This window comes from Paraburkholderia dioscoreae, assembly GCF_902459535.1.
In the GTDB taxonomy this organism is placed as follows: Bacteria; Pseudomonadota; Gammaproteobacteria; order Burkholderiales; family Burkholderiaceae; genus Paraburkholderia; species Paraburkholderia dioscoreae.
This window is the reverse complement of the sequence record NZ_LR699556.1, coordinates 1-57,671: the sequence shown is the minus strand read 5'-3', so window position 1 is coordinate 57,671 and position 57,671 is coordinate 1. Positions and strand designations below refer to the sequence as shown.

Annotated in this window: 39 protein-coding genes and 6 pseudogenes; 28 read left to right on the top strand and 17 right to left on the bottom strand. The window is 59.2% G+C overall.

Annotated elements, in window-relative coordinates; translation table 11 throughout:
* Positions 1-96: 96 nt before the first annotated feature.
* Positions 97-330 carry a hypothetical protein gene (locus PDMSB3_RS37075; RefSeq protein ID WP_232064475.1) on the top strand — a complete coding sequence of 78 codons (234 nt, stop codon included), beginning with the start codon at positions 97-99 and terminating at the stop codon, positions 328-330.
* Complete coding sequence (locus PDMSB3_RS37070) at positions 305-1,255, top strand: tyrosine-type recombinase/integrase (protein ID WP_165190247.1); 951 nt, start codon at positions 305-307, stop codon at positions 1,253-1,255. The genes PDMSB3_RS37075 and PDMSB3_RS37070 overlap by 26 nt, the downstream gene beginning before the upstream one ends.
* A gap of 878 nt (positions 1,256-2,133) precedes the next feature.
* Here the strand turns inward: PDMSB3_RS37070 and PDMSB3_RS37065 are convergent.
* A complete protein-coding gene (locus tag PDMSB3_RS37065) occupies positions 2,134-2,367 on the bottom strand; it encodes a tyrosine-type recombinase/integrase (protein ID WP_165190307.1) in 234 nt (77 codons plus the stop codon).
* A gap of 384 nt (positions 2,368-2,751) precedes the next feature.
* Between PDMSB3_RS37065 and PDMSB3_RS37060 the strand changes: the two genes are divergently transcribed.
* Entirely contained in the window at positions 2,752-2,949 is a 198-nt protein-coding gene (locus tag PDMSB3_RS37060) for a hypothetical protein (RefSeq protein ID WP_165190245.1), read from the top strand.
* Positions 2,950-3,180: 231 nt separating this feature from the next.
* Here the strand turns inward: PDMSB3_RS37060 and PDMSB3_RS37055 are convergent, their stop codons facing one another.
* The 7 genes from PDMSB3_RS37055 to PDMSB3_RS37025 form a co-directional block, all read right to left on the bottom strand.
* On the bottom strand, positions 3,181-5,076 hold the full coding sequence (locus PDMSB3_RS37055) for a site-specific integrase (RefSeq protein WP_165190243.1): 1,896 nt from the start codon (positions 5,074-5,076) through the stop codon (positions 3,181-3,183).
* A 125-nt stretch (positions 5,077-5,201) separates the two neighbouring features.
* Entirely contained in the window at positions 5,202-5,501 is a 300-nt protein-coding gene (locus tag PDMSB3_RS37050; protein ID WP_165190223.1) for a type II toxin-antitoxin system RelE/ParE family toxin, read from the bottom strand.
* Positions 5,498-5,770: a type II toxin-antitoxin system ParD family antitoxin gene (locus PDMSB3_RS37045; RefSeq protein ID WP_165190221.1), complete on the bottom strand. Its 273-nt coding sequence runs from the start codon at positions 5,768-5,770 to the stop codon at positions 5,498-5,500. Before PDMSB3_RS37045 ends, PDMSB3_RS37050 begins: the two co-directional genes overlap by 4 nt.
* A 517-nt stretch (positions 5,771-6,287) precedes the next feature.
* Positions 6,288-6,443 (bottom strand): hypothetical protein, encoded by a 156-nt coding sequence (locus tag PDMSB3_RS37040; protein ID WP_165190219.1) that lies wholly within the window; start codon positions 6,441-6,443, stop codon positions 6,288-6,290.
* 428 nt (positions 6,444-6,871) lie between these two features.
* Positions 6,872-7,753 carry a ParB/RepB/Spo0J family partition protein gene (locus PDMSB3_RS37035; RefSeq protein ID WP_165190217.1) on the bottom strand — a complete coding sequence of 294 codons (882 nt, stop codon included), beginning with the start codon at positions 7,751-7,753 and terminating at the stop codon, positions 6,872-6,874.
* A complete protein-coding gene (locus PDMSB3_RS37030) occupies positions 7,746-8,567 on the bottom strand; it encodes a ParA family protein (RefSeq protein ID WP_165190215.1) in 822 nt (273 codons plus the stop codon). The genes PDMSB3_RS37035 and PDMSB3_RS37030 overlap by 8 nt, the downstream gene beginning before the upstream one ends.
* The gene (locus PDMSB3_RS37025) at positions 8,554-8,889 is read right to left on the bottom strand and encodes a hypothetical protein (protein WP_165190213.1); all 336 of its coding nucleotides are present in this window, start codon (positions 8,887-8,889) and stop codon (positions 8,554-8,556) included. The genes PDMSB3_RS37030 and PDMSB3_RS37025 overlap by 14 nt, the downstream gene beginning before the upstream one ends.
* Positions 8,890-10,397: 1,508 nt before the next feature.
* Here PDMSB3_RS37025 and PDMSB3_RS38145 point away from each other — a divergent pair.
* Both PDMSB3_RS38145 and PDMSB3_RS37015 read left to right on the top strand, forming a co-directional pair.
* A pseudogene (locus PDMSB3_RS38145) lies at positions 10,398-10,538 on the top strand (IS4 family transposase); the annotation flags it as partial.
* Between the two features lie 657 nt (positions 10,539-11,195).
* A complete protein-coding gene (locus tag PDMSB3_RS37015) occupies positions 11,196-12,056 on the top strand; it encodes a replication initiation protein (RefSeq protein WP_232064473.1) in 861 nt (286 codons plus the stop codon).
* Between the two features lie 517 nt (positions 12,057-12,573).
* On the opposite strand, the gene PDMSB3_RS37010 is transcribed toward PDMSB3_RS37015, so the two are convergent.
* The 4 genes and pseudogenes from PDMSB3_RS37010 to PDMSB3_RS36995 form a co-directional block, all read right to left on the bottom strand.
* A complete protein-coding gene (locus PDMSB3_RS37010) occupies positions 12,574-14,241 on the bottom strand; it encodes a hypothetical protein (RefSeq protein WP_165190165.1) in 1,668 nt (555 codons plus the stop codon).
* 12 nt (positions 14,242-14,253) lie between these two features.
* A pseudogene (locus tag PDMSB3_RS37005) lies at positions 14,254-14,827 on the bottom strand (sugar phosphate nucleotidyltransferase); the annotation flags it as partial.
* Between the two features lie 163 nt (positions 14,828-14,990).
* Entirely contained in the window at positions 14,991-16,841 is a 1,851-nt protein-coding gene (locus tag PDMSB3_RS37000) for a capsular polysaccharide export protein, LipB/KpsS family (RefSeq protein ID WP_232064471.1), read from the bottom strand.
* Between the two features lie 8 nt (positions 16,842-16,849).
* Positions 16,850-18,001, bottom strand: a complete 1,152-nt coding sequence (locus tag PDMSB3_RS36995) for a glycosyltransferase family 4 protein (RefSeq protein WP_165190303.1) — start codon at positions 17,999-18,001, stop codon at positions 16,850-16,852.
* A gap of 136 nt (positions 18,002-18,137) precedes the next feature.
* Here PDMSB3_RS36995 and PDMSB3_RS36990 point away from each other — a divergent pair, with 136 nt between their 5' ends.
* The 21 genes and pseudogenes from PDMSB3_RS36990 to PDMSB3_RS38135 all read left to right on the top strand — a co-directional run.
* Positions 18,138-19,316 (top strand): polysaccharide biosynthesis/export family protein, encoded by a 1,179-nt coding sequence (locus PDMSB3_RS36990; RefSeq protein WP_232064483.1) that lies wholly within the window; start codon positions 18,138-18,140, stop codon positions 19,314-19,316.
* A 49-nt stretch (positions 19,317-19,365) separates the two neighbouring features.
* Positions 19,366-20,673, top strand: a complete 1,308-nt coding sequence (locus PDMSB3_RS36985; RefSeq protein WP_165190205.1) for a glycosyltransferase family 4 protein — start codon at positions 19,366-19,368, stop codon at positions 20,671-20,673.
* 55 nt (positions 20,674-20,728) lie between these two features.
* Positions 20,729-21,709, top strand: a complete 981-nt coding sequence (locus tag PDMSB3_RS36980) for a tetratricopeptide repeat protein (RefSeq protein WP_165190203.1) — start codon at positions 20,729-20,731, stop codon at positions 21,707-21,709.
* 7 nt (positions 21,710-21,716) lie between these two features.
* A complete protein-coding gene (locus PDMSB3_RS36975) occupies positions 21,717-27,068 on the top strand; it encodes a glycosyltransferase (protein WP_268738035.1) in 5,352 nt (1,783 codons plus the stop codon).
* A gap of 196 nt (positions 27,069-27,264) precedes the next feature.
* The gene (locus tag PDMSB3_RS36970; RefSeq protein WP_165190199.1) at positions 27,265-28,419 is read left to right on the top strand and encodes a hypothetical protein; all 1,155 of its coding nucleotides are present in this window, start codon (positions 27,265-27,267) and stop codon (positions 28,417-28,419) included.
* Between the two features lie 2 nt (positions 28,420-28,421).
* The gene (locus PDMSB3_RS36965) at positions 28,422-29,225 is read left to right on the top strand and encodes an ABC transporter permease (RefSeq protein WP_165190197.1); all 804 of its coding nucleotides are present in this window, start codon (positions 28,422-28,424) and stop codon (positions 29,223-29,225) included.
* Positions 29,222-29,869, top strand: a complete 648-nt coding sequence (locus PDMSB3_RS36960; RefSeq protein ID WP_165190195.1) for an ABC transporter ATP-binding protein — start codon at positions 29,222-29,224, stop codon at positions 29,867-29,869. The genes PDMSB3_RS36965 and PDMSB3_RS36960 overlap by 4 nt, the downstream gene beginning before the upstream one ends.
* Before the next feature lie 106 nt (positions 29,870-29,975).
* A complete protein-coding gene (locus PDMSB3_RS36955) occupies positions 29,976-31,418 on the top strand; it encodes a polysaccharide pyruvyl transferase family protein (RefSeq protein WP_165190193.1) in 1,443 nt (480 codons plus the stop codon).
* Positions 31,419-31,802: 384 nt separating this feature from the next.
* Positions 31,803-33,008 carry a capsule biosynthesis protein gene (locus PDMSB3_RS36950; protein ID WP_165190191.1) on the top strand — a complete coding sequence of 402 codons (1,206 nt, stop codon included), beginning with the start codon at positions 31,803-31,805 and terminating at the stop codon, positions 33,006-33,008.
* Between the two features lies 1 nt (position 33,009).
* Positions 33,010-33,795 (top strand): SDR family NAD(P)-dependent oxidoreductase, encoded by a 786-nt coding sequence (locus PDMSB3_RS36945; RefSeq protein WP_407670671.1) that lies wholly within the window; start codon positions 33,010-33,012, stop codon positions 33,793-33,795.
* Positions 33,796-35,331: an LTA synthase family protein gene (locus PDMSB3_RS36940; protein WP_165190187.1), complete on the top strand. Its 1,536-nt coding sequence runs from the start codon at positions 33,796-33,798 to the stop codon at positions 35,329-35,331.
* Entirely contained in the window at positions 35,328-42,986 is a 7,659-nt protein-coding gene (locus PDMSB3_RS36935) for a type I polyketide synthase (protein ID WP_165190185.1), read from the top strand. The genes PDMSB3_RS36940 and PDMSB3_RS36935 overlap by 4 nt, the downstream gene beginning before the upstream one ends.
* A complete protein-coding gene (locus PDMSB3_RS36930; RefSeq protein WP_165190183.1) occupies positions 42,986-43,900 on the top strand; it encodes a UDP-3-O-acyl N-acetylglycosamine deacetylase in 915 nt (304 codons plus the stop codon). The genes PDMSB3_RS36935 and PDMSB3_RS36930 overlap by 1 nt, the downstream gene beginning before the upstream one ends.
* Positions 43,901-43,943: 43 nt before the next feature.
* Positions 43,944-45,281, top strand: coding sequence for an aminotransferase class I/II-fold pyridoxal phosphate-dependent enzyme (locus tag PDMSB3_RS36925; RefSeq protein ID WP_165190181.1), 1,338 nt, complete (start codon positions 43,944-43,946; stop codon positions 45,279-45,281).
* A 15-nt stretch (positions 45,282-45,296) separates the two neighbouring features.
* Positions 45,297-45,980, top strand: coding sequence for a GNAT family N-acetyltransferase (locus PDMSB3_RS36920; protein ID WP_165190179.1), 684 nt, complete (start codon positions 45,297-45,299; stop codon positions 45,978-45,980).
* Positions 45,981-46,127: 147 nt separating this feature from the next.
* Entirely contained in the window at positions 46,128-47,558 is a 1,431-nt protein-coding gene (locus PDMSB3_RS36915; RefSeq protein WP_165190177.1) for a mannose-1-phosphate guanylyltransferase/mannose-6-phosphate isomerase, read from the top strand.
* A gap of 264 nt (positions 47,559-47,822) precedes the next feature.
* On the top strand, positions 47,823-48,143 hold the full coding sequence (locus PDMSB3_RS36910; RefSeq protein ID WP_165190175.1) for a hypothetical protein: 321 nt from the start codon (positions 47,823-47,825) through the stop codon (positions 48,141-48,143).
* Positions 48,144-48,179: 36 nt separating this feature from the next.
* Positions 48,180-48,456: pseudogene (locus tag PDMSB3_RS38140) on the top strand (winged helix-turn-helix domain-containing protein); the annotation flags it as partial.
* A gap of 258 nt (positions 48,457-48,714) precedes the next feature.
* Positions 48,715-49,782: an IS21 family transposase gene (gene istA, locus PDMSB3_RS36905; RefSeq protein ID WP_021163056.1), complete on the top strand. Its 1,068-nt coding sequence runs from the start codon at positions 48,715-48,717 to the stop codon at positions 49,780-49,782.
* Positions 49,779-50,615 (top strand): IS21-like element helper ATPase IstB, encoded by an 837-nt coding sequence (istB, locus tag PDMSB3_RS36900; RefSeq protein WP_007176182.1) that lies wholly within the window; start codon positions 49,779-49,781, stop codon positions 50,613-50,615. Before istA ends, istB begins: the two co-directional genes overlap by 4 nt.
* Positions 50,616-50,695: 80 nt before the next feature.
* Positions 50,696-50,868: pseudogene (locus PDMSB3_RS38135) on the top strand (porin); the annotation flags it as partial.
* Between the two features lie 34 nt (positions 50,869-50,902).
* Here the strand turns inward: PDMSB3_RS38135 and PDMSB3_RS36890 are convergent.
* On the bottom strand, positions 50,903-51,250 hold the full coding sequence (locus PDMSB3_RS36890; RefSeq protein ID WP_165190173.1) for a winged helix-turn-helix domain-containing protein: 348 nt from the start codon (positions 51,248-51,250) through the stop codon (positions 50,903-50,905).
* A 109-nt stretch (positions 51,251-51,359) separates the two neighbouring features.
* On the opposite strand from PDMSB3_RS36890, the gene PDMSB3_RS36885 reads away from it, so the two are divergent.
* The gene (locus tag PDMSB3_RS36885; protein WP_165190301.1) at positions 51,360-51,989 is read left to right on the top strand and encodes a hypothetical protein; all 630 of its coding nucleotides are present in this window, start codon (positions 51,360-51,362) and stop codon (positions 51,987-51,989) included.
* 92 nt (positions 51,990-52,081) lie between these two features.
* Here PDMSB3_RS36885 and PDMSB3_RS36880 read toward each other — a convergent pair whose 3' ends face one another.
* A complete protein-coding gene (locus PDMSB3_RS36880; protein WP_165190171.1) occupies positions 52,082-52,864 on the bottom strand; it encodes a hypothetical protein in 783 nt (260 codons plus the stop codon).
* A gap of 487 nt (positions 52,865-53,351) precedes the next feature.
* Positions 53,352-53,945 carry a hypothetical protein gene (locus PDMSB3_RS36875; protein ID WP_165190169.1) on the bottom strand — a complete coding sequence of 198 codons (594 nt, stop codon included), beginning with the start codon at positions 53,943-53,945 and terminating at the stop codon, positions 53,352-53,354.
* A gap of 334 nt (positions 53,946-54,279) precedes the next feature.
* Between PDMSB3_RS36875 and PDMSB3_RS36870 the strand changes: the two are divergent.
* A pseudogene (locus PDMSB3_RS36870) lies at positions 54,280-55,342 on the top strand (IS256 family transposase); the annotation flags it as partial.
* A gap of 21 nt (positions 55,343-55,363) precedes the next feature.
* On the opposite strand, the pseudogene PDMSB3_RS36865 reads toward PDMSB3_RS36870, so the two are convergent.
* Positions 55,364-55,903 (bottom strand): annotated as a pseudogene (locus tag PDMSB3_RS36865) (transposase); the annotation flags it as partial.
* A gap of 139 nt (positions 55,904-56,042) precedes the next feature.
* Positions 56,043-57,671 carry an IS66 family transposase gene (tnpC, locus tag PDMSB3_RS36860; RefSeq protein ID WP_165187048.1) on the bottom strand — a complete coding sequence of 543 codons (1,629 nt, stop codon included), beginning with the start codon at positions 57,669-57,671 and terminating at the stop codon, positions 56,043-56,045.

The window sequence follows — 57,671 nt, the reverse complement described above, 5'->3', positions numbered from 1 at the left end:
ATAAAATATGTTATCAATAGTATTGTCATTGCCTTTAAGGTGAGCTTATTCGGGGATGGCATGGGGCAACTCGCAGTCAGAGGAGCAAGTGGAGAGATGGGCCTGCTCACGCAGTGCGACACAGAAACGGGTCGTCTTTGCCGTTCGGTGCACCTGCAGGCGAGCGGGGACGGCAAAAGCGTGCTGCTCGTCGAGATCGACGAGCGAAAGGTCGGGCTCCGCCGCGAATACCGGTTCGAAATCACGACCGGCGAACTGATCGCGCTGATCCGCGCCCAAGGCGCTGAGCTGCCTGGAGAAAATCATGTCCGTACTGTCGAGGCCAGTTGAACCCGGTAAACGCCTGACCGCTGCCCAGTTCCACCAGCTGGCGGCTGTACCGGCAGAAGTCGAATGGTTCGCCAATCTGGATAATCCACGTACCCGCCGCGCGTACCGGATTGATCTGCAGGACTTCATGGGCTTTGCCGGCATCACGCGGCCAGATGAGTTCCGCATCGTTACCCGTGCGCATGTGCTGGCATGGCGCAAGGTGCTCGAGGAACGCGCGCTGTCGGGCGCGACGATCCGGCGCAAGCTCGCCGCGCTATCGTCGCTGTTCGAATACCTGTGTGAAAAGAACGCTGTCGAAACCAATCCGGTCAAAGGCGCAAAGCGGCCTAAAGTGGAGAGTGGGGAGGGAAAGACATCGGCGCTCGGCGATCATCAGGCGCGGGCTCTGCTCGACGCGCCAGATCCGGAAACGCTCAAGGGCAAACGCGACCGTGCGCTTCTGTCGGTGCTGCTCTATCACGGGTTGCGCCGCGAAGAGCTATGCCTGCTGAAGGTCCGTGATATTCAAGCCCGGCGCGGCGTGCTGCATCTGCGGATCCACGGCAAGGGTAATAAGCTGCGTTATCTGCCGCTTCACCCAGGTAGCGCAGAGCGGATCCATACTTATCTAGAAGTCGCCGGTCACGGCGATACCCCGGCCGCGCCCCTGTTCCAGCCAGTCCGGCGCAAGACCGGCGCAGGCCTGACCGCCGACGGGGTTTACAAAGTCGTCTTGAACTATGCGGCCAAGGCCCGGATCCAGCTGCAGGGATTTGGCGTGCACAGCCTTCGCGCCACCGCCGCTACCAATGCACTCGAGCATGAAGCCGACATCGCCAAGGTGCAGGAATGGCTCGGGCACGCCAATATCGCCACGACGCGAATTTACGATAGGCGCAAGGGGCGCCCGGAGGACTCGCCGACGTTCAAAGTGGCATATTGAAGGCTATGCGCCCGGCTCTTACGCTAGTTGATCACCGTGTACGTATTTTTTATGCCTGCTACGAGGTGGCCATGGCGGACGTCCGTTGCTGAGAGACACATTCGCACCTTTCGAACACGCAAATATGTATGCTTGGGGTGCGTGCTCTGGTCTTTCTCCTTGCGCGTGTGTGTTCAGACCCTGGCAATGCCAGGGTTTTTTTCACCGATCGTCGACAGGATTTGCTGCAACGTAGATTGATTTTCATGGTGCGCAGAAAAAGGCAGCCGCACGAAACTATATTTTCAAGAGCGCAATCGTTTGCGCGCCAAAATCAACGCAATTCTTAAAGAATGAATCCCGATTCTTCAATAGAAGAACGACCTAGATTGCTTGATAGTCCGTATCTCATATGTTAAGGTCATTCGCCCCAGGCATTTTCATATTCATGAGTGCGACTGCCTAAAAGAAGATCGAGTCTGCAAACGACACAATTAATGACCAACTACATCCCCTATACATGCAACTGTGGCTCTGCCTTGAGCGAAGGCTGGGGTTGCCCTTGCAACCCAAACTCTCCCTCTGTGAAGATGGGGGACGGGAAGAACGCATCTGACGCGGTCGAAGATGAAGACAACGGAGTTTTTCGACATAGTTGTCGCCCTGACGATTAGAATTTTGTCCGTTTTTTCTTTTGGTTTTGATGGCGCAAGATCGCACTGTTAGGCTCAACACGATCGGGGTCTGGCCTGTTGCTAACTAGGGCCCTTCACAAACCGCTACCCTTAAAAGGGTTGAAGTATTTGATTCGGTCCCGCTGGAGAATACGCGTACGAACGTAGTCATATTGATTTTCGCATCCGCCTTTATATAGGCGCGTGCATTTCGTATCTTTCTGTCTAGTAACCGCCCCGAAATGTTGGGGAGTCTTTTGGGCGACTCCTGTGCCGGTCATAAATTCGCGTCGGGGCGATATTGGCGTGCCCGAGCCATTCCTGCACCTTACCGATATCCGCTTCATGCTCCAATGCGTCGGTCGCTGCTTTTGCGTGCAAACGGTGAAGTGCAGTTTGCAACTGGCACCGCGCCCCCTCTCTCAGGTCCTGACCGCATTTTCCCCTCGGAAAGGTCAGGGCCTTTTTCCAGCCGGTCCCGTCTCACGGACCGGCTTTTTTTTCAGAAGCCGTGGCGGAGAGGACGCGGCGCTTCGCATGCTCGCGCTGACTGCAGGGAGATTCCTATAGCTCGGGCGGGGTGCCCGTCGATCTCCGGCGACATAATCTAATTCGGAGTCCAAAATTGGTTTGAACTGTTTCGATGGACTGCTCTTGCGCCAGCAGAAGGCTCGCAAAGGTCCGACGACCTGAATGGAAACTGTACCCCGGCTTAGGCCGGCAGCGCGATAGCCATCAACCGCATCGGTTTCGCGCTGATCCGCGTACATTGGCACAAGTACCCCACCAATCTGCCGCGCTGTGCGGCCTGAGCCCGCTTTTTCAACCGAGAGGAGTCGTCAGATGAACATTGCCCTGATCGGCATTGACCACCTGCGTGACGTGCTGGAACACTTTCCCGAACTGGCCGGCGTGTCGCACTTCCGCGTTACGATGGCCGACCAGACCGTCGTCCACCAAATGACCCGCGCGGGTCTTTTTGAGCTCGCGCAGACCTGCGAGGCGCCACGCATAACGTTCTCGCCGCTCAAGCCAGTGTAAAGAAAACCCCCAAGATACTGGGAATACCCGGCCGGGGAGTCAGTCAAATCGGTCGAGCAATCGACGGGCGCGAATCGGCAACAGTACCGCTTGCTGTAGCGGGCGATGTTGCTACATCCTGGCGGCGCGACCTTCTGGTTTTCGTGCCTTGGTCCGTTACACGCGTATCGCGTTATATACGCGGGTACAAAACCTCAATCGCGGACATGGCAGTTGTGGTGCGCGGGCCCCTTATCCCGACTGCGATGCGTCGGCACCGGTCATCCGCTGGTAGTAGCCGGCGAGTTCGCGCCGCACGCGCTTCCTTTCCGCCTGCACATAAATCGTGGTGGTCTGCAGTGACGCATGACCGAGCACCTGCTGCACGACGTCGAGCGGCACGTCGACGGCCGCCTGGGTGCCGAACGTATGCCTAAACGCGTGTGGAGTGGTGCCGGCCAGTTGCCGGCGCTCGTCCTCGGTGAGATCCAGCTGGGCGCGGATCTGCCGCACCGCCCAGTTGACCAGCTCGCGCAGCCCGTTGCCCGAATAGCCCGCCCCTCCCTGCTGCCCCTGTCGGCCGTGCCCATCCGGCGCACCGGCATGCCGACGCTGCGCCGCCGGCGTCGCCGGGATCACCAGCGGCGCGACCAGCGGCGCCGACGGCGGCGGCGCCTTGAGATCAAGTTCGCGATCCCGCCAGTGCGCGGCCAGCGCCTCGACGCACGCGCCGCTGACCGGCACAATGCGCTGTTTGCGGCCCTTGCCGGTCACCTCCAGTTCCCAGGTGGCCGGCACCTCACCATCGGGCGGCACGTAGCGCAGCTGCTCGCGGCGGGCGAGCGCAGCCTCGGCGTTGCGCAGACCCGAGTCGCCCATCAGCAGCAGCGCCGCGCGCGCGGCGCGCCAGCGCGGCGCTGCCGGCCCCAGACTCGCGCCGCGGTCTTCGGCAAACCGGCGCACCCGGCTCCATAGGTCGAGTGGCAGCGCCCGTTCAATGCGCATCGCGTGCTCACGCGTGACCGTCACCGGATCGCTGACCGCCTGCCACGGGTTGCCGGCCAGGTAATGCACGTTGACGAACCAGTCGAACGCGGCGCGCAGCGCGCGCACTGCGTAGCGCTGGCTGTCCGGGCTCAGGCCGTCCGGCGCGAAGGGTCGCCAGCGTGGCGAATCGCGCCGTGTGCGGAGACCGACAAAGGCCGCCGATGGCACCGCGAGGAAATCCTTGTAGGCCTCGCAGTCGTCGACCGTGAGCGACGACAGGGCCGTGCCGCGCACCGTGACCGCCCATAACAGCAGGCGCTCGAGTTCGCGCGTGTACGCGCGCAACGCCTGCGGCCGGTCGCGGTAGCGGTGCAGCCAGGCGCGTACCGCGTCGAGGTCATGCTGCGCCTGCAGATAGCACAGGCCCGGTGCGCGGTTGAGGCCGCGCGTGCCGTTTCCATGAGGCCCCTCCCCGCCGGACAGTGCGTGGGGCAGCGTGACCCGCTCGAGCGGCGCCAGCTCGCTGGCGCGCCCGGTGCCGGCCGGGACCAGCGCGACGCGCGCGGCGCTCGACGGCGCCTCGAGCGGATCTGCGAGCTCGACGTCATCGGTCACCACGGCTCCCAGCGTGCCGGCGTGCTGGCGCAGCCACGCGACCAGCACCCGCGCGCGCAGCAGGCCGATCCGCGGCACGGCCCGCCACCAGCTGCCGCCGCGGCGGTTGCAGAAGTCCACCAGTGCGCCGAGCGTCGGGATGCCCTCCCCCACCAGACGCCGGGCGACCAGCGGGCGGAACCACAGGCCGACCGGGTGCGTGGCGGCCGGCGCCGCGGCGGCCAGCCGGGATGCCTGCTCGACCATCCGCAGCGTGACGGCGGTGAGCTTCGCGCTGCCGTGGTGCCGGGTCGACGCTTTCAGGTGGTCGGCCAGGACCGACGAGCCGTGCAGGGTTGCGAGGTGCACCAGGTCATCGCGCATCGTACGCAGGTAACGCTCGAGCGCGTCGGCGCTCGCCGCATGCGGAGCGGTGTCCGGATCGAAGTACAGCCGTGCGATGGCCGGCAGCGGCACGCGCTGCACGAACGCACGGAGCGCTGCGAAATCGGTGCGCGTATAGCTGCGCGGCAGGGGCAGCGTCAGCTGTTGAGGGCGGTTCGCCATGATGCGCTCCCGGGTTCCTGATACGCGCCTGCCCGACGTACGTCCGCCACGGCGCGGGGCCGGGCGCAACGGACATGGGCGGGAGTGCGGGCAAACGGGCGGACACGATATCGCATGACTGTCGCTCAGAAAAGGATCGCGGCGGTGTTGCGCGCGCTGTGCAGCACGTGAATGACATCGACCCGCTCCGCGGGCTGACCGACGCCGCGATAGAAAATCTGGTAATGGCCGTGCACACGGTGCCGTATGCCGCGCCCTTCGTAGCGCGGCACGAGCGGGAACGCGAGCGGCATGTCAGCAAGGTCGAGGCAGCGCTCGCGCAGTTCCCGCACGAAGCTCACAGCCCGGGACAGATTGTCCCGGGCGATGTAATCGCCGATCGCCTCGAGTTCAGCCTCCGCGGCGGGCAGAATCCGGACGATCATGAGTCGCGCTGGTCCGTCGCCTGCCTGGCCATCGCCTGGTACTTCGCTTCGAGCCGGTCGAACACCTCGTCGGCCGGGGTGCCCCGGCCCGCGTCGGAATCGGCGAGGCCGCGTTCGATCACAGTGTCGAGCGCAGCAAGCTGCGTCTCGCGGTCCTGAATGAGCCGCACGCCTTCGCGCAGGACCTCGCTTTTCGAGCGGTAGCGCCCGGTCTCGACGAGCCGCGCGATATAGCCTTCCAGTTGCGGCCCCAGGTCGGCACTGATCATGGTGATCTCCTCACAATAGTCACGCCTCCACCCTACGCGGCTTGATAACAGTTATCAAGTCGGGACGGTACACCCCTGATTTTTGGGGCATAACGCCGTTTCCGCGTATTCTACCAATTAAATAGCATGGTGCTAATAGCAGTTATCACCATTGAGGTCGGGCAAGAAAAACGGCCCGCTTCAGTTGTGTGAGCGCGGACCGCTTCGTGGCGGAGCAAAAACGGGCGGCCAGTTTGCCCGCCAGCCCCGCCTCTGCTCCGTGGTAGTCACGGGCGATGAGCCTGGACCACATCTACATCATAGTCGTTGTTCGGCGGGCTCGCACGGCCAAGCCACCAGTCATAAATGGCACACAACGCTGTACCGGAAGCGCCTCCGGACTTCTCGAAAATGATGTCGTGTACGGCGGTGCCGGCAGTATCCGTACCTCCGGGTTAGCGATTCCTATGCGCTCCGAACGGATGCCGGCAAGCGGGTTGGAGTGGCAAGCCGTAGGTGGCGTACACGCTCTTCGGGATCAGGCCGCCTTGGCTGGAACAGGATTACCGCGTTTTTCCTTAGACAACAGCACGCTGTGCGTGCCAATCAGCGCAATCAGTTCACCAGTAGTGATTTCAAACTGATATTCGTGCGGAACTCCGGTCTTGTACTCGACCGATTCAATCAGTCGCACGCTCTTACCATCCTCAACTGGCGCGCAAGCCTAATGCACGGGAGAGTCGCCCCGTTTCCACTTCGTGCTGAGTTAGTAGACTCATTCCGCCTACAGCCCCTTTTGATTGCCAGTTGTACCATATCCGCGCTGTTCCCGAATCCTCTCACCTTAGCGTCGCGGATCCTAATCCTGGCGACCCGCTTTCTCAAAAAATACGCGCCCCTCGCCACGCCGACGACGGCCGGCAGACGAACGCTTTCCGGGCAGCATCAGTTATCTTGCGCCGGCACGATGTCCAATGTGCCGCACGGGCGCGGTAACCGCAGAATCGGCCCTGAAACACCGCAAACATGTACCGGTAGCACCGGCACAGGCTCCCTGGCGACAGGCCGTCACCTTCCGGGGATGACACTTCAGAAACGTCCAAAGTTTGGACAAGCCATAAGCTAAGCCAGAAGCTCCAGCACGAACTGTTGAATTTTCAGCTTCTGTTCGTCCGTCAGTACGTTGTTGGCGACCTTCATTACGAATTCATGGGGGGTCTGGGAAAACGTACCGACCTTTGCGCCCTGCTTCATGATATGAGTCGGTCTCTGACGCGTCCCTGCGGTAGTCGTTGCACTGTTACACAGAAAGCTCGCTAGCTTCGTCTGGTCGAGCTTGCCGCTCTCCAGGAGTGCCCAAGCTTCCTCGAGTTTCCGACTGATGGATTCGTCGTTGCCTGCTTCCTTGAGGACCCTGACTATGTCCGCCGCTGCCGAACGGGAGAGGAGCTTAGGCCGGGCTGCCAGCCGCTTACGGATACTGTCAGGAAGACTTGCAAACGACAGGTAACGATAGAGGTCGGACCGTTGAATACCAAGCGACTCGGCCAGCTTCGTTCGCCTGGGAAAATGTTCTTCGAGGCGTTTGATGCTTTCCCCTATCTCAAAATCCGACAGGTCTTCACGTTCAATATTCTCGGCAAGCGCAAGAGTTGCACTGGTCGCCTCGTCAGCTGATATGACCAGCGCTTCGATTGTTGGTCTGGTCAGAAGCTTGTGCGCACGCAGGCGCCTTTCTCCTGCTATCAGCTCATACCGTTCACCCACGGCGCGTACGCTGATGGGTTGCAACAAGCCTACCGCGCTAATGGATACGGCCAGTTCGCGGATTTCCTCTTCTGGGAAACTGGTCCGCGGTTGATACGGATTAGGATCGATCCTGTCGAGAGGGAGCTTGGTGTGCTGGCGACCGACATCGAAGTCGTCACGATAATTTGCTTCGCGATGGCGTTGCGTGTTTTCCTCCGCCTTCTGGGCCAGCAGTGCCTTCAGGCTTTTACTCATTTTTTCCTCCCTCCTCTGCGGCGTTGAGCTCGAGGGTCTGCGCCAGGCTGGCGGCCAGCTGACGGAACTCGCGGGCCACTTTCGAACTGCGGTCAAGCGCGTGAAGGCTCTGCTGCATCACAGCTGCCTGATTTACTTTCGTACTGGTGGAAATCTTGACGGGCAAAATGTGGCCAAACGTCTTGAGTGCTGTGCTTTCCAGAAGCTTGCACACCGTCTGCCGCTCGTCGTGCTTGATGAGAAGTGCCCCGAGCAGCCTGACTGACGGATTGATGCGTTTGATCTTGTCGATGTGCTTCAACAGATCGTCCGCACCGTACAGTCCGTACTGGGACCCGGACTCGACAGGCACGATAATGTGCGTCGCACTTGCCATCGCATTGCTTGTGAGAAGTTTGAGACTCGGCGGACAGTCAATCAGGATCACGTCATATATCCCGTCTGCGGGCTCAAGCTTGCTCCGCAGTTCTTCTGATGGCCGGGGAGTCACGTCTTTCAGTTCGTCTTCGGTTTTCCCGAGCGCGAGTGAGCCATAGATCAGCGAAACACCTTCTACGTTGGTCTCTTCATGGATAGCCGCTGGCAAGCTCGCTACGTTGGACAGAAGTAGTTCTGCGCTGGTGAAATCAACCCGGCTCGGATGAGTCTTGCCAATATGAAGGCTCGCATTCGCTTGGGGATCCATGTCGACTACCAGGACCTTGAGGCCAAGACGTCCGAATTCAGCCGCCAGGTTAATAACAGTGGTCGTCTTGCCACACCCACCTTTGTGATTGGCGATCGCGATTACTTTTGTTTGATCAAAGCTGTTCATGTGTCCGGTATATCCATTTTTCGTGCACGATACGCGTGGTACGCTTCACTGTAAAGGCTGCCGTTGTAATCGAGGCAAACGTGGCCGTCGTCGTCAGAATTACGCTGACGCGATAGTCGGCGGGGTTTGGCACACCACAAAAGTCGCGCAGGGATGGGCTTCCACGCGAACGCGGCAAATACTTGTCCTTTTTACTAATCTCACCACCGTTATCCTTCGCAATGAATGCCGTCATGGTTGCCGGGACATGAACTTTTCCCATCGCTGGAGAGGTGACAGTTTTCCGGCCCGCCGCATATGCATTGATACCGTCAGCAGGCACGCGCTTTGTTGACCGCGAAGATAGTTATTAATTGCTACGCTGAGGTGCCAGAACAACTGGCATACGCGCGTCCAAACTTTGGACAATTTTTGTCTAATAGCCTGGACGCAAGATGTCTATAACCAAGAGCGGCCCGCGAAAAGTGACGGATTGCGACCCGAACGCGCCGGTCAATTCGCTGGGGCTATCTCACGCTCTGCCGACGCCCAGACTAACAGGTTGCGGCCCTTAAGATGCGGCCCCGGCCGAGAGCCGCCTTTTTCTTGCCTGAAATTCCCTGACCGTTAGCTATTCCGAGACCGACGCTGCTGCGAGGCCCGACGGCCCACGAAAGGTGACAGAATCCGGCCCATCGGGGCGGTTGCTCTCAACGCTCGCTTGCTACGGGACGAACGCCGAATTTTTTCCAGGTTGCCTGCCTACGAAAGGTGACGGATTACGGCCAGTCCGGCATCAGGGCCGACGGCACGAACCCGAATGCTCTTCGAGGTTGCCTGCCTACGAAAGGTGACGGATTGCGGCCCGTCCGGCATCCAGGGCCGACGGCACGAACCCGAACGCTCTTTCGAGGCAGCCTGCCTACGAAAGGTGACGGATTACGGCCCATCCCGGCATCCACGGCCGACGGCGCGAGCCTGAACGCTTTTCGAGGTTGCCTGTCTACGAAAGGTGACGGATTACGGCCCGTCCGGCATCAGGGCCGACGGCACGAACCCGAATGCTCTTCGAGATTGCCTGCCTACGAAAGGTGACGGATTACGGCCCGTCCCGGCATCCACGGTCGATGGCGCGAGCCTGAACGCTTTTCGAGGTTGCCTGCCTGCGAAAGGTGACGCATTACGGCCCGTCCGGCATCCAGGGCCGACGGCACGAACCCGAATGCTCTTCGAGGTTGCCTGCCTACGAAAGGTGACGGATTACGGCCCGTCCGGCGTCCAGGGCCGACGGCACGAACCCGAATGCTCTTCGAGGTTGCCTGCCTACGAAAGGTGACGGATTACGGCCCGTCCGGTGTCCAGGGCCGACGGCACGAACCTGAACACTCTTTGAGGCAGCCTGGCTACGAAAGGTGACGGATTACGGCCCGTCCGGCGTCCAGGGCCGACGGCACGAACCCGAACGCTCTTTCGAGGCAGCCTGCCTACGAAAGGTGACGAATTACAACCTCTACGCAATCACCAAACAAACTACGCGGGTGGGTCCTTTGTCTGTTTCCTCGCGTCCAAACTTTGGACAAATTTTCTCCCGCCGGAGGGAAACCTGTTAGGGCGAAAGCTGATCGATTGCGACCCATCGGGCATTTGGTACTGGTTGCTAAAACGGGGCAGATCGCCCGGTGACGTTCCGCTGAGTTCCTCATGTTCAAACCTTTGGACGAACGTTTCTTAAAGTCGAACATTCGGGCGCCTCAATACCCTCGGAGTGTCGCAGCCTTGAATAAGCGTAACTATGCATTACAGAATTTATCTGGAGTCCATAATGTTATACCAGTCTTGTCCTACTTGGAGTACAACGTGCTGAAGAGCGGTTGCCATGTCGAGGCGCTGCACCTGGGCGCGATCGAACGGCTCGAACGCGCGCTGGTGCTGCTTCTGGTCGTGGCCTGGCGAATCGTCCATCGGATGCACACGGGCCGTAGTCGCCCCGAATCTGGAACGGACTGGAAAGAGGTTCACGTCGAGGGGAAGGAACAAGGATCTCAACTTCCCAGTGCGCATACCAGTCGATCAATTCAATCGCATCCCGCAACGTCGTGGCTTCGCGCTTGGCCAACAATGCCTTTCGATCGGCTTAACACCGCCTGGCGCATCAAACTCGCGGGCTACTCGGCACGTGGCCGTGGCCGCCACGGCTTGACCCACGCCCGGTAGCGATTTGATGTGCCACAGCCGCCCGAGCTGACGCACTCGCGGTGTCGGCACGGTATGACGCGAGTCATCGCTTTGCGGTACGGCTTTTGAGGAAGATAAATATTTCTAAGCTTCTTTATAAAACCTTTAGTAATACAGTTTGTAGAACCTTTGTAAAACCTTTTGTAAACGCTTGGGGACGGGTCTGTGATCCTTACCTGGCAAGGCTTTCAAGCCGATCGACTTTCACGAAAGGTGACATATTACGGTCTGGCGGTGACAAATTCCGGCCTACAGTGGACAAATTCTGGCCCAGAGTGGACGAAAACCGGCCCAGACGTGACATTTTCCGACCGTTATCCACAATGGTGACTTGCGGGTCTCGCGTCATCTTTCTACAATCGTGACTTTATTGGCGATGGTTATTTTCGTGCGGCCAAATAGGAGAAGAGAACTTTGAATGACCTGCTGCGGGCCGTCCGACCGTTGGACCAGGAGATTCCGTTGGAGGCCGCGGAACTGGTTGCATCCATGGCAATTGAGCTCGGCGCATCTCCCGACGAGATACTCGAGGTTGACGGCAGGATCAAAGGGACGGTGGCAATGAGCAGGGCATTGGTGAATGCACAGCACGGCCTGTCCTTGAACGAAAAGCGCCTGATGATGACTGCATTGCGCAGCATTGACAGCCGCAAGTCACCTTATCAACACGGCAAGGCAGATGGATACGTCTCTGTAAGAATAAGGGCTGAAGAATTTGCTGCCGTTGCTGCGTTGGCACCTCGCAGTGGGGAGAAACAGGCTGCCGCCGCGTATCAGGGCATGAAAGAGGCTTGCGCCAGTCTGTTGGAGCGGAAGCTCAGCTACATGGATGGAAAGAAGAGGGTGCAACTGCGGTGGGTATGGAAAGCCACATATCACGATGGCGAAGCGTGGGCCGAGATCTGTTTTTCGCCGGACCTGACGCCTCATATCTTTCTGTTGCAGCGCAAGTTTGTGAGCTATCAGCTCGATTTTGCACGTGGTTTGCAGTCAATCTATTCGTGGCGGCTTCTGGAACTCCTGATGAGGGAAAAGGACCGGGGCGTGCTTCTGATCACGGTCGAGGATTTACGCACGGCGCTGGAAGTGCCTCCAACCTATCGCTTTGCTGACATCAAACGGCGGGTGATCGACATGGCGGTCAGCGAACTGAACGAGAAGGCCGACCTCGTGATTGACTGGAAAGGCATCAAGCGCGGTCGGGCAGTCCATTCGCTCGAATTCCGGTTTATCGAAAATCCGCAGCGACGTCTGCCTATCGACATGGCTGATTAGTAGCCCGTCGGAAATTGAGGTTACGCAGTCGCGAAAGTCGAGGCACGCCAGCATTCTGGCAGGTCTGTTAATTCTCGTAGCATCGTAGACGCAGCGCCGCAAACATCCAGAGTTCAAGCGCGTTGCGATGCCGCTCGATGGTGATGCTTTGGCCCGATGTGGCCCGCCCGCAGTTCAAGGCATGGAGTGCAGGCGCGCCAGAATTCCGGGGCTGGTTCGCGTCGTGTCAACGTCGAGCAGTGATCCTCTCGCACGGCCACATCGCGCATTGACGCATTGATGATTCAAGTTCGTTTGATGCGCGAGCTGCATTGCAAGGCGGATGCGCTTTTTGTCGGTACCGATTGCGAACAGGCCGCCAGTGTTCCTGATCAGGCGGCGCTGGCTGCGGATGGAGTGGGAGCGTTCCGGCGTGGCCCAGGCTGGGATGAATGGAGCCAGGATGAGCGGTATACGAAAGAGCACTGGCGGATGGATGAGGTGTTTGCGCGGGCGCGGGGGGAGTTTAGCAGCGGAATCAATGAATCATCCAGCACCCCAAGCCGCCTCCCCAGCTCGCTGTCACCGAGCCGTTTGCAGCCGTAGTCAAGTCTGATGCATTGCAGATGTTGCCGCCCTTGGTGAACGTCAGGCCATTCGACGTAATGATCTGTACCACACGTCCGTTCCATGCACCGTTGAGCGCCTTTACGGGCGTCGTGCCAGTAATCTTGACGATCGGGTTTGCTGGAAGTGACAAAGTCGCCGCGCTCGCCACGCTGCCCACAGTGGTGTCGACTCCGATGTTATTACCGACGACTGCGTTGATGTTATTCGATGTCTTGTTCCAGTCGATAGGCGTCGTGACGCCTTCACCTATGTCGTTACCATCGATCTGGACTTCGTCAATGGTCGAATCGACTTTTATAGCCGTTCCCAGAACACCACCGGCGAGATCGCATGCACCGTTGATCTCATTGTTTTGAATCGCGGTGTAGCGCGCGCCACGTGTGATGCTTATTCCCGCCGCGCGATCGGCATTGCCTTGCAGGCAGACGGCGGAATTCAGGATGCGCGTTCCCCAGCCCCCCTGGATGTCGACGATATCCTGATTCGTCGCGCCTGTCGCATTGTACGCACGCAGGCTCGTGAACGAAGTGCCACGAATTCGTCCGTTAACTTGATTGACGAGAATTGCGGGTCCACGGTTGGCCGAAGACGTGGCCCATGTGTTCACAAACTTGTTGCTGAGGATCTGCGCTGTCGAATCGCTCGTTTTGACCAGCATTCCCACGTAGCCAGGGGTGTCGCCTAGCACTGTATTCGTGAAGAAACCGGGTCCGACAATCTGGCTCGCGCCGGGATATAGCTTGGTGCCGTATGAGCACGCGTAAATATCATTGTTCGTGACGTAATAACCTGAGGCATCGCTGAATAGCATCCCTACCGCGCCGCTCGTACCGCCGTGGCAGTAGATTTCGTTATTTGAGACCACTGTATCGACAGTCAAGCCATGTTTCGAATCTGAGCCTAATTCAACGGCCGTACATAACGCGCTTTGCGCGGGTACGAAGATGTTGCGGTCGATAACTGAATTCACATTCTGCATGCTGCTACTGCCGGTCACGATGACACTTAGACAGCCGCCATAAAAGGAGCTATCGGCGATCTTCGACGAATTGGCTCCCGCAACGGACTTTATGTAATAGCCGCCCGTGTTCGAAACACCCGGTCCACTCTCGAAACAGACGTGACTCACCTCTGATTGCGGAGCTTGCAGCGTTAGCAGGCTCAGGTTGGCCCTGAGCGCGCGGAAGCCTTCAGTGCAAGTGTGCCCGTACAACCCGGAACCGCCTCCCGAGCCGGTGATTATGACCAACTGACTGGCCGTCAGGGCCGACGCGATTCCGTACACGTGGCCGCCAAGGTCGAGCGTCACGTGGCGTGCTGCGGCGCTGTCGATCGCCGCCTGTACTGCCGCTGTGTCATCGCTCGAACCGTTTCCTTTCGCGCCAAACTCAATCGGCGTGACGGCACCTTTGAGCTGGTTGGCAAGTGCCGTTGTGGTGATGCCGGCAATGGGCTGAGTCTTCCCGTCGGTCGTAGCGGTGCTGCTGGTGAGCGCTGGTAACGTGCGATTTTGTGCAAACGCCGAGACGCAGGTGAACAAAGCCAACGCCAACAGCACTGAAAACTTCGTTGTCATTCAGCCTACCCCCAACTCATCCATGTAGGTGGAAGCCTTGAGCATGAACATGCCCCTATTCCAGTAGTAGTCGCCGCTCTCCAAGAACTTTTGAGCCGTAGGGAGATCAGGTTTCTCAACGATAGCATCGACCTTGTACACCGACTGCCGTTCTTCAGAGCCGCACCGCGGCGGATGTAGCCGTAGCCGGTGTTCGGGTTTCCGGGCTCAATGCCGAATGCCACAAGGTGATCATCGGCAGCAATCCGCGCTGCCGCTAGTGCGGCTTTCATGAACGCAGCTTCATTGAGGATCACATGATCGGACGGCAATACCATGAGCAATGCGTCGCGATCTTTGCTCAACGCAACCAGAGCGGGGGCGATGGCTGCTGCGGTATTGGGCGCAATCGGTTCTAGAATGACTGAGGCAGGCTTGCGTAACTGCTCGACTACGATGAACGTTGTTCGGCGTTCGATACGACGATGGGCGCAACGGCATTGGGAATACTGGCGAGCTTGAGATATTGTTTCGGATAGCCGCCCCGAGACATGGGCCAAAGGCGTGTGCCGCTGCCACCACACAGGATTACCGGATGAATGTTCACAGAAAGAAGTCTCTTGTTGCTTGATGGCGATAGCGCTCAAGGGACGCATCGCCACGCCAGAATATTTTCCCAACACAAAAGGCGGCGATCATCGAGCCGTGCAAAAAAGGATTGGTTCACGTATGCAACCGTCAATGATATTAAAGTAAGCCAGTTTGTATAATTAATTTCTCTTTCCATAGCGCCAACGTGCATGCAGCAGAACATTCCGACTCCAGCGTGTGGCCTTGATTAATGGACGCAAGTTATTGCGATATATCTTATCGAGCGGTCGAGTGGAGGGAACAGCTAGCTGCCGAACAATGGCTTCCGGCGTAGTGAAGAGTCTTAGTGACCAGTCCCAGTAGAGCGGGTAGCGCAACAATACGCCTGCCGTTAGCATGTCAAGAGACAGTTTCCGTCTGCGCCAACGTTGCTCGAGCGCGTCTTGCGTCAGTCCCCATCCCGCATAGAATGGCAAGCCGTAAGTGCTCACAGGCTTGCCGCGAATGAGCGCCTCAAAGCCAGCGAGCGAGGAGAGCGTATGGACTTCATTGGCTACCTCAAGCAGCGAAATCAGATCTGCATTCGTTTCTACGATATCGGCAAGCTTTTCCGCTTCGATCAGGCCGGGTCGATTTCCTGATAAAACGTCCGGATGTGGTTTGTAGACAATGAATGCGCCCGGATTGCTCGCGCGTACTTCGCGTAGCAGTTCCTCGGCGGTCGAAATCCCGCTCGTTCCAAGTCGGATGGACGCGTCGTCCGCTACCTGTCCCGGAACGAGCAACATCCGTTTGCCCGAGGGGCAAAGCCACCCCGGTTTGCGGCGGCCGAGATTGTACTTGGTTAGCCCCAGGCGTGTAATGTCGCTGCGCAGGGCGCGTGCACGCGCGAGTTCAGCTTCGCCGAATTCTGTATCGTTGAGGATATGCGTAAGGTCATTCGGGCAACTTGCGTCGAAATACAGGCCGCGACGATCAATGACCTGACTCAGTGGCGCCACGTGGTCAGAGCCAAGACCGGTCGAATGCAGGAAGCCGTCCTCAATGCGAATCGCGGGTATGTGTGCCGGCAAGCCTTCCGGGCTGCGCGCACCCCAGAAGGCTGCATGTTCCCCGGGCTGCACGTGTTTCGCTTCGCTTACCCAACGTAAGGTGCTGCCACCTGCTGTCAGATAGGGCGTGGCCAAGGGACGCTTCCACCATTGGAAACGGACGCCCGCGACACGAGGCATATCCGCGAAGCGTAGTACCGTGGCACGGTGCACTTCAATGCCGGTGAGTAGAGCATCCAGTGACCCAGATTCGCGCGTGACGGGGTCGAGGTGCCTGGCAAGGCGAACGAATGCGGCCTCAAACAACGCATCCAGCGAGGAAGTCGTGCGGTGTTCAGGTTGCCTTGCATGATCGTATGTCAGTCCACGCCCCGCATACCATGGCGTGCCGAACACATGAAGCGGAACGTTGCACAGTAACGCTTGCATGCCTTCCGGTGCGGACACGGTGTAGACATGATCGAAGTGCGGGATCGACGCACAGAGGGAATCGGGTTGGCCAATCAATCTGGGCGAGATTTCCCGCAGCGGGCAAAGTGTGGCTAGCCACTTGTCGACGTGTTGCGCGCCGCTGCGGGCGAGCCAGAATTCGGCGCCGTGATGGGCGGCATGCGCCGCGGTCGCCATACGAACGAATTGGCGCGCGCGCGTTTTTTCGTCGTTGTCGAAATCCGTGGCGGTGGGTTCATCGATCAGCAGCACACGCTCACTCTTGGCCGGTACCTGCAAGCCGGTGTGCGCACGGGGCACGCAATTCGCGGGGTCGAACGCACACGCCGCGCGGAAACGCTCCATCAGCGACGCCGTGCCGGGACCCGCAGAAGGATGTTTTGCTAGTTCTGCATCGATGCAGTCGAGCCAGCCGGACGTAGTGATCTCGTGCGATGGCGCGACGAACCACGACAGGACGGGCCCAGAAGCACGCGGCATGATGCCGTTGGCCCAGGCGCCCGTCTTCGCCGCCTGGCGTCGCGACATTGCTACATTCATTGAACTAGCATTTCCACAAAGCGATCAATGTGCTCGAAGTGTTCGCGCCACGTCGGTATATTGAAGTGCTCGATTCGCGCAAGTTGCGCGGCGCGTTCGGCGCTAAAGGGCTGTGCGTAGGCTCGTATTTTTGCAACCCAGGCGGGGCCGTCGAGCGGATCGAGATAGTCCGGGATTTCGCCCGCAATTTCATGAAAGACGTCAAGATCGCTCGCGAGCACAGGCACGCCAAGCACGAGCGCCTCGACCAGGGGCATACCGTAACCTTCAACGAAGGACGGAAACACGAGTGCGCACGCATGTTGAAGCCATGTGAGCATCTGCTCGTCCGTGCAGTCTGGTAGCTCGATGACGGCGCACCTGACGCTCTCGCAGCGCTCGAGCATGTCAATCACATTCTCGCATTCCCAGCCACGCCGGCCGATGATAACGAGCTTGGGCGCGAGCGCGCCTAGCTGCTCGACGAGTTTTCGCCATACGTGCAACATGAACCAGTGATTCTTGCGCGGTTCGATGGTGCCTAGCATGACAAAGTAAGGGTGCTCAAGCGGACTCGGGGCATCGATTCGAGACGAAATGCCGGGCGCAAGCCGGGCAATGACGTTGGGTGGCATCGGCAGATTGGCGCGGTCCGCTTCTGCCTGGAGTTCGTCAAGCGTGTCCTGTGAATTCAGCACCAAGCCGTCGGCATGACTCAGCGCGGTATGGATCCGCTCCCGGTGCACCTCCTTTATCCCCGGGCGGCAATATTCGGCATGTGTGATCGGAATCAGATCGTGGATCATGAAGACCGATCTGATGCCACGGCGCCGCATCGCCCGGAAATAGCGCGGGTATTGCATGCCGGTATGACTAGTATGGAGTAGGACTCCACGCTTCGGCACATCGCGTCGCAAACCCACAATGCCGCGCACCACTCGCGCGCGGATCGCGTGACGGGAAGGCTGCGAGCCAAGAACGAGGTCGAATGCCTGCCTTGAAGCTTTCTCAGAGAGGATTGTTGAAAATCCGAATTCACTGAGAACGGCACGCGCTCGCGGGCGGTAATGCTCCATGTATGCCAGCCCGACGCGGTCTACTCCGGTGGGATGTAGTGCATTGGAAACACGAGCTAATAGTCGTGAAATATCCAAAAAAATGTTTGACACGGACAGGAATTTTATACCGAAAAATGCCGCGCGCTGGGCGTTTGAAAAAAAATGATTCAAGCCAGCAGCGGCTCGCAACTTCATTCTACCTTGTGCGACAATCACTGCCGCTCCTGAAATGACCAGAACGTCAAAAATGCATAGTATATGTCGCCGAACGAGGTTTGCGCTTATTGGCGCTGTAATAGGAGTTAGTGCCTGTTCATCCATTCCCAATTCGGGCCCCAGCCGATCGCAGGTCAACGATGCGGCCGCGCAGAATCGCGTAGCGGGAATTCAGATCGTGGACGTCACAGACGCGATCGTCAAAAGGCTTTATTCGGAACGCAGCAGCGCGGATTTCTCGTCCGTGCTGGGGGCGGGTAACGATTTTCGACAGCAGCTAGGTGTTGGTGATGAGGTGCAGGTCTCGATTTGGGAGGCGCCGCCCGCCACGCTGTTCGGTGGTGGCGTGTCGGCCGCTGGGGGATCGGATTCCACAGTCATGCCCTCCGGCACGCGTGCGACCACGTTGCCGTCACAGATAATTGATGGCGATGGCACAATCAATGTGCCTTTCGTTGGCTCCGTTAAGGCCGCAGGATCCACTCCTACGCAATTGCAGGCGTATATCGCCGGTCGGTTGAAAAATATCGCGCATGATCCGCAGGTGCTTGTGCAGCTGGCAAGGAATGAAACGTCCTACGTCACGGTGGTAGGCGACGTCTCAAACAGCACCCGAATGCAACTCAGCGCGCGCGGCGAGCGAGTTCTTGATGCACTAGCCTCGGCGGGCGGCGTGAAAGACCCGGTCGACAAAATTATGATCCAAGTCACACGTGCAGATACCGTGGCGTCGGCTCCGATGCAGAAGGTCATTCGTGATCCGCACCAGAACGTACGATTGAAAGCCGGCGATGTGGTGACGGCGTTATTCCAGCCTTACAGCTTCACGTCACTCGGTGCGACTGGCAAGAATCAGGAGGTCAACTTCGAGGCGCAGGGCATCTCGCTGGCTCAAGCGCTTGCGCGATCCGGTGGTCTCGATGATTCGCGTTCTGACGCGCGAGGCGTGTTCATATTCCGGCTCCAGGACGCACATGCACTCGACTGGCCGAATCAGCCGATACGGACGACGGCGGATGGAAAAGTGCCTGTCATCTACCGCATCAACTTGCGAGATCCCGATTCGTTCTTCATGGCGCAGAGTTTCATGATGGACAACAACGATGTGCTCTATGTATCGAATGCACCGGTGACGGAGATGCAAAAGGTGCTGAACTTGGTTTTCTCGGTCGTGTATCCGGTCGTGAATGGGGTGCAGACGTTCAAGTAGCGCTGTGACGTCTTGCTTCGGCAGGGTATAGGTTGGGTTTAGGGTGAACATGAATCGTATCGTTGCAATCGACGGCCATAATCTCGCGCTACAACGCGGAACGGGAGTCGCCACCTATGCGAAAAGCCTCGCGGACAACATTCGCGAGATGGGTGGGAAGGGGTGGACGCTATACGGTGCGCCCATATCGCAGAAGCAAAAACCGATGCTGCGCGAGATCTCCTTTTTTGATTACCTTGGAGGAGCGGGAAGGCCGCGGCGGCAGTGGTGGTCCCGGACGGCAAAGGACGTGTCCCGATACCTGCGATCCCCGCTTGGATATTCAGCAATCGAGATTCCGCAGAACGGCGTAGTGGAAAGCAGGTGTTTCGACAGCCGGCTGCCGAGGGGGGCGCGGCTCTTCAATGTCGATGATCTGTTCCTGATGGCGAGGGATCATTTCAAGCAGCATCGTAAATTTCTGAAGATCCGTTTCGACGAGAAGCCGGATGTCATGCATTGGACATATCCGTTGCCGATTGTGGTGGAGGGAGTGCCCAATATTTACACGCTGCACGATCTTGTGCCATTGCGGCTGCCTTACACAACCCTCGATAACAAGCGCTATTATCAGCGCCTGATCGGCGGGTGCATTGAGTATGGCGACCGCATTTGCACGGTGTCGGAGAAGTCCAAAGAGGACATTCTTCGCTTGTTCGACGTCCCTGAGGAAAAGGTGAAAAATACCTATCAGGCAGTCGACACCTTTGCTTTCAAAGGCGAGAAGTCTGATCGGAATGCCGAGCAGGAGGTGTCCGGCATCTACGGGCTGGAGCCGTATGACTATTTCCTGTTCTTCGGTGCTATTGAGCCCAAAAAAAATGTCGGTCGACTGGTCGAAGCTTACCTGTCGTCGGAAGCAGCGTCGAAACTCGTGATAGTCGGATCGAGGGCCTGGAAGTCTGAAGAAGAGACGAAACTTCTCGACGCTCTCGAGAAACACAATTCGGCCATGAGCAAAAACGTTCGACTGTTTGATTACGCACCACGAGCGTTTCTTATCAGCCTCATTCGATGTGCCAAGGCGGTCGTGTTTCCGTCGTTATATGAAGGGTTCGGGCTGCCTGTGCTTGAAGCGATGCAACTAGGCGTGCCGACCTTGTGTTCCACTGAAGGGTCGCTGCCGGAAATCGCTGGGAACGCCAGTCTGATCGTGAATCCGTACGATGTCGCCGAGATCGCCCGGGCGCTGGAACGACTGGACGCCGACGCCGGATTGCGTGCAGATCTCGCCGAATTGGGCCTGGCTCAGGCAGGGAGATTCAGTGCGGAAAATTATCGAAACAGGCTGACTGAGTTGTATGACTCGGTGCTATGACGAAAGGTTGATGCTCACGCGCCGACGCATGAACCGGCATTTACGTTGAATCAATATGTTTACTGACAAGATACTGCGCAACAAGGCGCGAAATGCTGCGCGTAGCGGCAATTGGGATATGGCGATCCGCTATTATCGACAACTTTGCCGGACGCATTTCGACAACGCGAAAGACGCAATTCAGCTTGGGCATGCCTTAAAGGAGTCCGATGATAGCGAACAAGCGCTGGCCGTTTATCTACGAGCCGCCGATGTGCATCGGGAGGACGTGGACGCGCAACGGCAGGCTGCGCTATTCCTGATGCGACTAGGGCGTCGTAACGATGCAGCCGTGTATTTTGCACGTACGCTGATTCTCGATAGTCGTCTCGACGATATCCGGGCGCAATTGCAGGGGCTTGGATTCACAGACCCGTTGGCGCTTGACGTGATCATGCTCAAAGCGGGGCTGATCGGCAGCGATCGATTGCTGAAACCGATTTCTCCGATTAGACGCTTCCTTATGGGAGCAGCGCTTAAACAAGCGAGAGCTTCGAGCAAGCAGAACAAGTGGTCAAACGCCGAAAGCTCCTATCGCGCGGTGTTGAAGCATGCTTCCGGACAGCCGCGCGTTTTGATTCAACTCGGTCACGCGTTGCGCGAGCAGGGAAAACTGGAAGAAGCGCTGATTGAATATCGTCGTGCAACGCTGCTCTTTCCTCGCGATCCCGATCCATACGTCCACATCGGACACGCGCTTAAACAGCTCGAACGCAGAGACTCTGCTCTGGAGGCGTACTTGGTTTCATGGCGGCTTCGACCCGGACAGCCGGAAGTCCTGCGGGAGATTCATGCTTTCAGAAGCGATTTTTCGGGCGATGTCCTGGATTCTGGCAATGTGTCGCCGCCGGACCAAGGCAATCTGGAAGTCAGACAACTCGTCATAGAGCGTGTGGAGCGTATCGAACGGTCGCAGCTTGCCGAGGAGTCGTGGCTGGATCACAGGCAGAAGGTCATTTTCAAGTACCTCTCCGGCTCTCTCGCTTATAAGGAATAATTGACTCGTGCGTATAGTTATTGATCTCCAGTCGTGCCAGAACGGTAGCCGTCACCGTGGCATCGGCCGGTATGCCATGAGCATCGCCAAAGCGATGATACGCGTAGGTTCGGTGCATGAGTTCCTGATTCTCCTGACCGATCGTTTTCCGAACACCATCGAGTCGATCCGAAAAGAACTCGAAGGTTACGTTCCGCAAGACAGAATACTGGTCTGTAGTCTTTTCGAAGGGACAACTGCAGCAGACCCGAACAATGCTTGGCGCAATCACGCCGCCGAGACGCTGCGTTCAGCATTCATTACGCGTCTCGAGCCGGATATGGTCTTTATTCCAAGCCTGTTTGAAGGATTCTGGGACGACACGGTAGTTTCCGTGGACCCGGCTCCTTATCCGACAGCTGTCACGCTGCATGATCTGATTCCACTGGAAGAACCAGAGCGATATATTCCTGCGCGCAACGATCAGGACGCTTACTTCCGTCGGTTGAGAGATGCCAAGCGTGCCGATTTGCTGATTGCAATTTCGGCCTTTGTCGCCGAAGAGGCTCGGCAGCGGATGGCTGCTGATCCCGACCGGGTGGTCGTTGCCTACAATGGCATCGACGAGCGTTTCCGACGCCCCGTGCATGGCAGTATTGATCGCGCCGACCTGATGAAACGAATGGGCATCGCACGCCCTTTTATCTTCAACACGAGTCCGCTTGAATATCGGAAGAACCTGGAAGGGTTGATCGCTGCATTTGCGTCGATGTCCAAGGCTGTGCGGGAAGAGCACCAGTTGGTCATCGCCGGAAAGATGGACGACTATGCAAGGAAGTACCTGAACGGTCTGGCAAAAGCAGAGGGACTGCCTGCCGATACGATCGTGCTGCCCGGTTACGTGTCGGACGAGGACCTGATCGCACTGTATTCGGAATGTTCGTTGTTCTCTTTCCCGTCCTGGAGCGAGGGTTTTGGCTTGCCTCCATTGGAGGCTATGGCCTGCGGAACCCCTGTGATCGTGGCGAACACCACTTCGCTGCCGGAAGTGGTCGGCCGGGAAGATTTGCAGGCGGATCCGTCCAAACCGCCGGAAATGGGCGCTGCCATGGAGCGTGTGCTGACCAATTCATCGCTTCGCAACGAACTGGTGGCCTTTGGCATCGAACGATCGAAGGAATTCACGTGGGAGCGTCCGGCTCGAATCATCCTTGCCGAATTTGAGCGCGTACATGTTGAGCGTCAAGCATACAGGGCCGCTGATGCGTCGCTATCCGCTCGGCCACGCGTCGCATTCGTTTGTCCGCAGATGGATAGCATCAGTCATGTCGGCGGACGCATTGCCGGCCTGGTTTCAGCATTGGCTCGCGTCTGTCATGTCACGTTGATTGCGTCCCGGCGACCTACGTCTGATCAGTGGGCAGTGGCGCAAGTGGAATGGCGCGAATTGGGATGGCTAGACTGGAACGCGGCACGTTTCGATCAGATTATCTACGCGGGGGACGCAATTGGTGCTGCTGAGTTTGCTCATATCGTAGCTGCGTACCCAGGCATCTATTTGCAACTCGAAACGATTGGTCGGACGTTCGATACTACTGCGGAACTGCCGGTTCCAATCCAGCGAGATATCGTGGCCAGTGCCGGAATCGGCGGCATTATCAAAGCGGCAACGACCAGATACTATGCGGCCGATTTGCGCGCAATCGTTGGAACGAGCGTGCGCCAGGCCGCCAGGCAGACACTTGAGGAAGGTACCGCGGGTCTTCCGTGGCTTCCACTGGCGGGCGATCGGGAGGCCGCAGCCCGCTATCGGGAAGCGGTCGGTGTGCCGCGACGCGTTCCCCTGCTGGTCGCGATCGTTGCTAGAGATGAGTCGGCGGGCAACTGCATCGCAGCATTCAGGGCGGTGGTGGCTTCTGAAGGCGACGCTCATTTTGTCGTTCACGCGCTTGACGAAGCGTCTGTGGAAAATACGAAATCGTCCGTGTTGCACATGCAAGGGCAGATTCGTCGCGCAGAAGGCGATCTGAGCCCGTATTACCGCGGTATTTTCTCGACGGTGGACCTAGTGCTGGTCGGGAGTGATATTTCGCCCGAGTTGGCCCGGCGAATCCATGCTGATGCAGAAAGTCTCAAGGTCAAGGTTCTATTCAGTGCAGAACTCCATCACGATCTGACCGGCGAGATGAAAAATACTCTCGCGCTGTTGCGCCAGGGCGGAGAACGCGCCGCGGCATTGATTGCGCCCCCTGATCCCCGACCGATAGAAGCGTGGGTACGGTCCATCGTGTCCTCAATGGCGACCGTTACCCGCCACAAGCCGGCCCAGCTGGAACTCGTCGAGAAAAACCTGTGTGGCAGTGTGCGTGACAGGCGAGCAAATTCCAGAGATGTAGCGCTTGTTTCGATTGCGCTGTCGAATAACCTTGCGCTTGAGCGTGAGCCCCTTTTCTGTATCGATATTAGTGCGTATGCCGCTCCAGGAGCGATACGGCGTCTGGATCCGTCGACGAGACAGAAACTGCTGGCGTTGATCCAGCGGGGTAATCGGCATGTGCGAGCGGTTTTCTTCAATGAAGGTAAATTCGTTGTCGCCAATCAGTTCATAGCCAATCTGGTCGGTTTGCGGAATTTTTATCTCCCTGACGAGATTCTGGTCGCGCGACCGGGCGATCGAATCGTTGGTGTGGACTACCTTTATTCGTTCGCGCAAGCGTCGATTCCGGCGTTACTGGACCTGCAGACTCGTGGCGCGGCGGTGTTGTACGTGGCGACAGGCGACGCGGCACGCGCAGGCGGGAACGAGAAGGCCCTCGCGGACATCGTCTACGCCTGGGCCGAGAAAGTGGCCTTCAGCATCGCTCGCCGCGTAAATACGTCTTCGGCTACTGCAGGCCGTACGTCGTCCGATCAAACGTTGGCGACCATTATGCGCGCGGCTTCGGCTGCGAAGATGCCGCTTGAAATACTGGCGCTGGATGGTCCGCCGGACGGTCTGTTCGATGATACGACGAGTCCTTCTGACTTCGTTCAGGAGCGTGTTCCAAGTGCACTTGAAGTTGCAGTCGCCCGCGTTGCGAATCGGACAGGAGAGGAAGCGGCGCAGCCAGTTGCTGCACTCGACTACACGGTTATGGGACATCTGCTTGGCAGCTATAGCCTCGCAATCATCAACCGCGCTGTCGCCTCTGCATTGGAGCGGGCCCTCCCTGGGCATGTGTACTATTCGGCTTATGAGACGGACCCGATTAATCATACCGAAGGCGTTCCTGCTGACGAACAGCCTTTAATGATCGAGCTTTGTGAGCGGCCACGCCCAAGGCAGGATCGGGAGATAGTCATCAGCCAGCACTGGCCTATCATGCCGCCCAAGGGCCAGCCGCGCTTAGCGCTGTCTCTTTTCCCGTGGGAAGAGAGTCATGTTCCCGCAGGCATAGTGCAGACGCTGACCAACGGCTTCGATGCGGTCATCGCACCGGCCCAATGTGTCACCGATGCGCTAAGCGTGTCAGGCATGAGATTGCCCGTAGCGACGATCGGGCAGGCGGTCGATCTCGCGCCGTTTCATGACGTCGCTCGTCAGCGAATCAGCCGTCCGATTCGTCGATTTCTGCATATTTCATCCTGCTTTCCTCGCAAGGGCGTCGACGTACTGCTTAAGGCGTGGGCAAAAGCGTTCGTGAGCGAGGATGATGTCGTATTGGTCATCAAGACGTTCCCGAACCCGCACAATGACGTGGAGCAGCAACTCGACGCTTTGCGCGCGCAATATCCTGACATGGCGCCTGTAGAAGTGGTCAACAGGGATGCAGAACGCAAAGAGATGGCGTCTTTCTATGCCGATGCTGACGTTATGGTCCTGCCATCCAGAGGAGAGGGGTACAACCTGCCTGCTCTGGAAGCGATGGCGGCTGGCTTGCCGCTTATCGTAACCGGGCATGGTGGGCAACGTGATTTCTGCGGGCCAGACCAAGCTCGGATGATCCGATTCCGTTTCGCACGCTCGAGCAGTCACGTGACGGGCAGTCATTCAATGTGGGTCGAGCCTGATGTCGATGATCTGGTCGCAGCTCTGCGCGAACATGTCGATCCAGCTAAAGCTGCAGATGTCGAGCGCCGTCGTCAAAACGCCCTGACAGCGGCTGCGGTCGAAGGAGACGCAGACGCCTGGGTGAATCGTTTGAACGGCACGGTTTCAGACTTGCTTAAACCCCAGAAGTTGGGAAGTCCGAAATTGGGTTGGGTCAGTACCTGGGAAATCCAGTGTGGCATTGCGCAATATTCGGGTTATCTGTTGAATCGCATGAGCGCGGACCAGCGCAAGAGCACAATGATTCTCTGCGATTACCGTACGAAGGTGCCTGCTAAACTGGCCGATGGTGCGCTGCCTCACACGCCGGTATGGCAGTTCATTGGCGACAAGGCGCAGGAGATAGTACAGGCCGCGCGGGAACATGAGGTAGAAGCACTTGTTATCCAGCACCAGGATGGGCTGATTTCTTGGGAGCAACTCGGTCGAATCGGAGCCGATCCGAAGCTGGAAGCCATCGTGTCGATTGTCGTGCTCCACAACGCACGCAATCTGCGGCGCGTGGGTGGCGAGGAGGCCGCAATGGTCATCGAGGGACTGTCCAAGATGACGCGCGTGCTCGTGCACAACATCGATGACATGAATTTCCTTCTTGGTTTAGGGCTACGACGTAATCTCGGGCTGTTTCCTCATGGCGCATTCACACCTCGTCAGACAGGTTGGCCGCGATTTATAGGGCCGAGCGATTCGCCAATTATCGGCTGTCACGGTTTCTTCTTTCGCCACAAGGGCATCGACAAGCTGATTCGGGCCGCTGCAAAGTTGCGACGTGAATGGCCAGGCTTGAGACTGCGGCTGGTCAACGCGCGTTTCTCCGGGGCAGAGCATGATCACACGATCAACGAGTGCCGGGCCATCGCACGCGAAGTCGGCATGGAAGATGCCATCGAATGGCATCTTGATTTCCTCCCGGTGGAGGAGATCGAGCGCTTGCTGTCGGAATGCGACCTGATTGCGCTGCCGTATAGCGAAAGCGATGACTCCGCCAGCGGGGCTGTGCGAACGGTTATGGCAACTATGGTCCCATTGGTTGCGACCCGCGTGCAGATTTTCGCGGAACTGGATGAAGCGGCGGCATGGGCGAACGATAACGATCCCGACGAACTCGTTAGGACAATTGCCCCGTTGCTCAAGAGTCCGGCGAAGCGTCGGGAGATACAGGCAGGTATGAATAGCTGGTTGACGGCGCATGACTGGCAACGCATGGCGACCACCCTCGAGGATATGGTTTACGGTCTCGTACGGCAGAAGCGCCTCGGCTGGGGGAAGCCGCGAAATAACGTTGGTTGACGTCGTTCGGCCTGACTGGCCCCGGCAATTGAATTTTTGAGATGGATTCGGCCGACAGCCGATGCTGTTGATCCTGTCGTTCGATCCGACGGGTACCGAATTCGAAGCGGTTGGCATTATTTGAGATCTGCTTCGATCGCGGGCATTCCACATCGCGATCATGCAAGAGTATAGATTTACTGTTAAGGAATCAGATTTGGAAAACGCATCGGAAAACTCGGCGTTACCGCATGGACTTGGCGCAAAGGACCGAGGGATGGGGCGTCTCAAGCGCGTAAATTGGCTCTTTGCTCTGACCGTACTCGTGCCAACGGCATTGGCTTCGATCTATTATGGCTTTGTTGCATCGGATGTTTATGTTTCAGAGTCGCGATTCGTCGTGCGCAGTGCACAGCAACAGCCCCAAATGAGTATGATGGGGCAGCTGCTGTCTGGCAGCGGCTATTCTCAGGTAGATCAGGATACTTACCCTGTTATCGACTATGTCGAGTCACGTGATGCTCTGAAGGAATTGAATGGAAATGATTTCATTCTCAACCACTATTCCAGATTCGGAGATTTTATAAGCCGGTTCCACGTAGGTCTCGACAATAGTTTCGAAGCGTTGTGGCGTTATTATTCGAAACATATCATTGCGATAGATGTCGATGATACGTCAGGAATCACAATACTTCGAGTCAAAGCCTATAACGCAGAAGATGCCAGGAATATCAGCGTCTCGTTGATCCGTATGGCCGAACGTCTCATCAACAAGATGAACGAACGTGCGGCTACGGATACGGTGAGCCTTGCCCAACAGGAGGTCAAGGAAGCATCCGTGAGATCCCGGGAGGCGGCGGTGGCCCTGGCTGCCTATCGGAACTCCCATTCGATCTTTGATCCTGACCGACAATCGGCCATGCGTCTGCAGCAGGTGACTCTGCTCCAGACGCAGTTGTTTTCCGCTCAATCGCAACTGTCGCAGATTGAGGCCGTTTCGCCGCAGAATCCACAGATCCCCGTGCTGCGGAAAAATATCGACCTGATCCAGAAGCAGATAGACGTGACTACGGGAGCGGTAGCAGGCAAGCAGGATTCGCTCTCACAGAAAATGACCGATTTTGAGCGACTGCAACTGGACTCCGAGTTTGCGGACAAACAGCTCGCATCGACGATGGCGGCTCTGGAAAACGCCCGCAGCGGGGCGGCAAGAAAGCAACTGTACCTCGAGGAACTGGTTCAACCTAATTTCCCTGATGTGGCAATCGAGCCAAAGCGGATACGCAACATTGCAACCGTTTTTGCATTGGGACTTATTTGCTGGGGTACCCTCAGCTTGCTGATTGCCAGCGTTCGAGAGCACAGAGACTAAATATGCCCAGTTACGTCGGGACTAGCTTTTATCGGTCATTGCAGATTCAGGGCCGGGTACTTTTCGCGCTGCTTATGCGCGAAATCATCACGCGCTATGGTCGACATAACATTGGCTTTGCTTGGTTGTTTGCGGAGCCCATGTTGTTCACTTCCGGAATTGCGGCGTTGTGGACTTTGCTAAAGGAAGGCGGCGCCACCAGTCATCACATCAACGTCATCGCATATGCAATCACTAGCTATTCTACCGTGCTGGTCTGGCGCAATACGATAAGCCGTTGTACGCTGGCGATCGAACCGAATATGTCTTTGTTGGTCCACCGCAATGTCAGGCCGATAGACTTTTTTATTGCGAGAGTCGTCTTGGAACTGGCTGGCTCGAGCCTGTCGGCCCTTGCCATGCTTTCTATGTTCATCGTGATTGGCGTCATTCCTGCTCCGGTTGATATCCTCACAATGTTGAAGGGGTGGTTCGTGCTGTGCTGGTATTCTGCGGCGATGGCATTCCTGATCGGCGGTCTGACGGAATACAGCGATCTGGTTGAAAAACTTTGGCATCCTATTGCCTATTTCCAGTTACCGCTTTCGGGAGTTTTCGCAATGGCTGCGTGGCTCCCTCCTAAACTCCGGCATATCGTACTTCTGTTTCCGGTGCCGAATGCCGTCGAAGTATTCCGGCTTGGTTATTTCGGGGACATGATACGACCATATTACGACATGAAATATACATGCACTGTTTGCCTAGTTCTGACCTGGTTAGGATTGTTGGTGGTGAGTGGTGCGTCGCGAAGGCTCGACGCTAAATGATTGCCCTCCGTAATCTGAACAAGTATTACAGAACCCGTGCTGGCCGACGTCATGTGCTCAACGATATCTCGTTCTCGCTGGAGAAAGGCGAGCGAATCGGCATTCTGGGACGAAACGGCGCGGGGAAATCGACTTTGATCCGTATGATTGGCGGCGCGGAGCTTCCGTCGTCTGGACAGATCGAAAGAAGAATGTCTGTATCGTGGCCGCTTGCGTTCAACGGAGGATTCCAAGGTAGCCTGACCGGGTTCGACAATATCCGGTTCATCTGCCGCGTCTATGAGGCAGATTATCATACGGTTTTACCGTTTATAGAAGAGTTCACGGAGCTTGGGCAGTATCTGAGGGAGCCGCTCAAAACATACTCATCCGGGATGTCGGCGCGCCTTGCATTTGGACTCTCAATGGCGATCGAGTTCGATTGCTTTCTTATTGATGAAGTTATCTCAGTTGGCGACTCCAATTTTCATCGGAAGTGTCAGCGGGAGCTTTTCGAGAAAAGAAGTGACAGAGCGATGATCGTGGTGTCTCACGATCCTCATCTGATTCGGGAGCACTGTTCGAAAGCTTCAGTCCTGCGGGCTGGGCGACTGCATCATTTCCCGACTCTCGATGATGCTTATGCTTTTTATGAAAACTCGTAACACGTAACACGGAACGGCGAAATGACTCATTATGGAGATAGCAGGCAACGCTTGATATGCTTTTGCGAAACTGATTCCGCTATCAGGGCGGTCCGGAGAAGGTGGCATGCTAAATAATTCTCTTGGCAAGATAAAATCGATCGGTGCTGAAGAATTTTCTTTTACGCCAAAGGGCGTGAAGGGATACGCCATTGTCGGCCCGTATCATTCTTTGCCTGCGGGTAACTATAAAGTTGAGTTTGGTTTCGCGGACGTCGATCCGGATCACGGACGAGAAGACGATATCGTCGCAATTGTAGATGTCACTTACAATTTCGGGAGAGAAACAGTGGCGCGCAGGGAGATCTTACATAGAGATCTCACCGGATGTGAGCAACGAGCGTTCGCTTTGGATTTCAGTATAAAAAGTACTGAAAATATGGAGTTCAGGGTTCTGGTTACAGGTGCACGCGATCTCGCTACCAGATTGCGGCGGCGGATATCTTTTAATGGTAAATCGATCGATTTCCCTCCCACAATAAACGAGGCGCCTGCGCAAGACGCGAGGCATTTCAGTCCCTATCTCTCCCTAGATCGCGCGATCATCGATGGCGACGGTAAAGTCCCGATGTTTTGGGTCACCGGCCACTCCGAAACTTCTTTTGGGAACTTCGGCGATGCTCTTAGTCCCGTCGTTGTTGAAGCGCTATCTGGACTGTCGAGCCATCATCAATCCCCCAACGAATCCCTCGTACGGCTTGTCACTGCAGGAACTGTGCTGAACTGGCAAGAGTCTGGATACATTCACGTCTGGGGTACCGGGCTGGATCCCGCTTACGATCATAGCCATCAGCTGACTCAGCATGGATACAAAAAACCGCGCCACCTTAACATGCGAGTCCATGCGGTACGTGGCGCCCTTACTCGGAAAACGCTGCTTGACGTCGGCATCGACTGCCCTGCGGTATTCGGCGATCCTGGTTGGCTGCTTCCCAAAATAGTACCGCCGAGCGACGAGAAAACGTATGAACTCGGCATCATCCCGCACATTTCGGATTTTGAGTCACAAACTCCAACGTCCAGCATTCTCGAGCGTCTTAAGCGTTATGACATTGGAAACGAGTCCGGCATAAAAATCATCTCTACGCGCCATGCTCCTACGTGGGAGGGGTTTGTGGATAAAATTCGTGAAATTACATCGTGTCAGCGCATCATCAGCACGAGTTTTCATGGACTCATCGTGCCGCAAGCCTATGGCATTCCCGCGATCCTGTTCTCGAAGAAAAAGAATGACTGTCTAGGTTCTGGTGATCTGCTCGACGAATACAGTCATATCGATCACCGCGTTCGTGACTTTATGCTGGGCGCTGGTTATACGTCGTTGCCGATGTATTCTCGTTGCGATAGCGAGATGACGGATTGGGATGACGTCATCAAGTCGATCGATAAGGCTGCAGAGCCGGTGATTATCGACGCAACCCCATTCATCGAAAGTTTCCCGCTGCACCTGCTTCCGCCTGAAAAAAGGTGGCGCATAACTGGTGAACGCGCTGGTCAAATCCGGTTCTAGGCGCTCGCTTCACGCAACCTTCAGATCAGATGGGTCAAGTTGTGAGGACCTTGCGGCGATGGCAATCTCTTGAGTGCTCTGCACTCACTGGCGCGGCGTCACCGTTTCATTAACCCGCGGATCATTACGTTGTATTACTGCGATTTTCACAATGCCGCTGGTCTGGACGGCCTGTTGCACAAGGACTTTAAATTTTCCACGTGCAACACCTAAGTTGATGTTTTTCGCCCAATCGGTAACTTGTCTATATTGTTTTCTTGGCGCTTGCTGTATTCTTCAGTTTGATTTTGTTAAATGTTCGCCCTCTCAGGGGCTCACCCTGGGGCATCGCACTGCTAGGCCTTGCGCTGAAGTAGTTCGATCATCCGCGCTTAATCCATTCGCATGCGTCGTTCATTTCTCGCCCTGCAAGGCACGGCTTCGCCGTTCTTTGCGAGGTTAGCTGTTGCGCTTAGATCGCGCGGTCATGTCGTACGCAGAGTTAATTTTTGCGGGGGTGACGTCGTGTATGGAAACGACACCGAAGGGTGGAATTACACAGGCAAGTCGGAAGATCTGGGCGACTGGTATCGCGCCCTCCTGGGAGGGCAGCAGTTCACTGACATTATGATGTTTGGTGATTGCCGAGCTATTCATACACCGATGCATCCCCTTGCAGCGGAGGCTGGTGTCGACGTTCATGTCTTTGAAGAAGGCTATGTCCGTCCGCATTGGTTGACACTCGAAAGCCACGGGGTTAACGGTCGTTCTCTGATGTCGCGGGATCCGGGCTGGTATCTGGAGCAACGGAAGCTCATGCCTCCCAGCGTTCCACCCAAGGCCACTGGCTATAATCTTCAGGAGCGCGCTTATCACGACATTCGATATCGGGTGGCCAATACGCTGTACTCGGCGCGCTTCCCGCATTATCGTTCTCATCGTCCGCGCAACGGCCTCTCCGAATATTCGGGTCTTGCCAGGCGCGCTATGATTCAGCGCCGGCATCACAGAAATGCCGAAGCCGTCACGCGGAGCTTGCTCGATTCGCAAGCCGCCTACTACCTTTTCCCTCTCCAGCTTAACTCTGACTCGCAGATCGTTGTGCATTCGCCCTTTGATGGTGTGCGCGATGCCATCGCCAAGGTTATGCGTTCGTTCGCATCGAATGCACCGGGCGACGCAAAGCTTGTCATCAAGAATCATCCGCTAGACACAGGTCTATTTGACTATAAACGCTATTCGGAATCGCTAGCAGGTGAGTTGGGCATGCGGGACCGGCTGCATTTCATCGACGCCGGTCACCTTCCTACGTTGCTCGAGCATGCAAAAAGTGCGGTCGTTGTAAACAGTACGGTTGGCCTGTCGGCACTGCATCATCGCTGTCCCCTGATTGCGCTCGGTACTGCGATATACGACATCGCTGGCCTCACGTGGCAGGGCAGCATCGACGATTTCTGGCGTCTCGCCGAGGCGCCCGACGTCAATCTTTATGAGGCATTCCTCGACTACGTGATTCACCATACCCAGATCAACGGTGATTTCTACACTCGCACCGGCATCGAAATGGCCGTGCAAGGCGCCGTTCGGCGTCTTGAGTTGGCGCATGACTGAAATGGCTGAGCCGGCTCAACGTTTCATCATCATCACCGGCGCCAGCGCCGGCATCGGCCGTGCGCTGGCACTCGCCTACGCACAACCCGGCATGACCCTCGGCCTGATCGGTCGAAACGAGTCGCGACTTCAGGCATGTGCCGACGCCTGTTGCGCCAAAGGCGCGACTGTCATCACAGGCCTGCTCGACGTACGCAACGCCCAGGCCATGCAAGCCTGGCTCGAAGCTTTCGACGAAAATCATCCGATCGACCTGCTGATCGTTAACGCCGGCGTCGCCAGCACGCTCGCATCCGTGGACGACTGGGAAGCGCGCGAGCGCACCGCAACTATCGTCGATACCAACTTCTACGGCGCAATGCACGCCGCATTGCCCGTTATCGACCGCATGCGCACACGCGGCCACGGTCAGATCGCGTTGATCAGTTCAATCGCAGCGCTGCGCGGCATGGCCATCTCGCCAGCCTATTGCGCAAGCAAGGCCGCGTTGAAGGCATGGGGCGACTCAGTGCGTCCGATCCTTGCGCGCGACGGTATTCGTGTGTCAGTCGTGCTGCCGGGCTTCGTCAAGACAGCCATGAGCGACGTCTTCCCTGGCGACAAGCCGTTCCTCTGGTCGGCCGACAAAGCCGCCCAGCATATCCAGCGCAAACTGAAAGCAGGGCGCGCCGAAATCGCTTTCCCCACTCTGCCTGCTTTTGGCATGCGCCTTCTGCCATTGCTGCCCGCGGCAATTGCCGATGCCATTCTGGACGGCCTGTCCTATTTGCCCCGCGAGGAGCGCTGAGTGGAAACGACGCTCGCGCTCAGCTTCGCTGCCGCCGCCGGCCTCGCGCTTCTGCCCGAAGCGATCGCGGTGCCGCGTGCGTCGTTGCGCCGTTCGCCGATCGCCTTTGCTTTGCATATCGCCGCGATCGTTTTTATCTGTCTGTGCCTGTTGCTGGTCACGGGGCGCGTCAGGTTTTCCGCATTTGTCGCGATCGCGCTGGTCGCATTGCTTGCCGGTGTAAGCAACGCAAAATATGCGTCCCTGCGCGAGCCGTTTGTCTTCACCGATCTCAGCCTCTTCAGTCAACTGTTCGCGCATCCGCGTTTGTATTTGCCCTTTCTCAGCGCAGGGACAGTGGCAGCGATCGTCGTTGGCATCGCGGTTGTTATCGGCGGTTTCGTCGCGGACAAGCCAATGGCCAGCAGGCCATTGGGCGCTATCGCAATCGCTGCCGCAGCCTGCCTCGCCGCTGCCTATCTGCTCGCCACCCGCCTGCCGCTCATACTGAATCCGTGCGACGACCAAAAGCGTCATGGTTTCTTCGCCGTCTTCATCGCCTATCTCCTCAACGGCATGAAACCGGCAACGTCGCGCCAGCTGCGCAACGCGCTGGCTACGGGTCCCTTTGCCACAGGCGCGCCGCGATCGACCCCCGACGTGATCCTGATCCAGAGCGAATCGTTCTTCGACGCGCGTCGCCTCACTGAATCGATCACCCCAGCCATACTGCATCACTTCGACACTGCACGCCGCGAGTCTGTCCAGCACGGCGAGCTGACGGTCCCCGCATGGGGCGCCAATACAATGCGCACGGAGTTCGCGGTCTTGACTGGTATCGAAGGCGCGCAACTCGGCTATGCGCGCTTCTATCCGTACGCATTCGTGCGACGCGCCTGCGTATCGCTCGCTTCGTGGTTCAAGCAGGGTGGTTACCAGACCAAGGCAATTCACCCGTACTACGCGGATTTCTTCGGTCGCGAACGAGCTTTCAAACATCTTCAGATCGACAGCTTCCTCGACATCAAATCATTCGCCGATGCTCATCGCGCCGGTCCGTATGTCGCCGATATGGCGGTGGCGGAGTCGATCACCGAGGCACTAGACGAACCACGCGACAAACCCGCCTTCATCTTCGCGATGACGATGGAAAACCACGGTCCCCTGCACCTTGAACCGGTACAGGCAGGCGAGGGCGCAGCCTTCCACACGCTCGGTGACGACGCACGCTGGCGCGATCTGACCGCCTATCTGCGGCACCTCGCCAACGCCGACGCGATGCTCGGCCGCCTGCTTTCAGCGCTACGCGCACGGCGTCGCGACACGTTGCTGTGCTTCTACGGCGATCACGTGCCCGCACTGCCGCACGTATTCAGCGAGCTCGGTTGCAAACCCGCTCGCAGCGACTACATTATCTGGCGCAATTACGGCGACGCGCCCGCCACGAATAAAGATTTGGGCGCCGAACAACTCGGCCTGACCCTGATTCGAGCACTCGAACCGGGCTTGCCGAGTACTGAATCCGCGCGCACGTTGCACCCAACAACAGAACGATGACCAAACAGATTGCAATTGTGGGGATGGCCTGCCGCTTCCCAGGCCATGTCGAGAGCCCCGAGGATTTCTGGACACTGCTGCGCGATGAAAAAGACGCGGTTACGCAAGTGCCGACGGACCGTTTCGGCACGGAGTTCTATCAGCACCCGTCCAAGCGAGAAGCAGGCAAGAGCTACACTTTCTCCGCCGGCGTGCTCGACGACGTCGCCGGTTTCGACGCGCCCTTCTTCGGTATTTCACCGCGCGAAGCACAACAGATGGATCCGCAGCAGCGCCTGCTGCTTGAACTCGCATGGGAGACCTTTGAGGACGCGGGCGTGCGTCCGCGCGACATGGAAGGCAGCAACTGTGCGGTCTACGTCGGCGTCGCGAGTCCTGACTATGGCAATCGTTTCGTCGATGACCTGAACGCGATTGACCCGTATTCGGCGACGGGTAACACGCTGAGCATTGCAGCGAACCGTCTGTCGTATCTGTTCGACTTGCGCGGGCCGAGCGTATCGGTGGACACCGCGTGTTCGTCGTCGCTGGTTGCGTTGCATCAGGCGTGTCAGGCGTTGCAGTCAGGCGACGCCGAGATGGCGCTCGCGGGCGGCGTCAATCTGCTGCTGCATCCGTTCGGCTTCGTGACATTCTCGAAGGCGTCGATGCTGTCGCCGCGCGGCCGGTGCCGTGCGTTCGACGCAAGCGGCGACGGTTATGTCCGTTCGGAAGGCGGCGCGCTGGTGATGCTCAAAACGCTGGAGCGCGCATTGGCCGACGGCGACACGATCCACGCGGTGATCGCCGGCTCGGGCGTCAACTCGGACGGCTACTCGCAAGGTGGCATCAGCGTGCCGGGCGCGGCCACGCAAGCGGCATTGCTGCGCACGGTCTACAAACGCGCGGGCATCGATCCGCGCTCGCTTGCCTATGTCGAGGCGCACGGTACGGGCACGGCGGTCGGCGATCCGATCGAAGCGCGCGCGCTGATGGAAGTCGCGTCGGCAGGGCGGCCGGTTGATCGGCCGCTGCTGATCGGCTCGGTGAAAACCAACGTGGGCCACCTCGAAACCGCTTCCGGTATGGCCGGCCTGATGAAAGCGATTCTGTGCCTGAAGCATCGCGCTGTACCGAAGACGCTGCATTTCGAAACGCCCAATCCGGCGATCGATTTCGTCGGCGGCCGGTTGCGCGTGGTGGACCGTCTGACGCCGCTCGACAGCGGCGCGGAGCCGTTGGTGATTGGCGTCAATTCGTTCGGGTTCGGCGGCACGAACGCGCATATCGTGTTGCGTGAAGCGCCGGCGCAGGCAATGGCCGAAGAACGCGTCGAATCGGTTGACACGACGCTCCCGCCGCTGATCCTGTCGACCCGCTCGCAGGCCGCTTTATCGGCGCTCGCCGCGCGCTATCTGTCGATGCTCCATAACGGCACGCCGTGGGCCACGCTCGCATCGAACGCCGCGCATCGCCGTCAGTGGCTGAAGCACCGGGCGATCCTCGCGCCTTCGACGGAATCCGAAGCGCGCGCGATACTCGCCGCGCTTGCCGCGCCGACGCCGGAGCAAACGGAGCCGGCACTCGTGCAAGGCGAGGCGCCAGGCGACGACACACGTCTCGCGCTCGTGTTCTCCGGTAACGGCGCGCAGTGGGCGGGCATGGGCAAGCAATTGCTCGAGCAGGAGTCGGTGTTCCGTGCAGCGCTCGACGAACTCGACGCGCTGTGGCGCGCGGACGGCAGTCCGTCCCTGGTTGAGGTGTTGCGCGACGGGGTGAGCGCTGAATGGCTGGAATCTACCGAGCATGCACAGCCATTGCTGTTCGCGCTTCAGGTCGGCGTGGTTCGGGTCATTGAGGCACGCGGCGTCGGTTATGACGTGTGCCTCGGCCACAGCGTCGGCGAGGTCGCCGCGGCGTGGGCTGCTGGCGCGTTGACGCTGAAGCAGGCCGTACACGTGATCAAGATCCGCAGCCGCGCTCAGGGAAGCACGCGCGGCATGGGCCGGATGGCCGCCGCCGGTCTCGGCGAAGGCGCGATGCGCGCGCTAATGGCGCAAGTCGGCGTGGACGGCGCGGTGGAAATCGCGGGTGCGAACAGTCCGCAGGCGGTCACGCTGGCCGGCCCGCTTGCAGCGTTGCAGATCCTCGAAGCAGCGGTGAAGGAAAGCGGCCGTTTCTTCCAGATGCTGGAACTCGACTACGCATTCCACAGCCGTCAGATGGATCCGATCGAGCCGAGTGTGCTTCATGGCCTCGCCGATCTTGTACCGAAAGTCGCGGCGCGCAGCTTCGTCTCGACGGTCACCGGCGCAGAACTCGCTGGCACCGCGCTCGATGCCCACTACTGGTGGCGCAATATTCGCGAGCCGGTGCGTTTCGGCGACGCCATCGCACAGGTCGCCCAGTCCGGCGTGCGTCTGTTCCTCGAAGTCGGCCCGCATTCGATCCTGCGCAGCTACGTCACGCAAACGCTCGACGAGGCCCACGTAAGCGGCCGTTCGCTGCCGACGCTCAAGCGCAATCACGACAGCGCGCAGATGCTGCATCACGCGATCTATGCGGCGCTCGCGAACGGCGCGCGCGTCGATGCCGAACGCTTTGCACCGGCCGGCGCACGCGTTGCGCTGCCGTCCTATCCGTGGCAGCACGAACATTACTGGCTCGGCCCGACCCCCGAGGCGTACAACCTGGTTAATCGCCGCCGCGAACACCCTTTGCTCGGCTACCGTCTTCGCGAGCACGCGCTCGCATGGGAAAATCAGCTGGATCCGGCCGGCCTTCCGATGCTCGCCGACCACGTGGTCGATGGCGGAGTGGCGTTCCCGGGCGCGGGCTATGTCGAGATGGCGCTCGCCGCGGCGCGCGTGCATTTCGGCACCGATAGCGCCGCAGTGGAGAACCTTGAAATCCGTTTGCCGGTCGTGTTCCAGCCGCAGCATTCGAAGCTGTTCCGTTTCACGGTAGATGTGCGCACATCGGGTTTTACGATTGAAACGCGCGACCGCATGTCCGACGAAGCGTGGTCACTCAACGTCACCGGCCGCCTGCTGGCGAGCGGCTGTGCGCTCAGTACGGAAGGCGACGCGCGCGCACTGCCAGCCATCACCCTCACCGGGCTGTTCGCGCAGCCGGCCATGTGCGGCACAACGTTGTATGCCAACACCACCGCGATCGGCTTGAGCTACGGTCCGGCATTCCAATGGGTGCGCGCGGTGCACGTCGACGCGAACGCCGACATGGCGCTGGCGGAAGTGGAAGTCCCCGCCGTACTCGCGCAAACCGAATCCGAACTGAGCGCCTATGCGCTTCATCCGGCCTTGATGGACAGCGGTTTCCATCCGCTGTTCGCCCTGCTCGCATCCGCGGATCCGGCTGGGACCGAACACGCTGCCTATGTGCCGGTGCAAATCGGGCGCATCGACTATCTGCGCGGCGACGCGGTCCGCTACGTGGTCGCCCGGATCGAGCGGCGCAGTCCGCATTCGGTGGTGGCATCGTTCGACTTCGCCGACGCGCATGGGGCGATCGTCGCGCGGCTCGGCGCATGCCGCTTCCGCCGCGTCGATCTGATGGGGCGCCGTCATCATGCACCTGCACGTTACGCCTATATCGTAGAGGCCAAGCCGCTTGACGCCGACCGCGGCGCACGCATGTTGCCGGAGCCGACCGCGTTGCTGGAAGATGCCGCCGCGGCGTTGGCTGCGCAGGAAGATCAGTCGCGCAGACAGGCGCATCTGACTGAAATGCTGCCGCTGCTCGACGTGCTCGCCAGTGCCTACGCATTGAACGCACTCGATGCGATAAACGTATTTGCAGAACCGTCGCTGCCGGACTGTGCGCATCCGGCACTGCTGACGCGTCTCGTGCAGATCGTCGTTGAAGACGGTTTGGCGCAGCGTGACGGAACGCGTTTGGTGCGCGACGCCGTGGCTTGCGCAAACCTGCCGGGCATCGACGAACTTTGGCGCGACCTGCTCGCGCAGTCGCCCGCGCACGTGGCCGAACTGACCTTGCTCGCGCATTGCGGCGCGGCGCTGCCGGCTGTTTTGCGCGGCGAGGTGAGCGGTGCGCAGATCCTGCCGCCGTCGCGCAGCAGCCTGGTCGAGCATTTCTTCGAAGCGTCGCCGACATGGGCGCACGTCAATGCGCTGACCGGCGCTTGTCTGCATCGCGCCATCGAAGGGTGGAGCGAACCGCGCCGGTTGCGCGTGCTCGAACTCGATTCGCCTTCGAGCGACGTGTTGCAGCCACTCGCGATGCACATGCCGGTGCCACGCTGCGACTATACGATTGCAGGCACGCATGAGCAGCTGAGCGGCTTTGACGCGAGCGAGCATCCGTCCGTCCGGATCGCGAACATCGAGTTCGGTGATGCACCGCGCCTGTCCGGCATCGAGGCCGGCGAGCGTTACGACATTGTCGTGGCAAGCCATGTTCTGGCCGCGCAGACTGAGCCGCGTGCGCTGCTCGCCGCGCTGCGCGGCTGGCTTGCGCCAGGCGCGCTGGTCGTGATCGCAGAGCCTCGTAATAGCCGCTTCGCCGATATCGTGTTCGATCTCGACGCGGATGCCGCGCATGCCAACGCGCGCCGTGCGGCATGGCTGTCGCCGGTAGCGTTGGCGAAACACCTTGAAGAAGCGGGTTTCGATCAGGTCACACGGCATACGGAGCAGGGTCTGGATCTCGAAGGCGCACCAACGCTGATTGTTGCTCGCGAGCCGCTTACGGGCGCTTCTGCTGGCAACGAGACTGGAGCGCAGACGCCGCCGCCTGCGCATTGGTCCTTGCTGTACGCAGCGGAAACCGGGGCCGACGACACCCTGGCTGCTGCCTTGCAGGCAGCCGGCCACACGACGTCGAACAGCACGCTGAAGGTGTTGCGCCATGACATGAGCAAACTGGCCGCGCCGGCGGGGCGCCCGCATCACGTGGTATTCATCGCGCCGGATCAAACCCTGTCCGCCGATGCGGATGGCGCGGACGTAATGCACGCCCAGCAGCAGACCTCGCTTGCACTCGCGCAACTCGTGCGCGATCTTGTGGCGGTGGCAGAAGTCATGCAGCCGCAATTGTGGATCGTCACGCGAGGTGGCGCGCCAGTCGTCACACCGTTCGCAGATGCCGTAGCGCTGCGTCCCGAGCAAGCCGCGATGTGGGGGCTTGGCCGGGTGCTGGCCAACGAGCATCCGGAGCTGTCGTGTCGTTTGATCGACGTATCGCCGGCCTGCCGCGATGCAGATGCCGAATTGGCGCGCGAGCTGCTCGCGTCCGACGGCGAGGAAGAAGTGTTGCTCACCTCACAAGGCCGCTACGTACTGCGCATGCTGCCTGCGGCGAGTGCGGCATTGCGCAGCGAATCGGCTACGCCGGTATGTCCACGGAACGAAGCGGCGGTGCTCGGTTTTGCATCGCCCGGCTCGTTGCGCAACCTTGAATGGTTCGCGCTGCCGCAACGCGAACTCTCGGCCAATGAAGTTGAAATCGAACCCGTCGCAACTGGCCTGAATTTCCGTGACGTGATGTATGCGATGGGCCTCCTGTCCGACGAAGCGGTCGAAAACGGGTTTGCCGGCGCGACGATCGGCATGGAACTGTCGGGGCGCGTCGCGCGCGTCGGCCGGGACGTGCGGCGTTTCGCGCCGGGCGATGCGGTACTCGGTTTCGCACCAGCGTCCTTCGCGAGCCTCGTGCATACGAAGGCCGAGGCCATCGCCCACAAGCCCGAACGTCTCACGTTCGAAGAGGCAGCCACGGTGCCGACCACGTTCTTCACGGCGTACTATGCACTGTGCGAGTTGGCGCGACTGCGCCGCGGCGAGCGCGTGCTCGTGCATGGCGCGGCGGGCGGAGTGGGGATCGCGGCGATCCAGCTTGCGCGTCACTTGGGTGCGGAGGTGTTTGCAACGGCGGGCAGCCGCGAGAAGCGTGAATTCGTTCGTTTGCTCGGCGCCGATCACGTGTTCGATTCGCGCAGCCTTGCGTTCGCCGACGAAATCCGGGAACGCACGCAGGGTGCGGGCGTCGATATCGTGCTCAATTCGCTGGCCGGCGAAGCGATGGTACGCAGCATCGACACGCTGCGGCCGTTCGGCCGTTTCCTCGAGCTCGGCAAGCGTGACTTTTACGAGAACAGCCGCATCGGCTTGCGGCCGTTCCGCAACAACATCAGCTATTTCGGCATCGACGCCGACCAGTTGATGAGCGCATTGCCGGATCTGACCGCGCGCCTGTTCCAGGAGGTCATGCAGCTATTCGCGGACGGCGTGCTGCATCCGTTGCCGTATCGCGCTTTCCCGGCCGAACGGGTCGAGGAAGCATTCCGTCACATGCAGCAGGCGCGTCAGATCGGCAAGATCCTCGTGACGTATCCGGCAGGCACGCCAAGTCCGTCGCGTGCGAGCGCCGGCGCTGAAACGCTGCAACTCGATCCGGCAGCGGCGTATCTGATCGTCGGCGGGACTGGCGGGCTCGGTTTTGCCACTGCGCGCTGGATGATGTCGCGCGGAGCTCGAAATCTGACGCTGGCAAGCCGTTCAGGCGCGCTTGCACCGGAGTTCGCCGCAGAGGCTGCGCATTGGCGCGAAGAAAACGGCACACAGGTGCACGCGGCAGCCTGCGACGTCACCGATGCAGCCGCGCTCGATGCATTGCTCTCCGATATCGCCGCGCGTGGCACGCCGCTCAAGGGTGTGCTCCATTCGGCGATGGTGATTGACGATGGCCTCGTGCGCAATCTCGACGACGAGCGTTTCGCCGCGGTGCTCGCGCCGAAACTGGCCGGCGCGTGGAATCTGCATCGCGCCACCCGTGATGCGCGGCTGGACTTCTTCGTGGTGTATTCGTCGGCGACGACCTTCCTCGGCAATCCGGGGCAGTCGAGCTATGTGGCGGCCAACAGCTTCCTCGAAGCGTTGATTGCGCAGCGCCGCGCTGCCGGTTTGCCGGGCACCTACATGGCGTGGGGGCCGCTGGACGACGTCGGTTTTCTCGCGCGCAACGCTGGGACGCGTGAAGCGCTGCAGGCGCGCATCGGCGGCCTGTCGATCTCATCGGCCGAAGCGCTGGCCGCGCTCGAACGTGCGCTCCTCAATATGAACGCGGGCGAGGCGGTGGTACGGCTCGATTGGCAGGCGCTCTCGCTGGGCATGCCGGCCGCCCGTGCGCGCCGCTACACCGAACTGCATGCGCGCGGCAATCACGAACCGGCCCGGCAGGGCGATGCGCAGATGCGTGACCAGATCTTGAGCCTGCCGTTCGCGGAGGCGCTGCGTCTCGTCCAGGAGACCTTGCAGGCGCAGATCGCGCGCATCCTGCACATGTCGCCGGAAAAAATCGAAACCGGTCGCTCAATTCTCGACATGGGCATGGATTCGCTGATGGGCATGGAGCTCGGCATGGCCGTCGAAGAGAGCTTCCAGGTCAAGCTGTCGATCATGACGATGGCTGAAGGCGCGACGGTGCATTCGCTGGCGCAGCGGATCGTCGAATCGATCCAGACACAGGACGACGCGGCGGAGCCAAATGGCGTCGCGGCGCAAGTGGCTGCGGTCGCAGCGCAACATGCGCTCGATGTCGGCGCGCATGCGCTCGCCGATGTCGCCGATGCGTTGTCGGGACAGACGCATGAGGCAGCGCCCGCGTCCGCGCCAAACGCGGCGGCGGAGCTCGTGTGATGCGCCCGCCCGCCGGTTGGAGCCACCGTGAAGGCACGCTCGGGCGACCGTTGGCGTTGAGCGGTCACGGTCTGCATACCGGCCGACGCGTGAATGTGAGCATTCTGCCGGGCAACGCGGGCAGTGCGCGCGGCATCGTGTTCCGGCGCATCCAGGACGGTCGCGTGCTGGCCGAACTGCCGGTGAGCCCGGCGTTGCGCCGGGGTCAGCCGCTCTGCACGATGCTCGAGGCCTCCGGCGGGGTGCGTGTGCGCACGATCGAGCATCTGCTAGCGTCGTTGCTGACTTGCGAAATCGATCGCGCGACTGTCGAGCTGGATGCCGAAGAAGTGCCGATTCTCGACGGCAGCGCGCGGCCGTGGATCGACGCGATCCGCGCTTGCGGGCGTGTGGAGTTGCCGGACGCCAAGCGCTTCATTCGCGTGCTGCGTCCGGTCAAGATCGCCGACGGCGAGGGCACGCGCGACGAGCGCAGCATCTCGATCGAACCGTCCCGCGTTTACGAAATGACCGTGCGCAACGATCTGAAGGGATTCGGCGTGTTGCGCTGGGACGGCGTGCTGACGCCCGCGAGTTTCGCCGACGAGATCGCGCCGTCGCGTTCATACGGACGCGTCAAGTGGGCGATCCCCGCGATTCTCGCCGGCTACGTGCGTGGCATGCCAATTCTGCGCGGTGCGCGGCTGTCGTGCACCGCGGCGATTGTCGGCAATCGCGTGGTGGGCGGCATGCGCGTGCCTGACGAGTTCGTGCGGCACCGCGTGCTCGATCTGGTCGGCGACATGGCGATGGCCGGCTCGCCGCTGATCGGACGCGTGTGCGCGTTGCGGCCGAGTCACGAAATGAACTACCGGCTGGTTGCCGAGCTGCTCGCCACGCGCGACGCGTGGGAATGGGCTGAATTCACTGCCTGACCATCACTATCAGACAGGCACGTCACGGGGTTATCGGAAGACTATGGGATTGGGCAATCACATCCGCCAGCAACTCGCCGCCAAGGCGTTGATGCGGCAACTGGAGCGCGTCTCCGAAGAAGTTAAGACGCCCGGCGCACCGCTCGCCGTCAGCGGCACGCGCGCGGCGCAGGACGCCTCTCGCGCCGCGCTGTGCAGCTTCGAGACAATGCCTGGTTATCAGCAGGTCGAAATCCTGCGGCAGATGAGTGAGAAGCTGCAGGTGCAGTCGCCGTTCTTTCGCGTGCACGAAGGCATGGCAGGCGCAACCACGCGGATCGGCGGGGCCGAGTATCTGAACTACGCGAACTACAACTACCTGGGGCTCGCCGGCGATCCGCTGGTGTCCGGGCGCGCGAAAGAAGCGATCGACCGTTACGGCACGTCGGCATCGGCGAGCCGGATGGTTGCCGGCGAACGGCCGGTGCAGCGCGAACTGGAAACGGCGCTCGCGTCGTTTTATGAGGCGGACGATTGTGTCGTGTTCGTGAGCGGCCACGCCACCAACGTGACCGTGATCGGCTCGCTGTTCGGGCAGGGCGACCTGATTGTGCACGACTCGCTTGCGCACAACAGCATCGTGCAGGGCGCGCAGTTGAGCGGCGCGAAGCGACTGAGCTTTCCGCACAATGACTGGCAGGCCCTCGACGCGCTGCTCGCGCGCGTGCGGCACGACTACCGGCGCGTGCTGATCGCTATTGAAGGGTTGTACAGCATGGACGGGGATATCCCCGATCTCGCGCAGTTCGTCGCGATCAAACATCGCCATGCCGCCTTCCTGATGGTCGACGAGGCGCACTCGCTGGGCGTGCTTGGCGCACGCGGCAAGGGCGTGCGCGAGCATTGCGAGGTGGCGAGCGCGGACGTCGACATCTGGATGGGCACGCTGAGCAAGACGCTGGCGGGGTGCGGCGGTTTTATCGCCGGCTCGCAGGCGCTGGTCGATATTCTGCGGCATCTCGCGCCCGGCTTCCTGTATAGCGTGGGTCTCGCGCCCTCGCTCGCGGCGGCGTCGCTCGCCGCGCTCGAGCGCCTGATCGCCGAGCCCGAACGAGTTGTGCTGCTGCGCGCGCGCGGCAAACAGTTTCTCGACGAAGCGCGCGCCGCGGGTCTCGATACTGGCAAAAGCGCGGGCTATGCGGTCGTACCGATCATTACCGGCAGCACCTTGAAGGCGGCACAATGGGCCAACGCGATGTTCGCGGACGGGATCAACGTGCAGCCGATCTTCTATCCGGCCGTCGAGGAGAAGGCGGCACGTCTGCGGTTCTTCATCTGTTCGACACACGAGCCCGAGCAGATCAGCCGAACCATCGCGGCGCTCAGGCGCCTGCCCCGTTAACGAGGACAGGCTGCCATGTACGCCGTTCAAGCAGAGCGCACCGAGGGGCGCCATCGTCACAGCGAGCCGGGCTTGCTGCGCTTTCGCCCGGCCCGGCCGGAAGACGCCGAAGCATGCGCGCCACTGATCTTCACCTCGGGCGTGCGGGAGTTCGGTTTCTTTCTCGGTGTACTCCCCTGGACATGCATCGAATTTCTGGAATTCGCGTTCACGTCTAAACGCGGGCGCTTCTCGTACCGGCGTCATCGCGTGGCCGTGACCGACGACGATCGGGTGGTGGCCGTGCTGGCGGTGCACGACGGCCGCCAAACGTGGTTCGACGATCCACATGTCGCGCTGATGTTGCTGCTGTTTTTCGGCGTGCGACGCACAGTTCGCATGCTGTTGCGCGGACTGGTGCTGGAGAGCGAATTGCCCGCGCCGAAATCGTCGCAGACTTTGATCGCGCATTGCGCGACGGATGAACTGAGGCGCGGCACGGGCGTGTTCAGCGCGCTGTTCATGAATGCATTGCATACAGGCTTGATCCACGGCGACGGCGGGCAGCAGATCGTCCTCGATGTGCTGGTCAGCAATACGCGCGCCTACGATCTGTATCGACGCTTGGGTTTTGTCGAATTGCCGCGCCGCGGCCCGCTCGCGCAGCGTTTGCCCCGCGAACTCGAATCGGTGCGGATGCAGTTTGCAGGAAGGACTTGAGTGGGCCGTTCAGGAACGCCGCCCCGGGCGAGCCTAAATATCCGTGAGCATGGCGATTGGGGTGCTGTGATGGGTTGAGAGGATCAGCTCAGCGCACGCGGCGCTGTATTGACCACATAAAAAACATATTGAAAGGAAATAATGACCATGCAGATTCATCCAGTGATTCTTTGCGGCGGCAGTGGCACCCGGCTGTGGCCGATGTCGCGCGGCGGATATCCTAAGCAATACCTGAAGCTGACTGGGGAAAATACGCTGGTTCAGCAGACCGCCCTGCGACTACGAGGCGTCGCCGACATCGCCGCGCCGATCGTTGTGACGAACAACGAGCAGCGCTTTCTGGTCGCAGAACAGTTGCGCCAGGTTGACGTCGCGTCGTCGGCGATCGTGCTCGAACCGGTCAGCCGCAACACGGCGGCAGCGATTGCGGTGTCGGCGCTGCTTGCGTTGCGCGATTCTCCGGAGTCGCTGCTGCTCGTTCTGCCGTCTGATCACGTGATCGCGGACGAACCGGCCTTCGTCAAGGCGGCTAGGGCCGCCGCGCAGATCGCGAAGGACGGCTACCTGGTTACCTTCGGCATCACGCCGACGGAGCCGCACACCGGCTACGGCTATATCCGTGCGGGCGCGGCGCTCGTCGACGGCGCATCGACCTTCGCCGTCGACTCGTTCGTCGAGAAGCCGGATGCCGCGACCGCCCGCCGTTTCATCGTGGAAGGCGGCTACTACTGGAACAGCGGCATGTTCATGCTGAAGGCGTCAACGTATATGGAAGAACTGCGCTGCTACGAGCCGGAAATCGCGCTGCAAGCGGAGCTTTCGCTGAAGGCCGCGCAGCACGACAACGACTTCGTGCGTTTGGACGCGCAAGCGTTCGCCGCCAGCCCGAACATTTCGGTCGACCATGCTGTGATGGAGAAAACCAGGCGTGCCGCCGTGGTCGCCGTGGCGAATCTCGGTTGGAACGACATTGGTTCGTGGACCGCGCTTGCCGGGATTGCCGAGCGTGACACGCAAGGCAACGCACAGATCGGCGACGTGTTCACCGATGCGGTGACCAATTCGTACATTCGCGCCGAGCACCGTCTGGTGGCGGCGATTGGTCTGGATAACGTAGTAATCGTTGAGACCGCCGATGCCGTGCTTGTCGCACATCGCGACCAGGCGCAGGACGTGAAGAAGATCGTCGAGCAGTTGAATACGCTGGGGCGTCACGAGTCGGTCACGCATCGCCGCGTGGTGCGACCGTGGGGCTCCTATGAAGGCATCGACAGCGGCGACCGCTTTCAGGTCAAGCGCATCGTCGTCAGCCCGGGCGCGCAGCTGAGCTTGCAGATGCATCACCATCGCGCGGAACACTGGATCGTCGTCAAGGGCACCGCGCTCGTCACGAACGGCGACAAGGAAATCATCCTGACCGAGAATCAGTCGACGTATATTCCGCTCGGCATTACGCACCGGCTGCTGAACCCGGGCAAGATTCCGCTGGAGTTGATCGAAGTGCAATCGGGCGCGTATCTCGGCGAAGACGATATCGTCCGTTTCGAAGACACCTACGGCCGCGCGCCGAAGGCGTGACGAAGCAAAGGCTAAGCTGCCTGCGGCGAGCCCGATTTAGGACTCCCGGTCGACGCGCAGCGCGGCCTGGAAGCACAGCTGACTTGCCCTCGATACTGGAGCTGTTCAGAAGGCGTGCCTGATCCCGCTGGACGATGTGAGGGTTATGTCCACATCGTGAAAAATCTGGCCAGAAAAGCTTGACGGGGAACGGATGTGGGCACTGTCTCAGGGGCGGCAGGGTATACGGGCAAAAGCACCCATCGGACAGAAATGTCGGGCCAAATGAACCTTATGGAAGGTGCAGAAAACACGGATTCTCTTTCGTTCGCGACGGTAAAGGACTGGCAGATTGACGCCACGAGCCAGCACGTCGCGATGCGCCTGTCGGTGGAGGGGGCATCGGAGGTGTCAATTGCTGCAGGCGAACACGGCTTTCTGCTGGCACCGGAGCAGGCACGCCAGATCATCCGTGACCTGAGCGCGGCGGTGCTGGCAATGGACGTAAAGATGCTCGCCGGGCGGGAGGATGCAAACGACAGCAATGCCAATCTTCGCGAGGAAGCGGATTCTGACCGCTATGACGAGACCGTGTTCGCGTCATAGCCCGGGCAGCTCACTTGCAAGGCTCAGGCTTCACTTATGACGCGCCCGGCTGACAGTTACCTGCGCTTCCTCCAACTGACCGAGGCATTGCGCGGTTTACCTATGCTTGCGGCGCTTGACCCGCTCGAAGAATGCATTCTGACGCAGGTGGCTTGCACCGCACAAGACAATGCGCGGCTATCAGTCCGGGATCTGATGGTGCAGAGCGAACGCGGCTCACCCGCGACGCTTCACGGTCGCTTGAAATCGATGCGGAGAAAGGCTGGGTCCGCTCGCGGACACCGATGATTCCAAGCGCAAACAGATCGAGCTTTGATACCTTGCTTGCCGAACAGCCGATCCCAGATATCAGTCAGTTTGAAAACACGAACCGGATCGATGACGAGCCATTTGCCGGTTTGCGTGGCGGATGGCTGCGCCGTTGCTCTTGTCCACCGCGTTTTATTACGATCACATGCGGAAAACGCTGCGATGGCTAGTGGGACGTTGTCGCGCGCAGTTGTAAATTGATACAGCAACGCAGTTAGGAATTGATACACCTCGTTGTAGGGTTGCTCCTTTTGGGCGGCCCGTGATCAGCTACGAGGAGTACATGGAAATCGAGATTCTGCGTCGCCAGGGAAACAGCCTTCGGGACATCGCGGTCGAGACCGGCATGGCAGTCAACACAGTCAGGAAGTATCTGGAATCGGGTCCGCCGCAGCGTAAGGCCCGTCAGCCAGTCGTCGGCAAGCTTGCGCCCTTCAAGGCCTATTTGCAGGGCCGTGTCGAAGCAGCGAAGCCGGACTGGATTCCGGCGACGGTGCTCAAGCGGGAGATTGAGGAGCGCGGCTACACGGGCGGTTTGCGTCGGGTGCAGGAGTATCTGCAGAAGCTTCGCCCCGCTGCACGCCCCGACCCGGTGGTCAGATTCGAGACAGAGCCGGGACATCAGATGCAGATGGACTGGATTGAGTTTCGTAAGCCGGGGCACAAACTCGGCATGCTCGCGGCGTTCGTTGCGACGTTGGGCTACAGCCGTGTCAGCTACGCGGAGTTTGTCACCGACATGCGTATCGAAACGCTGCTGGCTTGCCATGTGCGGGCATTCGAGGCATTTGGCGGCGTCACCAGAGAGATCGTGTACGACAACATGAAGACGGTGATTCTGAAACGCGATGCCTATGGCAAGAAGCAGCACCGATATCATCCGGGGTTCGCTGACTTCGCCAAACACCATGGGTTCGTGCCGCGCGTGTGCAAGCCATACCGCGCGAAGACGAAGGGCAAGGTCGAGCGTATGAACGGATATCTGCGCTATAGCTTCTGGGTCCCGTTGGTTTCAATGCTCAAACAGGCAGGGCTCACAGCCGACTGCGGCCTGTGCAATGAGCGCGTCAGGCTGTGGTTGCGCGACGTCGCCAACGTCCGGGTGCATGGCACTACCAAACGGGTTCCGGCCGAGGTGTTGCTCGAGGAGCGGCCGCATCTTCTGCCACTGCCGGCACCATACGTGGGACGATCGGTTCGAACGGGAGCGACGCCACATCAGCAGCCGAAACCAGCATCACGGTACGCGACCTCGGAGTGGAACAAACCGTTGCAGCACCCGTTGTCGGTCTACGACGCGTTCAGCCGCGCACAGGAGGTAAGCGCATGACGCCGCAGCTCGAACGACTGACTGTGTTGTGCAAGCAGCTCAACCTGCTGCACTTGCCGACACAGATTGCGCACCTCGGCCAGATGGCCGCCAAACGCGAGCTCGGCTATCTCGACTTCCTCGAACAGGCCTTGAAGGATGAAGCGATGGCACGCGCGGAGCGAATGCGCCGGATGCTGACGCGTCTGGCTGGATTCCCGGCAATCAAGACGCTTGATGAATTCGACTTCGAATTCGCGCTCGGCGTACCGAAAGCATTGGTTCTCGAACTCGGCAGTCTTGCCTTTGTGGAGCGTGCCGAGAATGTCGTGCTGCTCGGACCCAGTGGCGTTGGCAAAACCCATCTTGCCGTCGCGCTTGGATATCGTGCAACGCAGGCCGGATTTCGCACCCGCTTCATTACTGCCGCCGATCTGCTGATGCAATTGACGACAGCGTTGCGGCGTAACCAGCTGGAGGAAACTATCAAGCGGATCACGAAGCCATACAGGCTTCTGATCATTGACGAGATGGGGTATCTGCCCATGGACCGGGAGCAGGCGAACCTGCTCTTCCAGGTGGTCGCCAAACGGTACGAAACCGGAAGTCTCATCCTGACCAGCAATCTTCCGTTCGGCCAGTGGGACCAGACCTTCGCTGACGATGCAACGCTCACGGCGGCGCTCCTCGACCGGCTGCTTCATCACGCACACGTCGTGCCGATCTCCGGCGACTCGTACAGGCTGAAGGAAAAACGTCAGGCCGGCATGATCAACCGCATCCCACCACCGCACCTGAACGACGCGGACGATGTCAAACGCAAACGCAACTCGAAGGAGGCAGCACTCAGCTAATAACCGTATGCGCAGGTGTATCAAATTCAAATTGCGTTTGCGTCCGAAGCTGTATCAACTTGAGATTGCGTTTGACAACGTTGGGCAGCGGAAGCCAATATACCGTGGTTGAACTGGTTGAGTATGAGTTGTTGAAGCGCACCGAGATTTATAGCACGGTGGATTTCAACAAGGCAACAGGTGCCGCAGGCGTCGAATTGACGGGGCGGAGTAATCAGAGGGGGGTGCGATAGGGATGCGGAGTTTCTTCTGACCTGATAGTGTCGGTTAAACCGACAGATGGAATGTCAGGTTCCCTTCGCAGCCTTCGTAAAGGCTTCGCCGAGCTTGTCGAAATGACGCAGCGCGGCTTGTGTCAGCTCGATCTGTTTCCGCCGCGCGTCCTCCGTGTCGCTGAGCATGATCCAGCCCTTTTCTCGCATCGACGTGATTCGGGCGTGTAATGTGGCAGGCGACCCCAACTCGCTTTGCGCCATCATGTCCCGTACCGACAGCCGGTCCTTCGCCCGGGTTGCGCGAGCTACAAACTCAAGTATCCGCTCTTCGAGCGGATCGAGCGCGGCAAGCATAGGTAAACCGCGCAATGCCTCGGTCAGTTGCAGGAATCGCAGGTAAATATCAGCAGGACGTGTCATTGCTTACGCACTGTTGAGGATGGGCTGTTGAAGATAAGCGCTCGCGGGGACGACATGCAGGCGCGTTATGATTCGCTCAATAATAAACATGGAAGAGCAGTTTACCGCAATGTCTAGCTTACGTTTGCATTTCTGGTCGATCACTGGGACTCTGATCGCGTTTTTGATCTCGCTGTGGATCAACCAGGAGGTGTTCACTCACACGTCTTTCGTTCGAGGCATAAACTGGATTTTCCTGCCGTCCGGTGTTCGGCTTCTCAGTACGTTGCTCGTTGGATTCGATGGGTTCGTCGGCCTGCTGGTTGGCGGTCTGTTGATGGACTTTTTCTATTGGTTCCCGCACGACCCGGTTCGCGCAATCGCGGGAGCCATTCTGGGTTCGATGGCTCCCTATCTGGTTTACAGACTTGCATTGGAGCGCTACGAGCTGAAGGCGTCGCTGACAAATCTCACGCCGAAGCGATTGCTCGTATTGAGCGTTGTGTACTCGGTGGCGAATCCGCTGCTACACCACATCTGGTTCGCGTTGCGAGGCAATATGCAAAACATTGCCGAAAGTTTCTTCATGATGTTCGTGGGCGATCTGACCGGTGCACTGATCATGCTATATACGATGAAGGGGATTTTGGCCTTGTTGCCGAAACAGCCGAGCAACTCCCGCATGTCGAATCGCATGTTCAGCATTCAGTTGGCGTTGAGCAGTGCCTACACCAATCAGTTAGCAACGAAGCCTACCTGATTGAGTAGCCATCGGATGGCCGGAGGGAGGATGGCGGAAAACGACGTCTTTTTTAACAGACGTCGCCGAAGCTCGATGTCAGGTTTTCCGTATCAGTCGCTGTATCCCCAGTACGCTCCGAGCGAGATCGGTCCATAGTTAGAATCCAGTTCGAGGCTCCGATCGATGCCAAGAACAACGGCAGCGAAAGAGCAGGCAGTCGTGCAGCCTTGTGCGCCGTTCTGATCGATGCCAGCGGTCACAGACATCGAATAAATCACAGAAGCTGCGTAGCCGGTGCCTTGGCCGTAGCCCATGATGTTGTCCATCGGTCCCGACCCTTGTGTGCTGAATACGGCATCTGCGGGTGGCACCGGTAGAGGTGCGGCTACGCTCGCGCTCGAATTCAATACCAACTTTGCGGACGAATTCGGATTGGCGTTGGAGATCAATTGAAGACCGCCGGGGGAACCGGTCGCCGGAATAACCTGTACGGTATCGATCACTGCATCAGGGCGAGTCTGGTTTGCAGGGAAAGGAGTGGCAATCGGATCGAAGCTTTTGGAATCAACGTTGTTGGCACGGAGGATGCGGGATAAGGCCGCGTTCAGGGTTTTTACAGCGCCAGCAACAGACGCAGGTGTAACAAGCGTTGATAGGGTTTTGCTATCGGCCAGGTCGAACGGGTTGCCGCTTTGCGTCATCAGCGCCGAAACAGCGGTTGTCAAAGTCGTGACGTTCGCAATGACTGGGCCGGATGAACTGGTGGGCACACTTGCCACGACAGACGTGAGCGGTTGTGCGGCGCCGCTAGGATCCGTAGCAAAGATAGCAAACGGTGCGGTGAGCCCGGCTAGCGGTACCTGATAATTGCCGTTCGCATCAGTAGTTGCCAACACGCTTGCCGGTTGCATCGATGACAGTGACGTGGGCTCCGCTAATGGCTCGCCCGACTGCGACGGTTCCGCTCAATGACGCGGGTGCTGTTGCGGCCGGTGCGTTGCTACTTGCTGACGGCGAATTGGAACCGCCACCACCGCACGCGGCGAGCGTTACGGCAATAGCTGCGCAAAGAGTCACGCGCGCGGCCTGAGGTTTACGAAAAGAAGCCTTCATAATTTGCTATCCTAATTGACCTATTGTCCTGCCTACTTCGAACGATGATTTGACTCAGATCGGATGGCTGCCTGTTGATTTCATACCGGCTTTCTTCTTTGTTGATCTGCTCAGCACGATGACACTGAGACGGGCGATTTTCTAATGGTTATAAATAACATATCAATGTGAGCGAGGACAGACACGCTCGTTTGTGTGATAGCTGCCGTCTGGCAGCGAACTTCAGGGCTGGATTAGAATTTTTTGCGGGTTGAGGCAGCGAACATGTCAGCGTGGCAAGTTCGTCGCTGTCTTGCCGTCTTCGGGTGGATTGCTAGCAAGGCGCTCATACAAAACGGGCCAATCGACTGCAAGCAGCGGTATGGTCTTGTCGTCGCGGGACAAATAGGCGAAGAAGCGCTGCCAGCCGTCAAGGAAGATGCCTTTTCCAGGACTGAGTAAGCAGGGCGGTCTGGCTACCTGGGGGACTGTCACGTGTGGAAATTGTGCAACGACAGTATCAAGAATTGTCGATCGGATGTTCTGCAAGTTTTCGCTGTGCATGCCGACCGAGAGGTAGCTCTCTACTGCTTCCACCACACAAGTCGTGTTGAGTTCAACATAAGCAGCGCGAACTTCATTGAGAATTACCGATGTGACAACTGCTTGTGCCTCTGGGTTGGTGGATGTTCGCTTTAATATAGGAAGCTTGGCGAAATGAGGCAGGGCTCGAAAACTTGTTTCACCGCCTCGCAGCGCATCTTGAAAATTCGGATAGCAAGCCAGCCACGAGGGTGAAGCGCAACCGACCGGTCGAGATTCTTTGACTACTCCATCGACCGTGATGGCGCGTTTATGTTGCTGCAGTTCTCTCAGGTTCATTGTTATGAAAACTATAACTATTAGTCGACAGGTTGGCAAGTGTTGTCGCGCGGTCACGGCTACAACAAGGTTAGCGGTCACGTCAGGGTAAACTTTAGGGGTCCGCGCAATTTTTTGGGGGATACCCGTTGCCCGTTCGGCCATAGTTGCAGATACGGGGTGGTGCTGCGTGCAACGCGATCTAGGTACAGCAGGGCATCTCAGAATCGCTTGCATTCCGGTGAGCAATGATGCGCCTGCGTCGCAGAGCGGGTTCTGGTCGAAGGCAATCGTCGGTAGCGGGCCTGTCATAAATTTTGTGTGTAAGGCATAACATGTAGCTCAAGGAGCATGTATGCCACGCAAATTGAAGACGGCCACCGGGGCCCAGACGGCGTTGCCGTCGATTCCGAAGGAATTGATTGACCAGTTCGTGAAGGGGCCGATGACGGCCGAGGCGGTGCACGCCGCTTCAGCCGCGTTCAAGAAGGCACTGATCGAGCGCGCACTGGGTGCCGAACTCGGACACCATCTGGGCTATCCGGCCGGCGCCGTGCGGCCCGAAGATGCGACCAACCAGCGCAACGGCAAGAGCGGCAAGACGGTGCTGACCGACGACGGTCCGCTACGCCTGGAGATACCGCGCGACCGCGACGGCAGCTTTGCCCCGATCCTGATTCCGAAGCACGAGCGGCGTTTTACGGGCTTTGACGACAAGATCATCGCGATGTACGCGCGCGGCATGACGGTGCGCGAGATCCAGGGGTTTCTGGTCGAGCAGTACGGTACGCAAGTGTCACCGGAATTCATCAGCTCGGTGACCGATGCGGTGATGGACGAGGTGGGTGCCTGGCAGGCACGCCCGCTCGAGCCGATGTACCCGGTGGTGTTCTTCGACGCACTGCGCGTGAAGATCCGCGAGGAAGGACTGGTGCGCAACAAGGCGATCTATCTGGCGCTGGGCATCCTGCCTGACGGCACACGGGACATCCTGGGGCTGTGGATCGAGAATACGGAAGGCGCGAAGTTCTGGATGAAGGTGTTCAGCGACCTGAAGGTGCGTGGCGTGCAGGACATCCTGATCGCGGTCACCGATGGACTGAAGGGCATGCCTGAAGCGCTGGGTGCGGTGTTTCCAGCCACCACCCTGCAGACGTGCATCGTGCACCTGATCCGCAACTCGCTGGACTACGCGAGCTGGAAGGATCGAAGGGGGCTGGCGGCTGCCATCAAACCGATCTACACAGCCGCAGGGGCTGAAGCCGCACAAGCCGAACTGGACGCGTTCGAACAGGGCGAATGGGGTAAGCGATTCCCGACGGTAGTAGCCGCCTGGCGTCGGGCCTGGGATCGCGTGATTCCCTTCTTTGCGTTTCCGCCTGCGGTGCGCAAAGTGATTTACACCACGGATGAAATCGACAAGCCCCTGCTTGATATTTTTATGAGGTCGGCGTTCCCGGCCACACCAGTGGTACCTCGCGTTTGTTGGGACGCGTCTGCTTCCATCGTGAGAACAGGCGTTGATAGGTGCGCTCGGCCTGCTCGGCTATGGCCCGTTCCTGGTCGCGTACGCTCTTCAGGCTGTAAGCGGCAGCCGATCCTTTGCGCGAGCCGTGTTGTGCCGGCATGCCGGACTGCAACTCCAGGGCGCGCAGCTTGTGTGCGGTCAGGGCTGGACGATCCCAGGCGAACGGCTCATTGCGCGTGAGCACGTACCACACGATGACCGCCAGTTTGCGTGCCGTCGCGACAATGGCGACCTGCTGGCCGCGACGGTCGCGTACGCGCAGGAAGAAAGCGCGCAGAGGGCCGGGCGCCTGTGCTGCGCCCCAGGCTGCCTCGACGAGCAATCCTCGCGCGTACGAACGTCCCCGCTTGGTGATGTGACCGTGCCTGGCGGGCGTTGGGCCCGACTGATAGACCGACGGGTTCAGCCCGAAGTAGCTCACCAGCTTCTCCGGATTGGGAAACCGTTCAACGTAAGCGATCGATTCAACGCACCAAGTTGTTGATGGTCGGCGATGGACAGGCGAGTTCTCAGGTCACGCCGGAGACGTTGGAGTCGGTGAGAGGCAGGGGTGCCCGCAATCGTATGCCGGAGGAGGCGCTTCGCTCCGGTCAGCCACTACCAGTTGCAACCTGTTGCTGGCGCGCGTAGTTGAACGGCAGCAGATCGGTTACGTCCGCATCTGGCGCGCGCTGTGGCAGTTCCGTAAGCACGTGCAGCAGATAGTCGTATGGCTCGACACCGCAGGCCCGGCACGTCAGCACGAGACTGTAGATCGTGGCGCTGGCTTTCGCGCCGTCGACCGTATCGCTGAACAGCCACGATTTTCTCGATGTCGCAAAGGGCCTGATGTCCCGCTCACAGACGTTGTTGTCAATCGGGGCACGGCCATCAGTGGCGTAGCGAGCCAGATATTCCCACTGGTTCCGTGTATAGGCGATAGCCTTGCCCAGCAGGCTTTGCGGCACCATCTTCGGCGCCAGTTCATCGAGCCATGCCTTGAACGTTTCGAGCACCGGCGCGCTATGCTGTTGCCGCAGGCGGTATGTGTAGTCGGCGCGGGTCTGACCGGCAGGCAGGTTGCCTTTGGCCAGCGCCTCGACACGGTACAGGGCCTGGAAGTATTCGAGCGCTTTTGCCACGCGTGCGTTCGGCGCCTTCGGTTTTCCGTCATCCCCTTTTTGCTGCGCTGCCTTGTCCGCCTTGACGAACAGCCTGCGCGCATGCGCCATGCAGCCGAAGTGCGTCGCTTTCTTCAGTGTTCGCCAGGCACTGTATCCGTCGCTCATCAACATGCCGCTGTAGTCACCCAGGAACTTCTGCGGATGCGTCTGGCCGCGCCCGGGCTGATACTCGAACAGCACGACCGGTTCGGCACAATCCTGCGCACTCCGGTAGACCCATGCATAGCTTTTGCTCTGCGCCGCCCGACCAGGCTCATTGAGCACCTGAAGCGTCGTCTCGTCGCCGTGAATCAGTGGCTGCGATAGCAGTGTCCTGTACAGCGCGTCGTACAGGCGACGGTAGTGAAGTTCACTGGGGCGGATCACCCATTGCGCGAGCGTGCCCCGACTCACCGGAATCTGCCAGCGGGCAAGTGCCGCCTGCATCCGGTACAACGGCATGCCGTCGACGTATTTCGCGGTCGCGACTGTCGCGATTACCGAGGCATCTGCATGGCTGCCCGGAATCGGCTGCACCGGCATCGGCGCGAGCACGACCGGTGTATGTTCGGCGTGCCGCTCGCAGTGCCGGCACGCATACTTTGCGCGCGCGTTCTGGCGAACCGTCCATTTCACCTCGACGTGCAGCTGTTCACTGACATCCTCGCCGATGCGATGCATCGGATTGCCGCAGCACGGGCAGCCTCGCTGCTCTTCGGGCAGATCGTACTCGACGCGCTCCCGCTTCAGGTATGCCGGCAACGGCTTGCGTCCGGCCTTGCTGCGTTCAGGCTGGCCGATCGTTGGCAAACCGGTGTCGGGCAGCCCGGGCCCCGCATCCTCGTCGCTGGGTTCACTGGCGAGTTGCTCCGCCTCGTCGAACATCCGGTCCTGGCGTTTCTCGCTCTTCGGTGCGTAGCGCTCGGATTGCAGCAGACGGACCTGCTCCTCGAGCTGTTCAATCCGCTGGCTCAGCTCGCCAATGCGCTTCGTGTCGCCGGCTACGCGCTCTTCGAGATCGTGTATGTAGCCCTGGACGGCATGGGGCACGCGCTTGAGATCGGGTGCATTCGTCAT

What these genes read in the sequence shown, in the direction of transcription:
- PDMSB3_RS37075 (WP_232064475.1), top strand. Translation starts at nt 97, where the DNA reads ATGGGCCTGCTCACGCAGTGCGACACAGAAACGGGTCGTCTTTGCCGT.
- PDMSB3_RS37070 (WP_165190247.1), top strand. Translation starts at nt 305, where the DNA reads ATGTCCGTACTGTCGAGGCCAGTTGAACCCGGTAAACGCCTGACCGCT.
- PDMSB3_RS37060 (WP_165190245.1), top strand. Translation starts at nt 2,752, where the DNA reads ATGAACATTGCCCTGATCGGCATTGACCACCTGCGTGACGTGCTGGAA.
- PDMSB3_RS37055 (WP_165190243.1), bottom strand. Translation starts at nt 5,076, where the DNA reads ATGGCGAACCGCCCTCAACAGCTGACGCTGCCCCTGCCGCGCAGCTAT.
- PDMSB3_RS37050 (WP_165190223.1), bottom strand. Translation starts at nt 5,501, where the DNA reads ATGATCGTCCGGATTCTGCCCGCCGCGGAGGCTGAACTCGAGGCGATC.
- PDMSB3_RS37045 (WP_165190221.1), bottom strand. Translation starts at nt 5,770, where the DNA reads ATGATCAGTGCCGACCTGGGGCCGCAACTGGAAGGCTATATCGCGCGG.
- PDMSB3_RS37035 (WP_165190217.1), bottom strand. Translation starts at nt 7,753, where the DNA reads ATGAGTAAAAGCCTGAAGGCACTGCTGGCCCAGAAGGCGGAGGAAAAC.
- PDMSB3_RS37030 (WP_165190215.1), bottom strand. Translation starts at nt 8,567, where the DNA reads ATGAACAGCTTTGATCAAACAAAAGTAATCGCGATCGCCAATCACAAA.
- PDMSB3_RS37010 (WP_165190165.1), bottom strand. Translation starts at nt 14,241, where the DNA reads ATGACAACGAAGTTTTCAGTGCTGTTGGCGTTGGCTTTGTTCACCTGC.
- PDMSB3_RS37000 (WP_232064471.1), bottom strand. Translation starts at nt 16,841, where the DNA reads ATGTCGCGACGCCAGGCGGCGAAGACGGGCGCCTGGGCCAACGGCATC.
- PDMSB3_RS36990 (WP_232064483.1), top strand. Translation starts at nt 18,138, where the DNA reads ATGCATAGTATATGTCGCCGAACGAGGTTTGCGCTTATTGGCGCTGTA.
- PDMSB3_RS36985 (WP_165190205.1), top strand. Translation starts at nt 19,366, where the DNA reads ATGAATCGTATCGTTGCAATCGACGGCCATAATCTCGCGCTACAACGC.
- PDMSB3_RS36980 (WP_165190203.1), top strand. Translation starts at nt 20,729, where the DNA reads ATGTTTACTGACAAGATACTGCGCAACAAGGCGCGAAATGCTGCGCGT.
- PDMSB3_RS36965 (WP_165190197.1), top strand. Translation starts at nt 28,422, where the DNA reads ATGCCCAGTTACGTCGGGACTAGCTTTTATCGGTCATTGCAGATTCAG.
- PDMSB3_RS36960 (WP_165190195.1), top strand. Translation starts at nt 29,222, where the DNA reads ATGATTGCCCTCCGTAATCTGAACAAGTATTACAGAACCCGTGCTGGC.
- PDMSB3_RS36955 (WP_165190193.1), top strand. Translation starts at nt 29,976, where the DNA reads ATGCTAAATAATTCTCTTGGCAAGATAAAATCGATCGGTGCTGAAGAA.
- PDMSB3_RS36950 (WP_165190191.1), top strand. Translation starts at nt 31,803, where the DNA reads ATGCGTCGTTCATTTCTCGCCCTGCAAGGCACGGCTTCGCCGTTCTTT.
- PDMSB3_RS36945 (WP_407670671.1), top strand. Translation starts at nt 33,010, where the DNA reads ATGGCTGAGCCGGCTCAACGTTTCATCATCATCACCGGCGCCAGCGCC.
- PDMSB3_RS36935 (WP_165190185.1), top strand. Translation starts at nt 35,328, where the DNA reads ATGACCAAACAGATTGCAATTGTGGGGATGGCCTGCCGCTTCCCAGGC.
- PDMSB3_RS36930 (WP_165190183.1), top strand. Translation starts at nt 42,986, where the DNA reads ATGCGCCCGCCCGCCGGTTGGAGCCACCGTGAAGGCACGCTCGGGCGA.
- PDMSB3_RS36925 (WP_165190181.1), top strand. Translation starts at nt 43,944, where the DNA reads ATGGGATTGGGCAATCACATCCGCCAGCAACTCGCCGCCAAGGCGTTG.
- PDMSB3_RS36920 (WP_165190179.1), top strand. Translation starts at nt 45,297, where the DNA reads ATGTACGCCGTTCAAGCAGAGCGCACCGAGGGGCGCCATCGTCACAGC.
- PDMSB3_RS36915 (WP_165190177.1), top strand. Translation starts at nt 46,128, where the DNA reads ATGCAGATTCATCCAGTGATTCTTTGCGGCGGCAGTGGCACCCGGCTG.
- PDMSB3_RS36910 (WP_165190175.1), top strand. Translation starts at nt 47,823, where the DNA reads ATGAACCTTATGGAAGGTGCAGAAAACACGGATTCTCTTTCGTTCGCG.
- istB (WP_007176182.1), top strand. Translation starts at nt 49,779, where the DNA reads ATGACGCCGCAGCTCGAACGACTGACTGTGTTGTGCAAGCAGCTCAAC.
- PDMSB3_RS36890 (WP_165190173.1), bottom strand. Translation starts at nt 51,250, where the DNA reads ATGACACGTCCTGCTGATATTTACCTGCGATTCCTGCAACTGACCGAG.
- PDMSB3_RS36885 (WP_165190301.1), top strand. Translation starts at nt 51,360, where the DNA reads ATGTCTAGCTTACGTTTGCATTTCTGGTCGATCACTGGGACTCTGATC.
- PDMSB3_RS36875 (WP_165190169.1), bottom strand. Translation starts at nt 53,945, where the DNA reads ATGAACCTGAGAGAACTGCAGCAACATAAACGCGCCATCACGGTCGAT.
- tnpC (WP_165187048.1), bottom strand. Translation starts at nt 57,671, where the DNA reads ATGACGAATGCACCCGATCTCAAGCGCGTGCCCCATGCCGTCCAGGGC.